This is a genomic window from Erythrobacter sp., assembly GCF_040217515.1.
Taxonomy (GTDB): domain Bacteria; phylum Pseudomonadota; class Alphaproteobacteria; order Sphingomonadales; family Sphingomonadaceae; genus Erythrobacter.
Genome location: NZ_JAVJPT010000005.1, coordinates 331460 through 388381 on the forward strand (window position 1 = coordinate 331460; position 56922 = coordinate 388381).

Sequence of the window (56922 nt, forward strand, 5' to 3'; positions counted from 1 at the left end):
GGCCAGCCGACGAGTTCTTCCTCCGCGACCAAGGCGACCGACCGCAGTTACAGGGGCAATGCGACGGCGACCGTACGATGCCGCAAGTAAACAACGGGCCGCACCGCAGTCCGGCGATGTAATGTCCTAATGTTTCATCGTTTTTTAGCGTGACACGCAGGGCTTTTGCGCATACCAGCCCGTTCGGGATCTATCATTACCGGAGTTGCCAATGACCAGATCCCTCTTCCTTCTCGCCCCCATTGCCGTTGCTGCGAGCGCGCTTGCCGCCGGTGCTTACGCGCACGAAGTCCTCCATGCCGGGCATGAGGATCACGCCCACGGCGCCGATTGCGGGCACATGGCAATCGAACACGCCGGCCACGTCGATTACCTTCACGACGGGCATCTCCATTTCGGCCATTCCGGCCATTATGACGAGCACGCGCTCGCTGTTTCCTCGACCAATCCGGCCGCCGAGGAACTGGCGAGCGTGGTGACCACCGACGATCACATGCACGGCCATGACGGCGAGGAGCACGCCATGGTCCAGCATGGCGACCACATGGATTACATCCATGATGGGCGGCTCCATTTTGTCCATGGCGATCACATGGATGATCACGGCCCCGTCGCGCTGGTCGATCCGGCGCGGCTCGCCGCACGCTAACCGCCCGAAAGCAGGCGCTTCTCCTCCTGCGCGATCCAGTCGCGGGTGAGGGGAAGCGCGTGGCGGTCGCGGACATACTGGATCTGGTAATTGCACATGCCTCCATGTTCGAACACGGTAGCCGCGCCTGCGAGATAAAAGGTCCACATGCGGAAAAAGCGCTCGTCGTGGAGCGCGACGATCGCGTCCCTGTTGGCGAGGCAATTGGCGTACCAGGCGCGGATCGTCTTTGCGTAATGGACCCGCAGTGCCTCGACATCGGCGGCGATGAGGCGGAATTTCTCCGAAGAGGCGACGGTCTCGGACAGGGCCGGGATGTAGCCGCCGGGGAAGATGTACTTGCGCGTGAAGGCATCGGTCGTGCCGGGCGATCCCATCCGCCCGATCGTGTGGATCAGCATCACGCCCATCGGATCGAGCAGCTGCGCGCAGCATTCGAAGAAGGTGTCGAACTGAGCCTGGCCGACATGCTCGAACATCCCGACCGAAACGATCCGGTCGAAGCTCTTCCCGCTCGCGGCGAAATCGCGGTAATCGACGAGCTCGATTGAAACCTGCCCGGCGACGCCCGCCTCGGCGATCCGTTTGCGCGCGAGCGAGGCCTGTTCGGATGACAGCGTGATCCCCGTCACCTCCACATCGTAATGACGCGCAAGGTAGATCGCCATGCCGCCCCAGCCGCAGCCTATATCGAGCACTTTGTGACCCGGCTGGACCCGCAGCTTGGCCGCGATATGGGCGAGCTTGGCTTCCTGCGCTTCGCCCAGCGTCATGTCGGGGCCGAAATGGTCCTCGTTCCAGTAGGCGCAGGAATATTGAAAATGTTCGGGATCGAGCATCAGCGCATAGAGCGGGTTACCGATGTCGTAGTGATGCGCGACGTTCTTCTGGGCGCGCACTGCGTCGTTGAAGCGGTCGATCGTGACCGCAGCCCGGTTCACCAGCCTTTTGGGAAGGCTCGCTCGAAGCTTGTCGTCGCCGCGTTCCCAGCGCCCGTTCATCCGCAGCAGGCTGACAAGGCCCATGACATCGCCTTCCTCGATCACGAGACGCCCGTCCATGAAGGCTTCCGCCGCGCCGAGCCTCGGATCGAGCACGATGTCGCGCGGCACGGCATCGTCCGTGAAACGCAGCACGATTTCCGGAAAGCCTTCGGCCGTGGTTCCATAGACCCGCGCCTCGCCGTCGGCGAAGACCACGCCGAGCCGCCCGCGCTCCACCGCGCCGGACAGAAAACGGTCCAAAAAGGTCTTGCTCATGCTTGCTCCCTGTTCGCAGGAAAGATCCCGTCAGCCCCGATGCGCGAACCATGCCGCTTCTTCCGGTTATGTCTACATTGCGCTATCATTGATGTCATGGTCGATGCCAAAACCCGGCCCAATTCGGGCAGTGTCGAAGCGTTCCTCGCCGCGGTCGAGCCGCCCGCGAAGCGCGAGGATGCCCGCGTGCTCGACGCGTTGTTCCGCCGCGCGACGGGGCAGGAGCCGGTGATGTGGGGCGATGCGATCGTGGGCTATGGCGAGTATGAGACGGTATATGCCAGCGGGCGAGAAGTGCGCTGGATGCGCAGCGGCTTTTCGCCGCGCAAGGCGAAGCATTCGCTCTATTTGATGGGCGGCTATTGCGACGAACTGGCCGCCGGTGAACGCGCGCGCCTGCTCGAGAAACTGGGCAAGCATTCGCAGGGCAAGAGCTGTCTTTACATCAACAAGCTGGCTGATATCGACATCGCCGTGCTGGAGGAGCTGGTGGCGGCCGACTGGTGGGCGATGCAGCGGATCTACCCGCCAGCCTGACGCGCACCGATGGCGGGCGGCCTAGATCCCGGCATACCACTGGTAATCGGCGACATCCTCCCAGAACCCGCCCTTGCCTTCGCCGACATTGTCCAGGCTCGCGACCGCCTCGATGCCCGTGAGATACTTGGCGTGCTTGTAACCCAATTGCCGTTCGATCCGCATGCGCAAAGGCGCGCCGTTCTTTTCCGGCAGGTTCTCGCCGTTGAGCTGGTGCGCGACGATGGTCTGGGGGTGATAGGCATCGATCATGTCGACGCTTTCGTAATAGCGGCGCCCATAAAGCGTGTCGGCGCAGCGAAAGACGATGAAGTTCGCCTCGGGCCGCACCAGCGCCGCATCGAGCAGGCTCGAAAGCGGCACGCCGGTCCATTCGCCGATCGCGCTCCAGCCCTCGACGCAGTCATGGCGCGTGATCTGCTTGCGCTGGGGCAGGGCGCGCAGCGCTTCGAGCGAGAGGCTGAGCGGCTTGTCGACAAGGCCGGTCACAGTCAGCCGCCAGTTCGGAAAGCCCTTTGACAGTTCTGCCCGATAGTCCGCCGTGTCGACGGTGAGCGAACCGTTGCCGCGAAATGTGAGCGAGATGTCGGAAGGTTCGAATTCGGGCGCGAGCCGTTGCCGCCCGGCGAGCGCGCGCTGGGCCTCGCGATGCCAGCTTTCGGCGCTGTCGAAAATCGAAGTGGCGCTTTCGCTTTCCCCGATCCGCGAACAGGCACCCGCGCCCAGCGCGGCGAGACCGGCGAGCAGGTGGCGGCGACCGATCTCAGCCATGGGCGTTTTCCTTGCCCGGCCGGGCGACGATCATCCCGCCGAGCGTCTTCACCGGCCCGGCGACGAAGACCATCGCGACATGAACGACGAGGAACCCGAGCAGGGCGAAGGCGAACAGGAAATGGATCGAACGCGCGCTCTGCCGCCCGCCGAAGAACTCGACCAGCCATGGCGCGGCGGGTTCGATCCCCGGGCTCATGGCAAGTCCTGTGAGGACCATTCCCGGCAGGAACACGCCGAGCACGAAGGCATAGGCGATGCGCTGGAGCGGGTTGTAATCGACCTTTTCCGTGCGCCGGTTCTCGCCTGTCAGATAACCCCTGATCGTGCCCCAGATCGCGCCCGGTGCGTAAGCGCGCGGGCCGGCGGCGACATCGCGCCGGAAATGGCCGTTCACGAGGATCACGATCCAGTAGGCGAGCAGGCCAAGGGCAAACAGCCACGCGGCCGTGTTGTGCCAGTCGCGCGCTTCGGCAAGGTCGTAGCGGAACATCGGCAGCGTCGCCCAGCCGGGAAAGCGCATGACGTGGAGCCACGCCTCTTCCGGCGAGAAGCCGGAATGACCCCAGTAAAGTCGCCGGTGCGCGTTCGAGATCGTCAGCCCCGACATGAACAGGACCACCACCGCGAGCGCGTTGATCCAGTGCCACAACCGGGTGGAAAGCGCGTGCCTCATGCCGGGCTACCCCCGGCGCGGACCTTTTCGCGGGCGAGCCAGATCACGTCGCGGTCCTGATCGAGCAGGTGCTGGCCCGAATCGACGAAAATCGTCGACCCGCTGCGCATCGCGCGGGTGGCGAGAAAGCGCGCGGCGGCAACGATTTCGTCCACGTCGGTCTTGCGCCCGAGCAGGTTGAGGCGGTGCGAGACCTCGGTCTCCTCCTCGCGCTGGTCGTGGCTTGCCAGGATCGCCCCGGGCGCAAGACCGTAGACCCGGTCCCGTGCATCGCCAGCGCCCTTCGCCAGCATGGCGATGGTGGAAGCCAGCGCGTGCTTGGACATGGTGTAGCTGAAGAAATCGGGATTGGGATTGGCGATCTTCATGTCGGTGACCTGGATCACGACGCGCCCTTCCTCGCTTGTCGCACCGGCGAGGAAGGCCTGGGCGATGCGCGCCGGGGCGAATGCGTTGACCTGCATCGCCCGGGCATAGATTTCGCCGTCGGCCTGTTCGGCCCCGTCATATTCGAACAGCGAAGCCGAATTGACGAGGCAGCGCCAGTCGGGAAGCCGCGCGGCGAGGTCCTCGACCATCGTGGTTGCCGCGCGGGTATCCGCAAGGTCGCATTGCACCGTTTCGGCCGAGGGCAGCGTGGCCGCGAGTTCGTCCGCCGGGCCTGCCGAGGAGTTGTAATGGATTACCGCATGCCAGCCGGCCTCGGCGAAACCGGTGATGATAGCCGCCCCGATCCGGGTCGCGCCGCCGGTGACGAGGACCGCGGGTCGGGTCATGCCCGGATCGCCGGAAAATGCGGATAGCGCTGCATCCCGCGAGACCTACCAGCGCCCATGCGTCGCGGCAACGCGGAAGGAGGGGGCCGCAGGGATGGGCGCGCAACCAAAAGGACCGCCGGAAGCTCCGCCCGGCGGCCCTCTTGTGAAGCCTCGACCTGCGCTCAGCGACAGCGAACGCCGCCGCGGTCGATTTCCCGGCCGAGCAGGCCGCCGACCACGCCGCCCAGCACCGTGCCGAGCGTGCGATCGCCGCGCCGGTCGATCTCGCGCCCGAGCAATGCGCCGACCCCTGCGCCGATCACGAGGCCGGTCGTCCCGTCATCGCGGCGGCAGCGAAAGCGCCCGTCGCGCCCGCGCCAGATCCGGTCGCGGCGGCCGATTCGACGGCCTTCGCGCCAGCGCTCCCGCTCGCGCCAGCGCCGCTCGTGCCAGTCGTCGTCATCGTCCCAATCGCGGTCCCAGCGCCTGTCGTCCCAGTCGCGGTCGCGGCGGCCCCAGTCTCTGGCACGGCGCGGGGGACCGCGATCATAGTCGGCCGTGTCGGGCATGTCGGCGGCAAAGCCGGCGAAGACGGTCGCGTCGGCGGTCGCGGGGAGAGCCGGATCGGCAGCGGCGGTAGGCGCGGCGAAGACGGCGAGCGATCCGGTTGCAGCGAGCATTGCGAGATTTTTCATGACCCAGTCCTTTCCTGTCCGGGGATGCGGACAGCCTCTTTTCGTTCATCCAAGGCGAACGCTGGCTGAACAAATCCAATTCCAAGCGGTGCACCCGCCCATCCGCCCGCCGGTGTCGCCGGGCCGTTGGACGCGGAACGTGAAGCGTCCTCGCGGCTTGGTTGGACGACAGGTACGAGCGAAGGAGCGCAATGCCACTCAAGCGATCAATGGGCCTTGCGAGCCTCATCCTCTACGGGACGGGGACGATCCTTGGCGCCGGCATCTTCGTCGTCATCGGCGAGGTCATGGGCGAGGCGGGCACGCTAGCCCCGCTCGCCTATGCGACGGCCGGGGTGGTCGCGGTCTTCACCGCGCTCTCCTTTGCAGAGATCGCCGCACGCGTGCCGAGCGCGGGCGGGGCAATCGACTATATCCGCAAGGGTTTCGGATCGGACAGTTTCGCGGGCGTGATCGGCTGGATGATGATCATCGCCAACATCGTCTCGGGCGCGACCATAACCACCGGTTTCGTGTCCTACCTGAACAGTTTCGTCGACCTCCCGCACTGGCTCGCCACCGGCTGGCTGGTGGTGCTGTTGGGAGCGATCTCGATCGCGGGGATGAAGCAGAGCGCCTGGTTCATGTCGGTCACCACCGCGATCGGCATTGCGACCCTGCTGGTGGTGCTCTGGCTGCTGCGCGACAGCCTGATCGGCTGGCCGGGCAAGTTCGCGCAAGGCAGCGAGATCTGGAATGCGGGCGGAGCGAGCGCGATTCTCGCGGGCGCCTTCCTCGCGATCTATTCCTTCATCGGCTTCGGCGACGTCGCCCAGACCGCCGAGGAGGTGAAGGACGTGAAGAGGACGCTGCCTCTCGCCATGTGGCTGGTTCTGGCGATCGTCTTCGTATTCTATCTCGCCATCGCGACGGCCCTTGCCGGGCGGAGCGACATCGACGCGATCGCCGGAGCCGATGCGCCGCTGGTCTATGCCGCGACTGCGGACACGGGCTTTCCGGCCCTGCCGCTTGCCATTGCCAGCCTGTTCGTGATCGTCAACGGCGCGCTGACCCAGGTGATCGCGGCCGCCCGCCTGCTGATGGACATGGGGCGCGACGACCTGCTGAATACGCCGGAGATCTTCGGGCGGGTCAACGCCACGACGCACACGCCGATCATCGCGACGCTTGCCTCGCTTGCGGTGATCCTCGTCCTCGCGCTGTTCGTGCCGCTGGGCACGCTGGCGAGCGGGACGAGCCTTGCGATCCTGATGGTCTTCACCGCGGTCAATGCGGCGCTGTGGAAGCTGAAACGCGAAAGCCAGCCCGAAGACGTGCCGAACATGTGGAAGATCGTGCCCGTTCTCGGGGTGATTACCTGCGCGCTCGCCGTTGTCGGCCAGGTCGCCTTGTGGACGATCGGGATCGGCGGCTAGTCCGATCTTGCTCTCGGCCTTTCGCTGCCGTGTCGGCCAAAGTAATGCCGTATCCCTTGGTTCGTCTGCGAAACGCGTGACAGGAATATCATTCGCCTATACTTACGGCAGAAGTATTATCGGCAAATCGCAGAGGAAAAAGGGGTGGGGATATGTTGCCGCTCAAAATCTTGGCCTGGAATATCGAGCATTTTAACGGGAGTGGAGGGAAGGATTCCAGAACCCGGCAGAAACGTCTGAACCGGCTTGACCGGGTGATCGACACCATAAGCAGCGAAAGCCCCGACATTTTCGGTATCAGCGAGGTTTCGAGCAGCTTCGTTTACCGGCGAATGGTCGAGGCGTTTCCCAACCACACCTTCAACATCACCACGGGTGCGCAGTCTCAGGAAATTCTCATCGGGGTGCGCCCCGGTCTGGGGTCGTTCTTTACCCAGAAGGATGAATTCAAGCGCAACAACATCTATCTGCGGCCGGGCGCGCTTCTCACGGTGCACGAGGGCGAGGTGCACATCCCGATCCTTTTCGTCCATCTCAAGAGCCTGCCCAGCGCCGAGGGCTTCGGGTTGCGCGATGCGATGTTCGACAGGATCTTTTCCCTCAAACGCGCGCTGGATGCTTCGGCTGCAGAGGTCGCCGGAGTGGACAAACGCGCTGCGAACTTCATCGTTCTGGGCGATTACAACACCATGGGGCTCGATTACTATCGCCGCGGCCACGACATCCCGATGGAGCGCGAAATTGCTGTCCTCACCGAACGCATGGCATTCCGCGCCATGCGAAAGCCCATCACGAGCCACCCGCACACGTTTTCCAACGGATCGAAATCGGACCTTCCGCCATCCGAACTCGATCATGTTTTCGTCGCCGACCACCTCGAGCTTGCCCGGCACCCTCACCCGCGCGTCGAAGGCGAAAGCTATGAGGTCGAGGTCGGCGGTTGGGCGCAGCTGGAGAGCGAGAGCGAACGCGATGAGTGGATCGAGAAGTTTTCGGACCACGCTCCGCTGACTTTCACGGTCACCGGCATATAATCGCCTAGGCGAACGGGGCGGCCGTCGCTTCGCTTTCGCGCGCTTCGCGGTCCCTCTGGGCGCGGCTTTTCTTTTCTGCCGCAGTGCGCAACTGGCCGCAGGCCGCATCGATATCGCGACCGCGCGGCGTGCGCACCGGGGCGCTGATGCCGCCTTCGAAGACGATGTCGGAAAACGCCTGGATGCGTTCGGGGCTCGAACATTCGTAGCCCGCACCCGGCCACGGATTGAACGGGATGAGATTCACCTTGGCGGGCAGGTCGTATTTGCGCAGCAGTCGGACAAGCTCGCGCGCGTCCTCGTCGCTGTCATTCTTGTCCCTGAGCATGACATATTCGAAGGTGATGCGCCGCGCATTGGATGCGCCGGGATAGTCTGCGCAGGCGGCAAGCAGTTCCTCGATCCCGTATTTGCGGTTGAGCGGCACGATCTCGTCGCGCACTTCCTTGCGCACGGCGTGAAGGCTCACCGCGAGATTGACGCCGATCTCTTCCCCGCAGCGTTCCATCATCGGGATGACCCCGCTGGTCGACAGGGTGATGCGGCGTTTCGACAGGCCCAGCCCGTCGCCATCCATGATCAGGTGAAGCGCATCGCGAACATGGTCGAAATTGTAGAGCGGCTCGCCCATGCCCATCAGCACGATATTGGTGAGCAGGCGGCCATCGGCGGTGTAGTGGCCGCGATCGTCCTCGACAGCGTCGAGGCCCGCCATCGTCCCGCGCGGCCATTCGCCCAGCGCATCGCGCGCGAGCATGACCTGGCCGACGATCTCTCCGGGTGTCAGATTGCGCACCAGCCGCATCGTGCCGGTGTGGCAGAAGGTGCAGTTGAGAGTGCAGCCGACCTGGCTGGAAATGCACAGCGTCCCGCGGGTTTCGTCGGGAATGAAGACCATTTCGAAATCGTGCCCGTCACCCGTGCGCAGCAGCCATTTGCGCGTGCCGTCCGAACTGTGCTGCGCCTCGACCACGTCAGGCCGCCCGATCACGAACCGTTCGGCCAGCCAAGGTCGCATCGTCTTGGCGATGTCGGTCATCGCTTCGAACTCGGTCACCCCGCGGTGATACAGCCAGTGGAACACCTGTTTCGCGCGCAGCTTGGCCTGCCTTGCATCGAGCCCCGCTTGCTCGAAAAGCTCGCGGATGCGCGGCCGGGGCAGGCCGATCAGGTCCACGCGCCCGTCCGCGCGCGGGGTGATGTCGCGCGCGACGGGAACCGGGTCGACCTGCCCGGGAATGGTCATGAGGCTCGGCTGGGACATGATCGCCCGGCATATAGGCGCAGGCGCGGCACAAATCAAAGCCCGGCCCGCGAGGACGCCGCAAAGCCCGTCAGTCCCGATTAGCGCAGGCGACCAGGGCCGCATCCATCGCTGTCGCCACCCCCGCAAGGTCATAGCGGCTGGTGAAGCGACCGCCATTCGCGGCGCGCGCCGTTACCCGCAGGGTGTCGGCCGAGCGTAGCGCCGAGAGGATCGCGGCATCCATCGCGCCGTCCTGCGCCCACGCATCGCGTCCGCTCGCGACCAGTTCGAAGCGGCGGCCCCCGACGCGCAGGACGGGCGCGCTGCCATCGGCGGCGGGGCGGGCGAGGCGGATGTGAAGCTGCCCGCGAATGCCGCGTTTCGGCCAGGTCGCAACACTGGCGAACGCGGCTCTTTCATTGCGACCGCGCGGCTTGGCGATGGCATAGCAGCGCGCGGCTCCCTCATCGCGAAAGGCGGCCCAGCCGGAATACACGCCGAGGCTTTCCCTGTTCCGGGATTGGGCCGAAGCGGGCAGGGCGACAAGCGCAAGCGCGCCGATGGTGAGGGGAAGAAGATGGAGAAGCCTAGCCATAGTCGATGCTGATCACTTCCCATTCCTTCTCCCCCGTGGGCAATCGCACCGTGCGCAGGTCGCCCACGCTCGCCCCGCGCAGCGCCCGGGCGAGGGGCGAGCTCCAGCCGATCCGGCCCGTTCCCGCATCCTGTTCGTCATCGCCGACAACGGTCACGACCTTGCGTTCATCGTCCTCGTCGGCGAGTTCGACCCGGGCGCCGAAAAAGACGCGCGAGGCATCGCGCTGCTGCGCGGGATCTACCACGCGCACCGCCTTCATCCGCCGGGCAAGATGGGCGAGTTCGCGGTCGATCTCGCGCATGCGCTTGCGTCCGTAGAGATAGTCTCCGTTTTCCGAGCGGTCGCCGTTGCCCGCCGCCCAGCTGACGATCTCGACGATTTCGGGCCGTTCCGTGCCGAGCAGGTGGTCATAGCGTGCCTTGAGCGCGGCATAGCCCGCAGGCGTGATCGGCGGCCCCTGGCGCGAGGACATGGCGGCGCGGCCCCTATGGAAGAAAGCGGTCGATGTCGCGCGGCAGCCCGGCCTTTTCCGGATACATGTGGCTGTAGCTGACCGCATTGCCGAGCACGCGCATGATGTAATAGCGAGTCTCGAAATTCGACGGGATCTTCTCGACCCATGTGACCCAGTCGATTTCGCCGGTGCGCGGATCGCCGTTCATGCGCAGCCACTGATTAACCCGGCCCGGCCCGGCATTGTAGGCCCCGATGGCGAGCGGATAGGCACCGCCGTAATAATCCATCATGCGCGCGAAGTAGGCATCGCCGAGGCGGATATTGTAGGTCGGATCGCCGATCAGGTTCGCCGACATGTAGCGCACGCCGAGCTTGCGCGATTGTTCGCGCGCTGTCCCGGGCATCAGCTGCATGACCCCGCGCGCGCCGGCATGGGACACACGGGTGCGGTCGAATTCGCTTTCCTGTCGGCTGATTGCATGGACCATGGTCCAGTCGTTCACCAGCGGCGTGTCGACCGTGGGAAAGCCGAGCCGCTCGAATCCGGACAGGCCGTGTTCGCCCGCTTTCATGCCGAGCACGACGGCCATTTCCTCGAGCCCTGTCTCGCGGGCAAGCTGGGCGGCGAGAGCCATTTCCTCCGAAGTCCCGGCGCTTTCGCCGAGAGCCTCGAAGAACCGCCGCTCGGTCCGCCAGTCGCGGCGGTTGGTCGCGATCGCGCGGATTGCGCGCACAAGCGGGCGTTCTTCGAACGCGGCGCGCGCCGCCTGATCCACCTGTGGGGCGGGAACCGGGTCGAAAGCGGGCATCTCGCGGCCCAGCGCCGAGATCGCGAGCTGGCCGTAATAATATTCGGGATGTTCCGCTGCCATTTCGAAATAGCGCGCGGCATCTTCCTCATTGCCCGCCCGGCGTGCGGCACGGCCAGCCCAATAGAAACCCTTGGTCCGGGTGAGCGGGGTGCGCGCGCCCGTGCCATAGCGGTAGAAGAGCGGCGCGGCCTGCGCCCCGTCGCCGAGATTCCACAGCGCCGACGTCCCACCGAGCCACATCAGGTCGGTGTAGCGGTCGCGCAGCCTGAAAGAGCCGGCGGAAATGTCGCGCCCTTCGGCGAAAACGTCGTCGATCCGGCTTGCGATTCGTACCGCATTGGTCGGCCCGCCCGCCTCGGCGAGGTCGAGCATCAGGCCCACCATCGCCTCGTCGTCATGGGCGGGGCGGTCGAAAGCGGGACGGCTCGCAAGCAGCTGCACCGCTTCGGGCAGGCGGCCTGAGCTGCGCAGGTGATCGGCGAGGGCATAGACATAGCCCGGATCGCTCAGCGCCCCTTCCGGCACGGCCACGCCCGCTTCTTCGGGCAGTGCGCCGCGCACGAGGGCGAGCCGCGCCATGGCCAGGTCGCGATCGGATGGCCGGATGTGCATCATCTGCCGCGCGGCCGCTTCGACATTTCCCTGCCACAGCAGAGCATCCATCCGCGCGGTATGGTCCGCAGGTGTGAAGCGGGCGTGGAACAGGCTTTGCAAGTAGAGTTCGGCCGGAGCGCTCATCGTGCCCGATCGCCACGCCTCGCGCGCCACGTCGAAGGCTTCGGGCCGCTGTGCCCCGGCGAGCGCGAGGGCGTAGCGCGCCCGGCCCGCATTGGTAAGCGGCGGGTTGCGGTCGAAATAGCGCAGCATCTGCGCCGCCGAGGGCGCCTCGCTGTCGAGCGTGTTCTCGGCGCGCACCCGCAGAGTGTCGGTAAGCGGGAATTCGGGATGGGAAAGGACGAAACCGGCATAGTCGGAAAAGCCGAAGACGCGATCCGAAAGCAGCATCTCCCAGCGTTCCAACGCCGCGCCGATCGGCGTCGGCTGGCGGGCAACCAGGCCCGCGCGCCCTTCCTGCATGTCCGCCATCTGCGCCACGGAAGGCCCGGCGATCGCCGTCGCCGCGCCTGTCGCGAGCATGCCCAGGGCCGCCCCTTTTCGCTTCATCATTCGTTTGACCATGCTGGACATTGTGCCGGTCGGCTCCTTATCAGGCCCTGAACGCGGGGGCGAAAGTGACGGGCGGGAACCCTCATGCCGCACCCCGCTTGTCTGTGCACGGGCTTTTCTTTGAGAGACAGGATTATTGCAATGTTCAGCGGCTCAATTCCCGCTCTGGCGACTCCTTTCCGCGACGGATCGTTCGACGAGGCGACCTTTCGCCGACTGGTCGACTGGCAGATCGAACAGGGCTCGAGCGCCCTCGTTCCCTGCGGCACCACGGGCGAGTCCTCGACGCTTTCCAATGCCGAGCATCACCGGGTGATCGAGGTCTGCGTCGAACAGGCGGCGGGCCGCGTGCCGGTGATCGCGGGCTGCGGGTCGAACGATACCCGCAACGCGCTGCTCCATATGAACTTCTCGAAGAAGGCAGGCGCAGCCGCCGCGCTGTGCGTCGCGCCCTATTACAACCGCCCGAGCCAGGCCGGGCTGATCGCGCATTTCAGCTTCCTCGCCGAGAACAGCGACCTTCCGATCGTCCTTTACAACGTGCCGGGCCGAACGGTGACCGATATCGAGGATGAGACCGTGATCGAACTGGTCCGCCGCCACCCCGACCGGATCGTGGCGATCAAGGACGCGAGCGGGGACCTGAGCCGTGTTGCCGATCATCGCATGGGGATCGGGCGCGATTTCTGCCAGCTTTCGGGCAATGACGAATTGTGGCTGCCGCACAGCGCCGCCGGGGGGAGCGGGGCGATCTCGGTCACGGCGAACGTCGCGCCGAAGCTGTGCGCCGAATTCCACCAGGCGATCGCCGCCAACGAACTGGCGAAGGCGCGCGAACTGAACGACCGCCTGTTCCCGCTGCATTACGCGATGTTCTCCGACGCCTCGCCCGCGCCCGTCAAATACGCGCTGTCCCGCGTGATGGAGGGCTTTACCGATGAGGTGCGCCTGCCGCTCGTCCCGGCGAGCGAAGCCTCGCGCAAGGCGGTCGACGAGGCGCTGGAGTTCGCCGGGCTGGTCTAGCCGCCCGCAAGCGGCGGGTTGTGCGTCTCGACGAAGCGGACTGCCGCTTCGAGCATCGCCTTGCGGGTCGCGGCGGTCGAAAGCCAGTGATCCTCGCCCGGCAGTTCGATCATCTCGACCGGCTTGCCCGCATCGCGCAGCGCATCGGCCATGAGCGCGCTCTGCGCAAAGGGCACGACGGTGTCGTCGCGGCCGTGGATCAGCAGGACCGGCGCGTCGGCCCTGTCGGCGAGCCTTGCAGGCGAGATCGCGTCGAGATCCGTTTCGGAGCCGAACTGCCGATCGATCGCGCGGCGGAATATGTCGCGCGCGCCGGTGCGCTCGGCGAGCGTGATCGCCTCGAGATCGCTGACACCGTTCACCGAGACCGCGCAGCGATAGATGCCCTGCTCGATCGTCACCCCGGCGAGCGCGGCATAGCCGCCGTATGACGCGCCCATGATGCAGGCGCGAGTCCGATCGACGATCCCCGCTTCGGCGAGGGCTTTCAGCCCGTCGGACTTGTCGGACTGCATCTTGCGGCCCCATTCGCCGTCGCCCGCCTCGCGAAACGCGACCCCGCGCCCGGTCGAGCCGCGGAAATTGGGCTGGAACACGACATATCCGCGCGCGGCGAAGGCCTGCGCCCACCAGTCGAAGCCGAGCCGGTCGCGCGCCGCCGGGCCGCCATGGGGCAGGATGATCGCGGGCAGGTCCACCGGCTCGCGGCCCGCGGGCAGGGTCAGGATGCCGCGGATCTCGAGCCCGTCGCTCGCCTCATAGGTGAAGCGGGACACCTTGCCGATCGCGCGGCCCTGGATCGCGGGGCGTTCGAGCCCGATGATCGAGCGCGCGCCCGTGTCGGCCTCGACCCGGTACCACGTGCCGCTGTCGTAATTGCCGCTCGTGGTCACGATCATGGTCGACAGGTCGGCATCGAAATTGTCGATCGAAAAGCTGATCCCCTTGCGCTTGGCGAACAGGTCGGTGACGGCCTCTAGCCGGGCGCGCCGGGTCTCGTCCTCGACGAGATAGTCGCGCCCCGTCGTGCGCACGCCGATCACCACGCCGGTCAGCGGATCGCGGATATAGCGGTTGATCGTTATATCGGACCACAATTCGCGCGGCTCGCCGCCTGCCAGCGGCACGGCGAAATCGGGTCGTTCGCCGCGCGCCGCTTCATAGGCGGAATAGATCACGCTCGCACGGTCGGCGCCGAGGCCTACCAGCGTCACATCGCCGCGTGGCTGGGTCCCGCTGGCGATTGTCGAGCCCGCCGGCCCCTCGATCCGCCAGTCGCCGGTGCGCCGATCGATGTCGAGCGTCGCGGCGATGTCGCCGTCCGGCCCGACCAGCCAGTCGCGGCTGACCGAGCCTTCGGCGGCATAGCCGATCCGCCGGGCCTCGCCGGTCAGCAGGTCGACCTCGAACAGCGAGCGCCCCTCGTCGAGCAGCATCTCGCGCACGCCCGAGGAGCGGCCCTTGCGCAGCCCGCCGAAATAGCCTTTCCACCGCCCGTCGACCCGGCGGATGCCGTGAAAGCCGAGAATGCCGTTTACGATGGAGCGCTGGTCGGCGAAGATCGAGATGACCGGGCGGCGGTCGTCGAGCGGAATGACATTGCCGCGCCACCATTCGACCTTTGCGTTGCTGTATTGCACGGGCAGGTTGTCCGTCTCGGTCCGAAGCAGCAGGATCGCCTCCTCGCCGACCCATTCGATTCCGCGCACCTTGGCATCGCCGACGACGAACTGCTTCACCGGCTGGCCGCCAGCGTCGATGACCGTGATGATACGCTCGCCGCGCGCGGTCATGAGCAGGGCGGTGTAGGCGCCGCTCGGTGACAGCACGGCTTCCTCGACCGCGGGCAGGTCGCCGTAATATTCGAGCGGGACGGCCTGCGGCGATTGCGCAGCAACCGGGGCGGCTGCGAAGGGCGAGGCGAGCGCGCTCGCCACGACGAAAAGGGCGAGCGCAAGGGCGGAACGGAAAAAGTACATGACGGAGTGCGACCTCAAGGACAGAATGTATACTGTTTGCGCTCCACGATGGCACGGTCGGCTGCCGATTCAAGGACTTCTTGCGGCAACCACGAAGCGCAACCAAGCAAAGGCTTTGCCTTGCCGGCCGCAGCGCCTATGTGGCGAGCGATCATGGCAAAGCCCAAACCACCCGTTTTTGACAAGCACAAGACCGTCGCGGAAAATCGCCGCGCGCGGTTCGACTATGCGATCGAGGACACATTCGAAGCCGGCCTCGCGCTGCAGGGGACCGAGGTTAAGGCGCTGCGCGCGGGCGAGGCGTCGATCGCGGAAAGCTATGCCGAGGTGAAGGACGGCGAGGTCTGGCTCGTCAATGCGAACATTCCCGAATACAGCCACGGTAATCGCCAGAACCACGAACCGCGCCGTCCGCGCAAGCTGCTGCTCCATGGGCGCGAGATCAATCGCCTGTTCGGTGCGGTGGAACGCAAGGGCATGACGCTCGTGCCGCTCTCGGTCTATTTCAATCGCACGGGCCGGGCCAAGGTCGAACTCGCGCTCGCCAAGGGCAAGCAGGCGCATGACAAGCGCCAGTCGATCAAGGAACGCGACTGGAAACGCGACAAGGCTCGCCTGCTGCGCGAACGCGGCTGAGCGGCCGATCCCAAGTTGGTGTGCGCGCTCGGCACGGCGCCATGCCTGCGCGGAACCGGATTTTTTCGATGCGCCCGGTTCACGCACTGGTCATGACGTCGGCGATACCCATATCGCCGACCATGGTGGAGCGCGGAGTCTCGAGCGCAAATCGCTTGCCTTTCCCGATTTTCGGGAGCACGGACCGCGCCGGTTCATGATCCGCGAATTCCTCTCGAAATTCCGCTCGAAAACCTGGGCTGCGGATACGATCCGCCGCTACATGCCGACGCGTGACGAGATGGCCAAAAATCGCTGGCTCGCGCCGATCGCGCATCGCTTTCTCTCGCCCGAATTGTGGCGTTTCACGCGGCGCTCGGTCCCGCGCGGGGTCGCGCTGGGTCTCTTCTCGGCTTTCATCATCCCGCTCGGGCAGATTTTTCTTGCTGCATTTCTTGCCTTGCCCGCACGGGCGAACGTGCCGCTCGCCGCGCTCGTGACTTTCATCACCAATCCGTTGACCTACGCCTTCTGGATCCTTGTCGCGAACCGGATCGGCAATTTCATGCTCCAGATCGATGCCGCAACGGCAGGCTATGCCAGCGGCCGGCTGGAGAATTCATGGTGGCAGGCCTTCGTCGATTTCTTCCAGATGGCGGGTGTCACGGTGGTCGGGTTTCTCGTCATGGCGATCGTCTCCGCAGCGCTCGGCTATGTCCTCTCGAGCGCGGTGTGGCGGGTGCTCGTCGCGCGCAGGCGCGCGAAACGGTTGCGCCTGATGGAAGCGCGTCTCGACCGCAGGCTGAAGGCCAACTAGACAAGCGAGCGACGCGGTCCGGGAATCGCGCCGCGACCGGGCATTGCATGCGGCACGCGAACGGGTGGGCAAAGGCTTGAGAGGGTTCGACATAACGGCTGATTCGCAAGGTGCGCGTGCGTCTAAGGTGGGTCTCGTCCTGCCCGCCGCTCTCATCGTGAGCGCGGCGATCCTTTACATTGCGACCTTCGATCTCACCGTCACGCTCGCCTATGCTGCCGGCCTCGCGGCGCTGCTGGCCGGGGTCTTTGCGCTCGACCGGATGCGCGGCGAGGCGGGTGGAGAAACGCAATCAGCGCCCGACTGGTCGGTCACGGCCGCCGCGATCGAGGGGCTCGGCGCGCAAACGGGCGAGGCGGTGGCGATCACCGACCGGGCGAATCGGCTGGTTTGCGCGAATAGCGGCTATATCGATGCTTTCGGAGTCGACAGCGCGCCGCCCATGCTGGAGTTCGAGCGCCCGGTGCTCGAGGCGATGACGCGGCTCGCGCGGGACGCATGGCGCGATGGCGCCGCGGGAGAAGAGGATTTCGCAGAACTGGAGCATTCCGGCGAGGTGCCGTGGCGGGTCGAGGTCACACGCGCCGGGCGCGCGCAGGACCATCTCGTGTGGCGCTTTCGCCGCAAGCAGGGGACCGGTTCTTCCGCAATCGTCGATCCCGATCTGGGTGGACCATTCGGCCGGATGCTCAGCCGCGCGGGGATAGAGGCGGCGATCGTCACCGCGGACGGCCTCGTGCGCTCCGCCAGCGCGGGCTTCGCCGAACGCGCTGCGGGCGATGAGACTGCCACGCTCGCCGGGCAGGATTTCGTCTCCTTCCTGCGCTCGGACGAACGCGAGCGCATCTATTTCGCGCGCGAGGGCAGGGGAGGCACGCCGCAGACCCTGATCGACGTGCCGCTTGTCGATGCACCGGCGGCCAAGGGTCCGGCAAGCCCGGCGCAGGTGGGCGAATCGCTCATGTTGCTGGTCGACAGCGGGGTCGGGATCGGCAACAGCTGGGACGGGGCGATGCAGGCCGGTGTGGCGCAACTCGATGCGCTGCTCTCGCAGCTCCCGCTCGGCCTTGCGATGACCGACCGCGACGGGCGCTTCCTGTTCGGCAACGAGGCCTTCCTGCGCTCGGTCGACCGCGAGGGGCGGGGCCTGCCGTCCTTCCCCACCGACCTCGTCGTGCGCGAGGACAAGGCCGCGCTATCGGACGCGGTGCGCCGGCACGGACGCGGTCCCGCGACGAGCGGGGACATGGCCGTGCGGCTTGTCTCCTCGCCCGAGGAGCCGGTCTCGATGGGGCTTGCAGGCGTACGCGGGCTGGGCGAGGCGGCGGTGCTCATCAGCTTCGCCGATTCGACCCAGGAAAACCAGCTGCGCCGCCAGGTCGCCCAGGCCACCAAGATGCAGGCGGTCGGCCAGCTGGCGGGCGGGGTGGCGCACGATTTCAACAACGTGCTGACCGCGATTATCGGGACCTGCGACCTCATGCTGCTGCGCCACACGCCCGGCGACAGCGATTACGACGACATCCAGCAGATCCGCGCCAATTCCAACCGTGCCGCCGCGCTGACCCGGCAATTGCTCGCCTTTTCGCGCCAGCAGACGTTGCGCCCGGAGATCCTCCAATTGCCCGACGTGGTGAGCGAGGTCGGCCCGCTCATCAAGCGGCTGCTGGGGGAGAAGATCACCTATTACGTCCAGCACGACCGCAATCTCGGGCCGGTGCGCGCCGACCCGCAGCAGCTTGAGCAGGTGATCATGAATCTTGCGGTGAACGCGCGCGATGCGATCCAGTCGAACGCGGCCCACTCGAGCGGGGGCGGCGCGGGCCGCATCTCCCTGCTCACGCGCAGCCTGCGGTCGACAGAAGTCATCAAGCTCGGCAGCGAGATCCTGCCTGCGGCCGATTATACCGTGCTGATCGTGCAGGACACGGGCGGGGGTATCCCAGCGCATGTCCTGCCCAAGCTGTTCGAGCCTTTCTTCACGACCAAGGAACAGGGCAAGGGAACGGGCCTCGGCCTTTCGACCGCTTACGGCATCGTCAAGCAGTCGGGCGGCTTCATCTTTGCCGACAATGTCACCGACAAACAGGGCCGGCCCACCGGTGCGCGCTTTACGATCTATTTCCCGGTTCATCGCGGCGAGGTCCCGAAGAAGCGCGAGGCGCAAGAGGCGGCGGGATCGTCAGACTGGTCGGTCGGCGGTCGCATCCTGCTGGTCGAGGACGAAGACATGGTTCGCGCGGTCGCCGAACGCGCCCTGACCCGCGCCGGATATGAGGTGACCGCCTGCCCCGGCGGCGAGGAGGGAATCGAAGCGATTGAGGGGGCGGAACCTTTCGACCTCGTCGTCAGCGATGTCGTCATGCCCGGAATGGACGGGCCCGCAATGGTCCGCGAGATCCGCGCCCGCCATCCCGAAATCCCGGTCCTTTTCATGTCCGGCTATGCCGAGGAACAGCTGCGCAAGGATATCGACATTCCGGACATGCACTTCATTCCCAAGCCCTTCAGCGTGCAGACGATTTCGGACAAGGTCGAAGCGGTTATGCGCGCCTCGCGAAAGGCAGGTGCGCAGGCATCGTGACAGGCATCGGGATAGGGCTCGCGCGGGTGGATCTTGGCGGGGCGACGGATAAAAATTCGTTCCCTACTTGTTCCGATGGAACAAATGCGATACATCCTTCGTCACGAAAGGGTTGGTCGAAAACTGCGCGGTCACCCCTAGGCAAGCGAAGGAGTGCATGCGATGGCTACCCAATTGAAGCTCGTGGAGAAGGAAAAGGACGTGGACCGCCAGAAGGCTCTCGACGCTGCGCTTGCCCAGATCGACCGGGCATTCGGCAAGGGTTCGGCGATGAAGCTGGGCCAGAAGGAAGCGATGCAGGTCGAGGCGATTTCGACCGGATCGTTGGGACTCGATATCGCGCTGGGCGTGGGAGGCCTGCCCAAGGGCCGCGTGATCGAGGTCTATGGGCCGGAAAGCTCGGGCAAGACGACGCTCGCCTTGCATGTCATTGCAGAGGCGCAGAAGGTGGGCGGTACGGCGGCTTTCGTCGATGCCGAACACGCGCTCGATCCCGTTTACGCCAGGAAGCTGGGCGTCGATATCGATGAACTGGTCGTCTCGCAGCCCGATACCGGCGAACAGGCGCTCGAAATCACCGATACGCTTGTGCGCTCCAATGCGATCGACGTGCTGGTGGTCGATTCGGTCGCCGCGCTCGTCCCCCGGGCCGAAATCGAGGGCGAGATGGGCGATTCGCATGTCGGCCTTCAGGCTCGCCTCATGAGCCAGTCCCTGCGCAAGCTGACGGGTTCGATCAACCGCTCGAAATGTATGGTCATCTTCATCAACCAGCTGCGCATGAAGATCGGCGTGATGTACGGCAATCCGGAAACGACGACGGGCGGCAATGCGCTCAAGTTCTACGCCTCGGTGCGCCTCGACATCCGCCGCACCGGCCAGATCAAGGATCGCGACGAGGTGATCGGCAATGCGACCCGCGTTAAAGTGGTCAAGAACAAGGTTGCCCCGCCTTTCAAGCAGGTCGAATTCGACATCATGTATGGCGAGGGCATTTCGAAGATCGGCGAGATTCTCGATCTCGGCGTGAAGGCGGGCATCGTCGAGAAATCGGGCAGCTGGTTCTCCTATGACAGCATCCGCATCGGCCAGGGCCGGGAGAACGCGAAGACCTATCTCAAGGAGAATCCGGAGGTTCGCGAAAAGCTCGAGGCGGCGATCCGCGGCAAGACCGACGAGGTTGCCGAGGAGATGATGACCGGGCCCGACGCCGAAGATTGATCGTGCCCCGCCCCGCGCCCTGTGCGCGGAGGGGCCTGACGAAACTGAGCCGGCGCTCCGCGATGCCCCTCACCGGCGTTGCAGGGTGCCGGTTTCTCGTTTGCGGCCCGCCCGGCGCGCCGAGAGTCACGGCGCGGCTTGCCGCCCGGCTTCGCATTGCCTAACTGCCGGTTCATGAAACCGTTCCTGTTCCTGCGAAACGACCGCCCATGACCTCGACCAACGAAATCCGTCGCTCCTTTCTCGACTATTTCGGCAAGGCCGGGCACGAGAAGGTCCATAGCGCGCCGCTCGTTCCCTATAACGACCCGACACTGATGTTCGTGAACGCGGGCATGGTCCCTTTCAAGAACGCCTTCACCGGGCTCGAGACGCCTCCGGGTCCGCGCGCGACCTCGGCGCAGAAATGCGTCCGCGCCGGGGGCAAGCACAACGACCTCGACAATGTCGGCTACACGGCGCGGCATCACACCTTCTTCGAGATGCTCGGCAATTTCTCGTTCGGCGACTATTTCAAGGCCGAGGCGATCGAGCATGCCTGGACGCTGCTGACACGCGAATGGGGCCTGCCGGCCGGAAAACTGACCGCCACGATCTATCACGACGACGATGAAGCGTTCGACCTGTGGCGCAAGATTTCGGGCCTGCCCGAAGAGCGCATCATCCGCATCGCGACGGCCGACAATTTCTGGTCGATGGGCGAGACCGGTCCATGCGGTCCATGCTCGGAGATCTTCTACGATCACGGCGAGCACATCCCCGGCGGCCCCCCGGGGTCTCCCGATGAGGACGGGGACCGCTTCGTCGAAATCTGGAATCTCGTCTTCATGCAGTTCGACCAGCAGGCCGACGGCACGCGGCGCGACCTGCCGAGTCCCTCGATCGACACCGGCATGGGCATCGAACGCATCGCCGCCGTGCTCCAGGGCGTTCACGACAATTACGACACCGACACGTTCAAGGCGCTGATCGCGGCCTCGGAGAACCTCACCGACAGGGCCGCCACCGGCGACAATGCGAGCAGCCACCGCGTTATCGCCGACCATTTGCGCTCGACCTCCTTCCTTATGGCGGACGGCGTGCTGCCTTCCAACGAGGGGCGCGGCTATGTCCTGCGCCGCATCATGCGCCGGGCAATGCGCCATGCCCATCTGCTCGGTGCGGGCGAGCCGCTGATGCATCGCCTCGTCGGTCATCTCGTCACCGAGATGGGCCAGGCCTATCCCGAGCTCGTGCGCGGGCAGGCGCTGATCGAGGAAGTGTTGCGGCGCGAGGAGACCCAGTTCCGCAAGACGCTCGAAAAAGGCCTCAGGCTCCTCGACGAGGAAACGGCGGACATGGTCGAAGGCGGCGAGCTCGACGGAGAAACCGCGTTCAAGCTCTACGACACTTACGGCTTTCCCTACGACCTCACCGAGGACGCCCTGCGAACCCGTGGTCTAGCGGTCGATCGTGCGGGTTTCGACGAGGCGATGGCGCGGCAGAAAGCCGCGGCCCGCGCAGCGTGGAAGGGCTCGGGCGAGGCGGCGTCGGGCGAGATCTGGTTCGACATCGCCGAACGCGAGGGCGCGAGCGAGTTCACCGGCTATGCCGCCACGACCGGCGAGGGCCGCGTGGTCGCGATCCTGAAGAACGGCGAGGAAGTGCCGTCCGCGAAAGCGGGCGAGGATGTCACTATCCTGACCAACCAGACTCCCTTTTACGGCGAAAGCGGCGGCCAGACCGGCGATACCGGCACGATTTCCACTCCTTCCGGCCTGCACGCCCGGGTGACCGATACGAGCAAGCCGCTCGGCCGGCTTCATGCGCATCATGCCGCCATCGAAGCGGGCGAAGTGACTCTCGGCGACAATGTCCAGCTCGATGTCGATGCCGAGCGCCGCACGAAGATCCGCGCCAACCATTCGGCGACGCATCTTGTCCATGCCGCCCTGCGCAATCGCCTGGGCGAGCACGTCACCCAGAAAGGTTCGCTGGTGGCGGAGGATCGCCTGCGGTTCGATTTCGCCCATCCCAGCGCCCTGACGGAAGAGGACATCGCCGCGATCGAAGCAGAGGTGAACGCCGAGATTCGCGCCAACGAAAGCGTCACGACCCGCCTGATGAGCCCCGATGAGGCGATTGAGGCGGGCGCACTCGCGCTGTTCGGCGAGAAATACGGCGAAGAGGTGCGCGTGCTCGCCATGGGCCGCCCGGGCGAGGGGGGACGCAACTACTCGGTCGAATTGTGCGGCGGAACGCATGTCGATGCCACCGGCGATATCGGACTGTTCCGGATCGTCTCAGAGAGCGCCGTGTCTTCCGGTGTCCGCCGGATCGAAGCGCTGACGGGCGAGGCGGCGCGCCGATGGCTCGTCGGCCGCGAAGAAACCCTGAAAGCAGCAGCGAGTGCCATCCGCGCCATGCCCGAAGAGGTGCCAGGGCGTATCTCGGCGTTGCTCGACGAGCGCAAGCGGCTCGAGAAGGAGTTGGCCGAAGCGAAGAAGGCGCTCGCGCTGGGCGGCGGGGGGTCCGATCCGGGTGCAGGCGGTTCGGTTCAGGAAGAGGTCGCGGGGGTGAGCTTTACCGGCCAGGTTCTCGAAGGGCTCAATCCCAAGGAACTGCGCCCCCTGCTCGACGAGGCGAAATCGCGGCTCGGTTCGGGCATCGCCGCGATCGTGGCGGTGAATGAAGGCAAGGCGAGCATCGCCGCTGCCGTGACCGATGACCTGACCGAACGCTTCAGCGCGGTCGACCTCGTGCGCGCAGGCGTCGAGGCGCTGGGCGGCAAGGGCGGCGGTGGTCGGCCCGACATGGCGCAGGGCGGTGGCCCTGACGGCGCGAAGGCGGGCGAAGCGATCGAGGCGGTAAAGCGTGTCCTGGCCGACTAGGCGCAGCCAGCCGCGCCCGATTGGTGTCTAGCGGCTAGGCCATTCGTCGCCGCTGGGGTGGCCGGGCTTGCCGCGACCGGGATCCGGCACCCTTTGCCTGAGCGGCCTTTTTACGTTTTGCGGCCTGCACTTCTCTTCATTCGGGATAGGCTTGGTTGGATCGACCTTCTTGCCCAAGCTCTTCTCCTTTCCCGACCAATGCGCTGGAAGGGCTAAACGCCTGACCTTATCCCCGGCTTGCGGGGAGAAGCGTCGATCAGGTGGTCGCGGCCTTGCCACCGGCGGGCGCGCCGGGCGGGCCGCTCGGCGTGGTGCGAAGGGCCGGTTTGTGCGCAAGGCCCCCCTCGCGCTCGATCCGTTCGCGATATTCGTCGCGCTTTTCGTGGATCGATGCGATCACCGGACCCATGGCGACCCCGATATCGACCAGCACCGCCTCGGACAGCTGGAGCGAGCTTTCGAGATTTTCCGGCACGGCATGGCTCGCACCGGCACGGTAGAGCGCAGCAGCATGTTCGCTGTCGCGCGCGCGGGCGACGATCAGCAGGTCGGGATATTCACCGCGCAATTTGGCGACAAGCCGCTGGGCGAGGACGGGCTCGTCCATGGTCAGTACCACGGATGGGGCGCGTTCGACTCCCAGCCGCGAAAGGGCGTCGCCGCGCCCCGCATCGCCGAACACCGCGCGATAGCCCTCGCGCCGGGCGCGCGAAATGAGATCTGGATCGGAATCGAGCATCACATAAGACTGGTCATGGCGGGTCATCATGTCGGCGATCAGCCGCCCGACGCGCCCGCCGCCGATGATGATCGTATGCGGTTCGTCCTGTGCGTCGCCTTCCAGGACTTCGGGCACGCCGTCTACCCGGCGCGCGATCACCCGGCCGAGCTTCGCCAGCAAGGGTGTCACGGTCAGGCCGATGGCGGTGACGATCTGCCAGAACTGGGCGGTTTCCGGATCGATCACCATGGCGCTGGTCGCTGCGGCCAGGACGATCAGGGTCGTCTCCGAAGGAGAGGCCATCAGCACGCCCGTTTCGGTCGCGGTGCTGCGCCGCGCGCCCATCAACCGCAGCAGGACGCTGGTAACGAGCGCCTTGAACACGAGCACGCCGACCACCGCCGCCATGATCGTGCCGAGATCGCGCCAGATCGCCATAAGGTCGATGCTCATGCCGATCGTGATCAGGAAGACGCCGAGCGCGAGGCCCTTGAACGGCTCCATGATGCTTTCGACTTCTCCGTGATACTCGGTCTCGGCGATCAGCAGACCCGCGATCAGCGAGCCGACGATGGGCGACAGGCCGACTGCGGCGGTGGCGAGGCTGGCGCCGATTACGACCAGCAGCGAGGCGGCGAGGAAAAGCTCCGGGCTCTTGGTGCGCGCGGCCTGGCCGAACAGGCGGGGCAGGGCGACGCGGCCGAGAACGAGCAGCACGGCGATTACCAGAGCGCCCTGCCACAACGTGTCGGTGATGCCGCTCCAGCCTCCCTCGGCATTGGGAGCGAGCGCGCCGAGTATGAAGATGATCGGCACGATCATGATGTCCTCGAACAAAAGCATCGAAAGCGCCGCGCGCCCGACCGGCGAACTCGTGCCCGAAATCGGCAGCACGATCGCCGTGGAGGAAAAGGCGAGCGCGAAGCCGAGCGCAAGCGCCGCGGTCGTCTCCATCCCGCTCGCATAGCCGAAGAAGATCGCCGAAATGCTGCCGATGATCAGCAGTTCGAGACTGCCGAGGCCGAAGACCAGCTTGCGCAATTGCCACAGGCGGTTGAAACTCAGCTCGAGCCCGATCGCGAACAGCAGCAGCACGATCCCGAAATCGGCGAAGGGGGCCAATCGTTCGGAATCAGATATCGTGATGTGGCGCAGCCAAGGTATGTCCTCGACCAGCATTCCGAGACCATAGGGGCCGACGAGAACGCCGATCAGGATGAAGCCGATGATCGGAGTGACCCGAAAGCGGGCGAAGACGGGGATGACGATGCCAGCCGAGCCCAGGATCACCAGGGCATCCGACATCACCGGGGAAAGGGTCAATTCGCCTGCCATGGGCGAGGCTTAGCGCGCCCCGCCCGGCAAGTCATCAGCCGCCGCCACGCGGCGGGCCGAGCGGCCGGGTGAGCGAGCTGTCGTGGTCCTCGCCGAAGGGGTCGGTGATGTTGCCCACGCGCTTGTCCCATTCGATCCGGTAAAGATCAAAACGGCGGTCGGCGAGATTCTGCACCGTGCCCTCGGCCCGCGCCCAGGACAGATCGGCGAGATTCACGTCGCTGATCGTCAGCGTCTCGACATTCTCACTGGCTTCGGCCGCGATCCCGTCACGCGCGAAGGGGAAATCGCAGGGCGTGAGAATGCAGGACTGCGCATACTGGATGTCCATGTTGGCGACATTGGGCAGGTTGCCGACATTACCGGAGAGGACGACATAGCACTGGTTTTCGATCGCGCGGGCCTGCGCGCAATAGCGCACGCGCATGTATCCCTGCCGCGAATCGGTGCAGAACGGGACGAAGATGATCCGCGCGCCCTCGTCCACCAGCCGGCGCGCCAGTTCGGGGAATTCGCTATCATAGCAGATCAGCACTCCGATCGGCCCGCAGTCGGTCGGGATCGCGTCGATGCTGTCCCCGCCCTTGATGTTCCACCAATAGGCCTCGTTCGGAGTGGGGTGGATTTTCTCCTGCGAATGGACCGATCCGTCGCGCAGGCACACGATCGCGACATTGTGGATATCGTCATCGGGCATGCGGGTCGGGTGCGAACCGCCGATGATGTTGATGTTGTAGCTCAAGGCCATTTCGGAGAGCGCGGCGCGGATCCTGGGCGTGAACTCGCTCAGGGTCTCGATCGCTTCGAGCGGGCTTTGCTCGCGGCCTTCCATTGAAAGCAGCATGAGCGTGAACATTTCGGGAAAGACGATGAAGTCGCTTTCGTAATCCGCCGCGACATCGACGAAATATTCGACCTGCCGCATGAATTCGCCGAAATCGGACACCGCGCGCGCCTGCAGCTGGCAGGTGGCGATGCGTACGCCTTCGACATTGCGCGGCATGCGATGCTTGGGCGGGGAATCGACATCGACATACGGGTTGCGCCAGATCATGCGTACCGCATAGGCGCGCGAGGCCCTGTCCTCGGGCAGGTAGTTTTCGAGGATGCCGTGCGGCTCGAACCCGTTGGCGAGCTGGAAGCGCAGGACGGGGTCGTGGATCTTGGTGTCGATGACTTTCTGGAGATAGTCCTCCGGCCCCTCGGCGCGGTTCGTCTTGCGCCGCATCGCGCGCGCCAGGCCCGGCATGCGCCCGCCAAAGACGATGCCTTTCAGGTCCAGCCGTTCGGCGAGAGAGCGGCGTTCCTCGTACAGCCTGCGTCCCAGCCGGGTGCCGCGCACCTTGGGATCGACGCACATTTCGTAGCCGTAGAGCCAGTCGCCGGTCGGGTCGTGCCGCGCGCCGAAGCCGTTTCCGGTCACCTCGTCCCAGCTGTGATCGGACAGCGCCACGTCCTCGTCCAATCGCATGGTCGCGCAATAGCCGACGATCTTGCCATCGAGCTTCGCGATGAAGCAGCCTTCGGGGTAATTGTTGATCTGCCCGCGGATCTCGCCCTGCGTGTAGGCGGGCAATTCGGCATAGGCGCGGCGCACGAGATCGCCGATCGCGCGCACGTCCTTGAGCTTTGCCTGCCGGACCTCGAGCCGCGCCTTGCTGCTGGTGGATGCCATCCTTGCCTCTCCTCACAAATCGCAAAAGGCGGCCCCGCGAGGAAGCGGGGCCGCCCTTGACCTACGCCGCGCGCTCGCGGCTGTTCCAGTCGCCGCGCGCTTGCGGCCGTTCCAGTGTCGGCGCGGCCGGATCAGGCCCAGTTCGCCATTTCCTTTTCGAGATTCTCGACGATCGCCTCGAAGAACTGCTCGGTCGTCAACCAGTTCTGGCCCGGCCCGATCAGCAACGCGAGATCCTTCGTCATCGAGCCGCTTTCGACAGTGCGGATACAGACCTTTTCGAGCATCTCGGCAAAGCGCACCACGTCGGGCGTTTCGTCGAGCTTGCCGCGATAGATCAGACCCCGGGTCCAGGCGAAGATCGAAGCGATCGGATTGGTCGAGGTCGCCTTGCCCTGCTGGTGCTGGCGATAATGGCGGGTGACGGTGCCGTGGGCCGCCTCGGCCTCGACGGTCTTGCCGTCCGGGCTCATCAGCACACTCGTCATCAGGCCGAGGCTGCCGAAGCCCTGCGCCACAGTATCGGACTGAACGTCGCCATCATAGTTCTTGCACGCCCAGACGAACTTGCCCGACCACTTGAGCGCGGAGGCGACCATGTCGTCGATCAGGCGGTGTTCGTAATGGATGCCGGCGGCTTCGAACTTGTCCTTGAACTCGCTTTCGTAAACCTCCTCGAAAAGGTCCTTGAAGCGCCCGTCATAGGCTTTCATGATTGTGTTCTTGGTCGAAAGAAAGACCGGCCACTTGCGGTCGAGGCCATAGTTCATCGAGGCGCGCGCGAAGGCACGGATCGAATCGTCGAGATTGTACATCGCCATCGCGACGCCCGAGCTTTCGAACTCGAACACGTCGAGATCGATTTTCTCCCCGTCCGCGCCCTCGAAAACGAGCCGCAGCTTGCCGGGGCCGGGGATCAGCGTGTCGGTCGCGCGGTACTGATCGCCGAAGGCATGGCGCCCGACCACGATCGGGTCGGTCCAGCCCGGAACGAGCCGCGGCACGTTGTCGATCACGATCGGTTCGCGGAAGACGACGCCGCCGAGGATGTTGCGGATCGTCCCGTTCGGCGAGCGCCACATCTTCTTGAGGCCGAATTCCTCGACGCGCGCCTCGTCCGGGGTGATCGTCGCGCATTTGACACCGACGCCGTGCTGCTTGATCGCGTTCGCCGCATCGACCGTGATCTGGTCGTCGGTCTCGTCGCGCTTCTCGATCGAGAGATCGTAATATTTCAGGTCGATATCGAGATAGGGCAGGATCAAGCGTTCGCGAATCCATTGCCAGATGATCCGCGTCATCTCGTCGCCGTCGAGTTCGACGACCGGGTTCTTGACCTGAATTTTCTGCATGAGGTGTCCCGCCTTCCTTGAGGTGTCCTTCGGCGCCGCGAAAGGGCCGCGCGCCGCTTCGATTGTCCGGTGTAATCCCTGGCGCAGCCTTTAGCAGAGCAAGACGGGCGTGCAAGCCGGGGCGGGAAGAGCTGCGCCCCGGTGTGGTTCGGAAACCGGGCAACAAAAAACCCGCCTCTCGGCGGGTTGCTGCCCAGTCCGGCCCCGGGGTGGGGCGACCGGCCGGCGATGGTGGGCGTAGGAAGAGTTGAACTTCTGCCAAGGCCAATTTTTCGTCGATATATCAGAGCTTTAAAAAGGCGTGCTATCCCGAGTGTATTACCTCGCTGTAATGTCGGCCGTCAACCCGCAGGTGCGGCAAGGTGCTCCGCAGCTTCTTAATGGCTCAGCCGCCGAGCGGTCTGGTGAGGAGGGTGCTCCGTCAGGGCCGCCATTATTGACACTCTACATAGCCCTATGTAGAGTTTCTATATGACAAAGGCACCCCGTCTAACTCCGCAAACAGTTCGCGTCCTCGCGGGCATTTTCGACAATCCCGGCTCGTCAGGGGCTGAAATCTGCAAACTGACTTCGCTTCCATCGGGTACGGTTTACCCAATTCTTGCGAGGTTAGAGGGTGCGGGCTGGCTCCGAAGCAATTGGGAAAATATTGACCCGAGCGAAGCAGGGAGGCCTCGGCGGCGTTTTTACTCGCTCACTGCAGAGGGAGCCCGCGAAGCCAAGAGCGGAGCCTCGGAGGTTGCGCGGCTTTATGCGAGCTTCGCATCATGAAGGAGATTGTCGTCGCGCTGATAGCTGCTTGGCTCGTTTTCGAGCTAAGAGCTTGGTTTCCATCCATCTTGGCGGGCGTAGTTAGAGTGGCAGTGGCAAGTCTGCCCACTCGTAGGCGGGCGCGCTACCTAGAAGAGTGGACTGCGCATCTTATGGAGACACCGGGCGCGACGGGGAAATTACTCCAAGCTCTGGGATTTATTTGGGCGTCCCGGCAGATGTTCCCGAGATGGCGTAGAGCATTAGCGCATAGGCGGTTCCTGCGTCGAAGAGACCTCGCTCAAAGGCTCACGAGCCGAGCGCTAGATTGCGTTATCGCTATTGGATTGCTCGTAGCTCTTGCGCCCCTCATGCTTACTATTGCTGCCATATTGATCCTCGACGGGCCTGTGTTCGAACATAGAGAGAGGGTTGGGCGCGCTGGGCTGGTGTATCGCGAGATGAGATTTCGCGTAACGCCTGGTCGCTTCGGCGAAACCTCGTTCTTTGGCCCATTTTACAGCTTTATGCGCCAGTCGAACGTCCACGAGCTTCCTAGATTGATGAACGTTCTTCGGGCTGACATGAGCGTTGTCGGGCCGTCGCATGGGGCTGAGCGTGCCGAGTCCATAAGGCCGGGTCTCATCCCGGATGCTGTTCTCCCGAATGTGCCTGAAAACCAACGCCCAAAGACTACTGTCGGCAGCATCTGGTTTATAGTGAGGCGATACTCCACTGCGCTCGCTGCGGTGTTCACGTACGTACCCCCGGGAGAGTAGTGCACCGGCCGGCTACTTTCCGAGCGCGCTGGCCCCTCCACGAACGGGCGGCTGCGACCTGAAATTGGCATCCCCGTGCGAGGCCACCCCTCTGACCATATATGTGCGATTTACCCCCGTGCCCCCTCCCGGCTGGGGGCACAGGAAAACGCGGGCGCATCATTTGGCGGAGCCCTGCCGCACCCGGCTCCGCCCCGCCTCAAAGCTCCAATCCCCCACCGAGAAAGACCCTTTACATTTGAGACAACGAGCGTAGTCTGTAACGTCATAGCCCACAACAGGGAGCATGACAGTGACAAAGTTCATCGCCTACATGAGAGTTTCGACCGCCAAGCAGGGACGCTCCGGCTTGGGGCTGGAGGCACAGGAGCGAGCCATTGATGCCTTCGTTCACCATCGGGGCGGGGAGCTTCTATCGCCCCCGTATATCGAGACCGAGAGCGGCAAGGATGACCAAAGGCCCGAGCTGCAAAAGGCGCTCGACCGATGCAAGCTGACTGGGGCCACACTCGTCGTCGCCAAGCTCGACCGCCTCAGCCGCTCGGTGGCTTTCCTAAGCGCGCTACAGAACAGCGGAGCCAAGTTTGTCGCGGCGGATATGCCCGAAGCGAATGACCTAACCGTGCACATCATGGCAGCCGTGGCGCAAGCCGAACGGGAAGCTATCAGCAAGCGCACGAAGGAGGCTCTGGCGTCGGCAAAGGCGAGGGGCGTCTCGCTGGGCGGCTGGAGGGAGCGCAAGGACGGAGCGCCTCGCCAGCCCGTCGATCACCGGCAAGGCACCGCAGAGCGCCAGCGCCGGGCAGCGGAGTTCAATACACGGGTATGCCGGGCCATTGCGGAGATACAGGCTGAGGGGGCCGAGAGCATGGCGGAGATAGCCCGCCGCCTGAACGAGCAAGGCATCCTCACCCGGCGGGGCGGCAAGTGGCAGGCCACACAGGTCAAACGGGTGCTGGCAGCAACTCAAGCAGCGACAGCGAGGGCGTAGGGCGCGGGCACCAGCTCACCCATCGGTAGCTCCCCGAACCCGCAACACGGATCGCACCACCAGGACGATTGCCCCTTCCCCGAGACCGGCGCTCCGGGCATCTCTCGGGCTCCACAACAGGGGGGCACACAGATGCTTGCCGATCAGGACCGCGCCTTCATCCTTGGCGGCATCGGGGACTATCTCGCGGCGACCGGCTGGAGCTCCCGCTGGCTTGGCCTCAGGGTGGCCGGAGACGCCCGTCTCGTGCCAAACCTGCGGCGGGGGCAGGAACTACCCGCCGAAGGTCATAATTGCGCTTCTAGAGCGTCTCCAGCGGCACTGGGAGGCGGAGCTTGCCGAGGTTGCCGGGGGCCGGGTTGCTGCCGTGTAAATCGAATTGATACCGCCAAGAGAGAAAGTGCTTGTCGCGCCCGCTCTCACCATCCGAACCAGCTCCAAGCCGCTGCGCGTTGTCCCGCGCGCCTCGGGGCTGATGAGCGCCCGTAAGGGTGCAATCGGCGCTCACCCCCTGTGTCATTCCGGGGGGTGGGCGTCGGTTATCCCTCGCCGCCTCTACACGCGCCGCATCTGTTTCGCCGTTGTAACTCCAATCACCAATCACAATGGAGCCCCATGGATAACCTCCCGACCGACCCCATCGAAGATCGCAAGATCATGGCCGCCATCTCAGCCCGGCTTGAGCAACCCGAGATCGAAGAGTTCTTCATCCATGGTCCTCACCGCAAGGCCGCAACCCGTGCCTTGCTTGACCTCCTCGGCGTTCCCCTGCCGCACTGGGCGCAGCGCAACATCGGGGGCCGCGCCGCTGTCACGAAGGCGGCCATGAACCGCTTCCGCGAGGACCACCCCCACGAGCGCACCCCGCGCTGAACCCAGTAACCAGCCGCTAATCCCGGCTCCACAATAGGACACCATGCAATACCAATCCCAGCCGCTCCCCAGCGGCGCCGACTTTCCCCCGGGCTTCGATAATCTGCCCCGGCAAGAGCGCTTCAAGATACACCGCCGCAACATCCAAGCGATTTTGCCAAAGCAAGGCTCCGAAGGCGTGGCGCGCTACAAGAGGCAGCATCCCGAGGCCGCAGAGGTTCGCACCCAGCCCGGCAACCCGAGGGCCTACCTTAGCAAGCCCGCAGGATACACCGACGCTATCGCTTCTATGGTTGACCTCTGGTTCAACAGCGCCGCTGCTTGCGGGGAGACCAACACCGCCGATGTAGCGCGCCTGAATGAGAAGCTCGGCAGCTCGCTCGTTCCCGCCAATCACTTCAACAGCACGCTCTCCAAGGGACGCAAGGAGCGCCTCGCCAAGGTGTTCGCAGCGCATGGGGCGCACTATGATCCAGCGCGACTGACGACGCTCTCCAAGGTGCGTGAGGCGGTGAAAGCCGCTCGCCTTGAAGCTGAGCCCGACACCACCGCTTTTGGCAGCATAGGCCGCCGCAGCGGGCACAGGCTCTTTGTTGCCGGACAGGAATACGCGATAGTCAAGCACGGCTCCCGTGAGTGCATCCGTCCTCGCATCGGCGGGAAGAAGCAGCGGGTCTATCTCGACCAGCTTCTTTGGATAGCCGACCTGCTGAAAGCAGGGGATACCCCGGGGGACCTCTCCCCTTCGTTACGTAGTAACTACGTAGAGCGGGCCCATTTGGAGGATGAGGGCGCTTCTGGCAGCTCGTCTCCTAGGAGATTGGGCCCAGAACAGGGCGAGGCTCCGGGGTCTCCGGGAGAATGGGCCCAAGATGACCATGAGCCCGAAAGCGACAAGACCGAACCGGAAGCTCCAGAAAGCATGAGCCTCTCCGACCGGATCAGGAACCTCTCCGCTGCCCGTCACCGAAACGCTGAGAGCGGCTCGGATGACGTTGACCCTCTCGAACTCAACCCGGCATCCCCCGGCACCTAACCCACAAGGACAACCAATGCTGAACTTTCCTCTCTCCCCCGGCATCGGGGGCGAGCGCCTCCGCGCATACCTCACCGCCGATCCTAACCGCCGCGCGGTCTATGACAACATCCTCGACCGCCTCACCCCGGATGGCCGCGTTGGCATCCTCACCCGCTGCTACGTCATGCGGTCCAGCTACCGCCGCATGGTGTTCCGGGGCGTCCTCGCCGCAGTCGGGCAACCGATCCCCGGCTGGGCCAAGGAGACGCCCGAGGCCGCCGCTTCCAACCGCCTCCACCTCGCCCGCTACCGGGACGCCTACAACGCTGTCCGGTTCGAGCGCCGGGCGCGCGCTGCATGACAACCGACGCGGCCCCAGCCGTCCCCGCCGTCGATGAGGCGGCCTACTCCAAGCCGCTCAGTCCCGAGTTGCGAAAACAGCTCGCCGACATGGCGGAGAAGCAGCGCGCACCCAAGAAAGCGAAGAAGAAACCAGCGAAGCGGAAACCCAAGGCGGGCAAGCGATATGACTGGGGACCGCCTCAGCACAACGCCCATGTGCTCAAGGCGAGGCCGTTCCTCATCGCCTACCGCGCCGCCCAGATGCGGGGGCACCGGGTGCCGCTCTCGTTCCACTACAGCGCGCCCGTTGGCTCGCTCATCTGGGACTACTGCGATTGCGACTACTGCCGCGACAAGCGGGCGAAGCTCTCGCACTCCACAACCTGAAACCACAATCTCGACGCGAGGCGACACCCGCCCGCGCAACCCAAGGACAAGCACCAATGAACCACGAAATCACCCGCCTCAGGGCCGAGCTGGAAGCCGCCCAGGATGACTTAGAACTTGCCGAGCGCATGAGGACAGCCAAGACCCGCTTATCGCAGCTCACGGACGCTCTGGCGGCCGCTGAGGAGGCCGAGAAGGAGGCCCAAGCCGCCGCTGCCAAAGCCGCCCGAGAGGAACGCCTCAGGGGCATCAGCAATATGCGCGTCACCGATGTGACCAGCCAAGCCAGCCAGTCGGCCCAAGGCGGTCTCCTGCACCGCGTCTGGCAGATCGACTGGGATGCGCCCAAGTGGGACCAGCGCGTGAACGCCTCGCCCATCGGGCAGCACACCATGCGCGGCTTCGGAGCCCTTCCGGGGAACGTCATGGAATACCTGCTCGATGAAGCGCCTGAGCAAATCCCCGCCAAGATCATGGCGCTCGCCCCCGGCGATCCCCGCGCCGCTATGAGCGAGTATCTCGACGCCCGGCAGCGGGGCTACACCCGGCAGCCCGCCGGAGCCGCCGCATGAGCCGCCTGAGCAAGCGCGAACGCGCCACCGCCGCCGCCGCTCTGCTGGAGCTACGCACTCACGGCATCGACCCCAGCGAGGTGACGGACACCGCTGCACAGCTCATCGGCATGGGCACCCCGGACGGGAAAGCCTACCAGCGGGCGTTCGGAAAGCTGCTGGAGGCGCGACCCTCGCTGCGCGCACCGCTCCAGCGCATCGAGACGCTGATTGAGCTGAGCGACATCCCCACCGTGGCCCGCTACAATCAGGCGCTGACGAACTACGTGGCGACGGGCGACGAAGGCCACCTCCGCAGCATCGCGGCAACCGTGGTGGCGGATATGGCCCAGCTCGCCCAGGAGACGGGGGACGCGGGCTTTGCCGAGGGGCTACCCGATGCAGCCCCGGAGCCCGAGGCCGCGCCCCCTGTGGGCGAGCCCGCCCGAGCCGGGTGGAACCCGAGGGGCTTCCGCCCCGGTGAGGCGGGAGAGGCGCAGGCCCCGGCCCAGCCGGGCGGCTAGGAGCAGGGGGCTAGGCGGAGGTGGCTGAGGTCAAGGCCGGGTTACTAGACCTTGAGAAGCGCCTCCGCCTTTTGCCGGATGCTTACAAATTCTCAGCAAGGATCGGCCCGAGCCCTCTTCTGCCAGTCTCTCTGCGCGATATTCGGCCAAGCCTGCGCTTGGAAACTCCTTAAAGCCATCAGGTCGTTGACAATTTTGGTCCCATTCTTGGCGGAGATAGGTTCCCCGCAGACCGTCCCCGGCCCTGATTCAAAATAGCCGCTAAAGCCCCGTTGGCGTCGTTGTCGAACCTTGCGAAGGCGAGGGTACCGGTGGAAGTCAGTCAGAGCCGAATTTGGCAAGAAGCTGGTCGCGAGGCTGTTTCCCTTCGACCTCCTTCTCAACCATTAGGAACAGCCCCTTGCCGTCCATAGCCTTCTCCCAGACATTACCGATAGCGACCTTCGCCTTGCTGTCGTCATTGGTCGCGTAGGGCTCGCCCTTGTATTCTATGACCGCCAGTTTCCCGTCAGCCAACTCCGCCACGAAGTCGGGATAGAACCTGCCCCCTTCGAGTGGGAGCCAGAAGGCGTCCCTGTGCTGTGACACGTTGCGGACCCAGTGCAACAGGATCGTGCTCGGCAGGCTGTCCAGCGCCCTCCCGCACTGTTCCTCATCGCCTCCCGCTCGCCCGTCGAACGCTGGTAGATGGTCACGCCCAAGGAAGTGCTTCGAGAACTCGTAGTCCCCCTCATAGGTCCTAACGCCCGCAAACATCCCCTCCTTGAACTCGAAGCCATGATCGAAGCTGATCTCCGGCTTGGCTTCTGGGGCGAATAGCGAGGATTGGTAGACCTTCGACCGCTCCTTGTTGCGGATGGTCGCGATGCGCTCCCGCAGCTTGCGGGCGAGGATGTATTTGGACTGCATCAGCCCCGCAAGCGGCAGGCCCCGAGCAGCCGTGAGGTGCGAGACAGCCTTCGCCAGCCATTCGATGAGTTGGGTCGGACTTAGGTCCGCCTCGCGCACCTGCTTTGCGAGGAACAGAACAAGTCCCTGCTCGCTCCACCCCTCGACCTCCACGTCGAAGGATAGCTGGGTCGAAGGGTCCCGCGTCCTGATGGTCAGCGAACGTCCATCGAGGTCGATCTCGAAGGCATCAGCGGTTTGGGTCAGGTCGAACTCGCCCGACCCTAGCTGATGGGAATGGTCGAGCAGAGACCAGTCGCTGTGCTCCATCAACAGGTCCGTCTCCGCCAGCTCAAGCTCGCCTTGCACGTTCGCCATGAGGGCAGGGATCACGAAGCTCTCCCCCCTCTCTGCCGGGGAGATACGGGTCGCGTGTTCGGTCTCGAACTGGTCGACCGCCTCACGAACCTGCTTCACTCCCGCTTGCGTGAGCCGTTCGGCCAGCCGCTCGCGTTCCTCGGGTGTCAGGGTCCGCGTAACCCTGATTGATCGACCTTCTTCCGTGTTGACGATTTCCAGCTTGTCGCCAGCGACCTCGCGCAGCTTCTCGGCGTCCTCGTCCTGCAAGTCCACAGGGACGGTCACGGATGCTCTCGGTCGCGCCTTGCGACCGAACAGTCCGTCATCGAGACCGGGCTGCTGCGACTGGATATTCTTCTCGGCTTCGACCTCGCTGAAGCCCATCGCCACCAGCTTGTCCTTGAGAGCCTCCGCCGCTGCCGAGAAGGTCTTGGACGCAAGGTGGGCGTAGGCCCTGTTCAGGCGCTTGTCCTTCCGCTCCTTAGCGTAGGGCATCCGCAGGACCCGCCCCAGAAGCTGTTCTGCATCCGTCGAGCTGGCGATGTTGGCGAGCGAGCAGAAGACGTAGGCGAAGGAGCAGTCCCAGCCCTCCTTCAGAGCCTCGACCGTGAGGACGAAGTCGATCTCGCATTGTGGGTCGAACAGGTCCTTGTCGTCCAGCTCACGCTGGTCCCCCGTCGCAATGGCGATGCGGCTGGGGTCGATGCCGCTCTCCACGAGATGGTCCTTCAGGACCTCGACATTCGCTTCCTGATTGCGGTCCTGCGCCTGAAACAGGACGATGGGCCGGATGTAGTCGGCATCCGTAGCCGCGATGTCCTCAAGCTCCTTGCGCTTCGCCACAGCTCCGTCGACCGCCTGCTGCCAAGTCGGGTGCTCGGCCAGCATGACAGGGAGCTTGATCATTTCCTCGTCCTTCAGCTCCTGCGCGGAAACCGAATGGAGCAGGTTCGATTCCGGCTGGGGCGTTGCCGTGAACTCGATGATCGCACTGGGGTTCACCCGGCGCTGCATTTCCTGTGACAGGCCCGTCACGGCTTTGTGCGCCTCGTCCACGATCATCAGGGGCCGGTGGAGGTGCATCAGGTTGGCGAAGGAGAACTTGACCGTCCCGTCTCCGCGCCCGCCCTCGATTGTCTCCAAGCCCGCGATCTTCCGGGGCAGGGCGCTGAAGTGCGGCTCCAGGTCCTCGCTGTGTGCATAGACCTTGCGCCCATCAGTGCTCGTCGTCCGCAGCGTCTGGATCGTGCCGACAATCACGCAGCAGTTGGCCTTGATGTCGTGAGGCGTGAGCTGGCCGAAGTCCGCGATGTCGAGGACACGGACTCGCCCCTCGAAAGCCTCGTCGAGGACGGTCCTGTAGGGGTGCTTCGGGTTCTTGAGAGCCTCGACGGTCTGCTTGCGGATGGTGGTGGTGGGGACAAGCCACAGGACGAGCGGGTAGTCCTTCTCCATCCAGCTCTCGGCGGCGACCGCAACGCTATAGGCCGCGAGGATCGTCTTGCCGCCCCCGGTTGGAAGGCGCAGGCAGACATAGGGCGTGTCTGCAAGCCCGTTGAGCGGCCTGTAGGGCGAGAGAAGGCCCTCCATGCGCTCCGCCTGCTCCGGGTCGCTCGTGACCGTCCTGAAGGCTTCTATCGGGCCTTCGACCCGAGACTCGGTCAGGAACTTGCGGAGAGTGGCAAGGGTCCCTTTCTGGTAGCGTTTGAGTTCCATCACGCGCGGGCCTTCACGTCATAGGGGGTCTGCTTGAAGACGATCTTCTCGCGCTCCAGCGTCGTCTCGGAGAGGATGCACCGTTCGCCATAGACTAGCAGATTCCCGTCGAAACCTTCCGGCAGGTCCTCGCGGATGACACGGAGCGTGGCGCGGGTGAGGACATTGCCGCCATTGACCGAACGATCCCGCAGGACCCCGTTGTAGAGCATGGCGAGGGCGGTCTCGTCCTTTACGCCAAGCACCGTGCCATTGTGTCCCTCGCGGTCCCAAGGAGCCTCAAGCTCCGAAAACCAGATGTGCGCGGCGAGCGTGTCGAACTCGATGTCGTCGCGGATTTGGCCTTGCTCGTCGAAGACGCTGGTGCCGAGCCTGAAGAAGCGGAAGCCGCCGCCGCCCTTCCAGCCTACCGCTTCCGAGATGCCGCCCTGTTCGCCTTCGATGACCTGCTTGAGGCGTGGCTGACAGTGGGTCGCAGCATGGTCCCCCATCTCGATGCCGATGTAGCGGCGGCCCATCTTGTGCGCGACCGCCGCAGTCGTCCCCGAGCCGAGGAAACTGTCGAGAACTAGATCGCCGGGGGCCGAACCAGCTTCAAGGATTAGCTCCAAGAGACCTTCCGGCTTCGGGAATTGAAACTTGGCTTCTTGTCCGAAAAGCGCAACGCTCTCGGCAGTCCCGCGTTGCGTGTATGGTCCGTCAAGAATGGTCACAGGCTTGCGTTTGCGGACTTCTCCATCGGTAGATTTCAGATACTGCTTGTATGATACCGTGGTCTTCCCGCGAGATTTCTTGAAGACCAATTCTCCCGCTTCGAGCGCGTTCAAAGCCCTTTCCTTCGACCATTGCCACTGCTTCTCGGGCCAGACCTCCTCTCCGGCTGGTCCGGGTAGAGCATAACGAAGGTTCGCCCGCTCATCATTCGATGTGGTGGCAAGCGGCTGAAGCCTATAAGGACCGCGCTCCTCCAACTTATCGTCGGTGTATTTGTAGTATTTTTTCACAGCCTCGGGGTCTGGGGGCCAGTGCATATCGGGGAAACGGCCAAGCTCCTTCCCGTATGCCAAGACGAACTCGTGCAGGCCATTGAACCACTTTGCTTTCGCGCCACCGCCGTAGCTTTTCTTCCAGATAAAGGTGGTCAAGAAGTTCCTGCGCCCGAACACCTCGTCCATCAGCACCTTCAGGTAGTGCCCCTCGTTATCGTCAACCGAAACCCAGATGCATCCGTCCTCTGCCAATAGCTCGCGAAGCAGGACCAGCCGGGGGTAGATCATCGCCAGCCACCGGGCGTGCTCAAGGTTGTCGTCGTAGTGCTCAAAGGCCGACTTCGTGTTGTAGGGCGGGTCAATGTAGATGCACTTCACCTGCCCCGCATAGAAGGGCAGCAGTGCCTTGAGCGCGTCGAGGTTGTCGCCCTGAATGAGCATATTGCCCGCATCAGGATCGCCCGCCCCCAGCTCCGGCACTTCTTCGAGCAGCCGATAAGGAACGGCATCCGCAGCCGTCACGTCTTCGTCGCGGGTAAGCCATTGGAGGGTGGGCATTAGGCGGGACTGTCTTCTTGAGGGGTAGGCGCGGACACGAGCGTATGCTCGTCAGAGAAGGGAGGCAGGTCGACCTCGTCACCGGGAAGACCTTCCCAGCGTTTGAGCGCGAGGCGCGAAAGGTGCTCGCCCCGCTCCACGATTTCCGCTTCGTCCCACTTCTCCCGCTTGGAGAACCACTTGTTCATGAACAGGGTGGTGTGCTCGTCATACTTCTCGCGCTTGTCCGCGAAGCTGGCATTGCCCGACGATATGTTGAGGGCGTCCGTCATCAATGTGAGGTTGCCGAGGGCGTGAAGAAGCGTGTTGCGCTGCTCCACTCTCGGGTCGCCCGAATGTCGGTCAGCGTAGGGACCATTCGGGAAAGGCCAAGCCTCGTTCCATGACTGTGGTAGAACGTGCTCGGTCCACAGGCGATTGGGCCGCTGCGTGTCCTCGCTGAACTTCGAGCGGCTGGCGAGTTCCAGCTCCCAGAGAATGTCCTTCGTTCGTTCGCCGGGGGCGAGGTGATAGGTCGGCTTGAGAATGACCGCCCGCCTGAACTCCTTGTTCGACGGGAAGCGCGAACTCTCACCCGAACGAGTGCGGAAGAAGGCGACGAGGTTGTCGTAGGACGCGCCCTGTTCGTGGAAATGCTGGGCAATCGCGTTGAACAGCTTGTTCAGGTTCTTGCCCGTCAGGCCGCTGACCGCTCGCCGCACGAGGTAGGAGTAGAGAAGGTTGGCGACCCTGTCCTGTTCCTCCTGCGGAAGGCCGGAAGCGGCGATTTGAAACGCGATGGGGTAGATTGTCGTGACCTGCCATGCTGCCAGCTTTCGCCCGAACCACGCCATCGTGGGGTTGTCATTCGCCTTGGCTTCGAGCGTCCTGTATGTCGGTGCATGAAGCTGAAGCAGGTTCAGTTCGTCTTCGACATTGGGAAACCTCGTCTTGCCTTTCGGGACTGCGAAGGCCCGGTATTCGGCATACAGCTCTCTCATGGCGATGCTCTCGCCCGTCTCGGCAGCAAGGACGTGGGCAAGGAAATGGTCGATGCGAGGGCGCTTGGGCCGGGCGAAGGGAGCGTTTTCCTTCCACCAAGGCGCGTCGAATGGTCCCCACAGCTTCTCGTAGAGCGCCTCGGTTTCGAGGGACTGCTTCTCGGCCCTCTGGAAGATGTTGTTGCGGACAAGGTCCATCGCCAAGAGCGGCTCGCCTTGGGAGTTCAGCGTCTCGAAGATGACTTGGGCGTCATCGCCTTCGCCCAGCGTGATTACGACAAGCTTCATCTGCTCCAGAATTGCGCGGAGCAGGGCTTCCAGTCGTTGCTCAGCCAAGCCTAAGATCGCCTCCTCGCTCGCATCGTCAGCATCCGGCTCATCCTCGGTTTCTGGTTCCCAATCGCTGGGGCCATTGGCGACGAACTCGGTTATCCACTTGTAGAACAGGTCATAGGCACGGAGCGCCGGATAGCTGGTGTTCTTTGGAACCCCGCTGCCCCAATAGTATCGCCCCAGAGAGCGCCTCACCTCGGGATACTCGTCCTCCATGAGCTGCACGAAAATGTCCCGGTCAGAGGGCGTTGGGGTGAGCTTGAAGCGGGTGAGGGGGTCCGTGTCCTTGGCCTTGGGCTGATTGAACAGATAGCCTTCCACCTGCTCGATGAGATAGTCGACCGAATGAACCCGGGCTACTTCGCGCAATGCGGCAAGGAATAGCTGGAAGGTGGTCAGGCGCTGCTGCCCGTCGACCACCTGCACCCGAGGGGTGACCGCAATCTGTGTCCCCTCGGTAAGCGGGGCGAGGATCAATGCGCCCATGTAATGCTGAAACTTGTTGTTGCCTTCGAGGACCTCGGCGGCTTTCGCTTCGACATCCTCCCAGAAAGGGAGGAGGCGAGCGTCGCCCCACTGGTATTTCCGCTGATACAGCGGGACCATGAACCTGCGGGCTTCTGCCAACACAGTTTCGACCAGCAGATCATCCGCTTGCATAGGTTCCCTCCCTGTCCTTCCTCGCAGCGTTCGCGCAAGGACAGCGGGAGGTCAAGGTGGGAGAAAGCGCTGGCAGCCAAAGGCTTTTCGGTCCGCACCCTCTCTCCGCGGAGCCATCAAACTGTTGCTAGCGAGAAGAAGCGAACGGGCCGCCCCGGCTAAGTCCCCTTAACCTCGTATCGGGGGAGCTTGCAGACTGCATCCCGCAGGACCCCCAAGGGGGTTTCGCCGTAGCGACCGCCCTCATTGCTCGGGGCATGGCCTTGCAGCACGTCGGCGATGTAGCTTTCGATCCCCGCGCCACGCGCCACCGTCTTGAACCTGTGCCGCCAGCAATGATTCGGCTGGGGCACCGTCACCCCGAGCGACCGGACCCATTCGCCAAGCCGCGCTGCCCTCAGCCTAGGCGCGGTGTTCACCTCGCTGCCGGAGCCCGCCTCGTAGAAAAGCGGGGTCGCATCGCCGGGCTTGGCGAGCTGCATCAATCCTTGCTCAAGAAGGTGGGGGTGGATCGGCACCGTTCGGGCTTCGTGAGTTTTCACCGACCCTGCATCGGGGGTTATGACGATTACAGGCACCCCGTTTTCCTCCCTCAAGTCCATTCGGCGAAGCTGGCAAACCTCCCCGACCCGCGCTCCCGTATAGGCCATGATCCATGGCACCCATCGGCGGGCGAGGGCATGGCTAGAAGCAAGGTCTTTCGGCTGGGGCTGGAGCGCGGCTTCCAGAATAGTCCGGGCTTCATCGTCCGACAGGTCGCGGCTGCGTAGCTTGGTGGGCTTCGGGGCGCGCACCGTGAGCCCCTTCGCCGGGTTATCCGGGAGGAGCCCATCATCGTGAGCGATGGAGAGCGCCAGCCGCACCGCCGCAAGGTGCTGTCCCGTGATGGTCTTTTTCGTGAGCCCTCCAGCGACCAGCGAAGCAACCCAAGAGTTCAGGTCCGCGCGCGTGATTCGGGCCGCGTCATCGTGCCCAAGATGCTCGATCAGGCTTGCCACCCGGGGCCGCCATTTCTTGATCGTGACAGCACTAGCCGAGCCGGTCGCCGCATATCGCTCGAAAAGGGGCATCAGGGGGATGCTGCCCGCCGTCCGCTGATTCTCTGCCGCGAGACGATCATTGAAGGCGCGTTGCCCCTCTACAGCCTCCCGCAGCGCGTCAAGCTCCTGCTCCCGTTCTCTCACGAGGTCTCTCCACGAGGCTTCCTCGTCCGTGAGTTCGACGGTGCTTAGGAGCATCCGCTCCCGCGCCAGCCTCCGATATTCGCTACGGGCCTCATAGCGGGCCTGTGAGCGTTTCTGCACGGCTTCGGCTGCTTGTGCCTCCTCGGCCTCCCTTTTGCTCTCAGCGGGCTTCTGAGGCGGCTCTGTGGGGTGTTCTGGCACGGAGGCTGCAACCCGGGCGCGAGCCTCGTCAATCAGCCTGTCCGTGTCGGCGGCATGGGGACGAAGCAGCCGCTTGGCTTCCTCCCGGTCATTCGTGCCGAGAGTGTAGCGCCACTCCGTCCGGGGCTTGCCGGTCGCGGTTCGGAAGTGGCCCACTAGGTCCTTCGGCACTTGCCGCCGGAAATAGTATTTCGGGCCGATCCTGAGAAGGTAGGTGCACATCGCTTTTCCCCGTCGAGCTGTTACGTCGCTGTAATAGCCAGCCGTCAAAAAGCGCTGTTTTCTCAAGTTTTCCCCCGTTTCCCGGGGCGGCGATGGTGGGCGTAGGAAGAGTTGAACTTCCGACCCCTGCGATGTCAACACAGTGCTCTACCACTGAGCTATACGCCCGAACCCATCTGCCGGAGCCGCCTTTGTACCGATGCGGTACCAAGGCGGAGCGGCCCATTAGCGCGGGCAGCGCCGCCATGCAAGCGATTCGAAATACCTAGAAGCTCGCTTCGGCTTGTTCCTCGAATACCCGTTCCACTTCCAGCACGAGGTCGCGCAGGTGGAACGGCTTGGACAGGACCTTGGCATCGGGCTGTTCGCGGCTGGCGCGCAGGCTAACCGCGGCGAAGCCGGTGATGAACATGACCCGCGTGCGCGGCGAAATTTCGGCGCAGCGCTGGGCGAGTTCGATCCCGTCCATTTCCGGCATGACGATATCGGACAAAAGCAGGTCGAAACGCTCGCTCTCGAGCAGCGGGACCGCCGCGGTGCCGCGGTCGACCGCGCGCACCTCGTAACCGGCATTGGTCAGCGCGCGGGCGAGATAGGTGCGCATCGCCTCTTCGTCCTCGGCAAGCAGGATGCGCGGGGTTTCGCTGCTGGGAAAGTGATTGACTGTCATGGTTTCACGCATAGCACGGGGCACTTAAGAAATCCTGTCCCGTAGTGCCCCTGACCCGCTGTGAAACGCCTGTAGCGTCATCGCCGACCGAATAGGGGATGCGCAAAGCAACGCTTTGACAGACGAGCACAATGCGTTCAGCAAGGCATTGCCGATGACCATGCGCAGGATATCCGAAAACATGACCGCGCCGGCGGGCCGCGCCGAGGGCTCGGGCCCGCATGCGGAGCGCAGGGTGCAGGGCGGGGCGGTCGGCGATCCGGCCTGCGGACCGGCTTTCAGCTTTCATGCGCCGCACGCTATGCCGCTTCCCGTCGTGATCGGAGTGCCGCATGCCGGCCGGGTCTATCCCGGCGAGACGCTGGCGGCGATGCGCGATGTGCGGCTGTCGCAATTGCGGCTCGAGGATCGACTGGTCGACCTGGTTGCGGAGGAAGTCGCGCGCCTTACCGGGGCTGCGCTGCTCGTCGCCCATGCGCCGCGCGCGCTGCTCGATCTCAACCGGGCTGAGGACGATGTCGACTGGGGCATGGTCGAAGGCGGCGCCAAGGCCAGGCGGGGCGAGAACACCGAGGGGCGGGGCCGTTCGAATCGCCGCGCGCGCAGCGGGCTCGGCCTCGTGCCGCGACGCCTGCCGGGCTTCGGCGAAATCTGGAACCGCCCCATTCAGCAGGGCGAGGTCGAGGGCCGGATCGAGCGTATTCACCGGCCCTATCATGCCCTGCTCGAGCGCGAGCTGCGCCTCCTGCGGGAACAATGGGGTGCGGCGCTGCTGGTCGACCTTCATTCTATGCCGCCCCTGCGCCTGCAGGCGGGCGAGAGTCGCGCGCCGCATTATGTCCTCGGTGACCGCTTCGGGGCGTCATGCGATGCGCGGCTCGTCGGGCGGGCCTTCCGTTATCTCGATGCCGAGGGCTGCGCCAGCGCGCACAACCGGCCCTATGCCGGGGGCTATGTGCTCGATCGCCATGCCGCTCCTGCGCGCGGGCTGCACGCCATCCAGGTCGAGATCTGCCGCTCCGCCTATCTCGATGTCGACCTTGCGGAGCCGTCGCCCGGACTGCTGCCAGTCGCGCGGATGATTGCCGGGCTGGTGCGCGAACTGGGGGCGGAGACGGCAAGACTGGCTCCAGGCGGCGATCTGGCCCAGGCCGCGGAATGAACGGCCGTAAGGCTTGGCCTGGATCGTAAAGGGAAAAAGCACCACCCCGTGCAAGAGGGGGGGATGCACGAGGTGGGCCAGGTTCAGGGGGGAGCGCGCTCTGGGGCGCGGCTCCAGGCGGTCGATGAGGGGGGAACACCGCCTGCCTGTAAACATGGTAAAAGACGGGCGGGACTTCAAGCCCCGCCCGCCCCGAAATGGGTCCGGATCGGCGGTACGCCGCCCTTCGCGGATCGGCCTCTATGCCGTCAGCCCGCGGCGGCCGCCTGCGCCCGCGGCACCTTGCCCTGCGCCATCTGGCGCTCGAAGATCGAGCGCATCAGGTTCATCGAGAACAGGTGTGCGTGGATCAGCATCAGCAGGCCGTTCTTGTTCAGCGCCTCGAGCGTTTCGGCCGACAGTTCGCGCAGCTTCTTCTCGTCCACCATGCGAAAGCCGCGATAGACGAACGGCTTGTCCGGATTGTCGCCGCGGGTGATCGCGACTTCGCCGTCCATGAGGATGTCGAGCTTCTTGAGTTCCTCGAGGAAGGCCCGCGTGCGCTGGCCCGATTCCTCGAACTTGGAGCAGAAATCGAGCACCTGGTTGGTGTATTCGGTCGGCTTGCCTTCGCCGTCGAACAGGGCCTGGCCCTCTTCCTGCTTGGCGATTACGCCCGCGCTTGGATCGAAGCACAGCGACATCTCGTCGCTGTCGGGCTTCATCTTGGCGAGGATGAAGGGATAGCGGCGGATATAGGCCGGGACATAGACGCCCGCGATGATCTTCTCGTCCTCGCCGACAAAGGTGTTGACCCCTTCATTGAGGCCCATCAGCGCGATCGGCAGCGGGTTGTCGCCCGCGCTGAAGACGATGGGGTAATTGCGCTGCGCATCGACGAATTCGTCGACGGTGAGCGGGATCGCATGGGTCTGCGCGACATGGGCGGCGGTGCCGAACTGGCTCACCTTCCAGTCGCCGTGGTCCCGGCTGTTGAGCGGCAGGAGGTCTTTATAGAACAGCGGAAGTTGCGGCTGCTGCGGCGCGCTGGCCATGAGTGTGTCTCCGAAGACTGGTTTCTCGATTATCCGGTCGCAGCGAATGACGGCGCGGCTCCGCGGCCGCGCCCCTCCGCCGGTCGCGGCGCGCTTTAGGCGCTTGTGTCGGTAGGCGCAAGTCGCCTGCCGCAGCCCGTTCAGGCGGCGGGAACGAGCTTTCCGGGATTGAGCAGGCTGTGCGGATCGAGCGCCTGTTTCACCGCGCGCATCATCGCCAGCGCCACCGGATCGCCGAGCCGGGCGAGCTCGCCGACCTTGACCTGGCCGATGCCGTGTTCGGCGCTGATCGATCCGCCCCATTCGGTGACGAGGTCGTAGACCCGCGCGCTCGCCCGCTTGCCGTCGCTTTCTTCCCATTCGCCCGGAACGGCGCCGTCCGGGGCAAGGACGTGGAAATGCACGTTGCCATCGCCGAGATGGCCGAAAGCGACGCCCCGTGTGCCGGGAAACTCGCTTTCGATGGCGGGGATTGCGGCGAGGATGAATTCGGGCATCTTGCGCACGGGCACGGAAATGTCGTGCTGCATCGCCGGGCCGAGCGCGCGTTCGGCAGCCGAGATCGAATCGCGCAAGGTCCAGAAGCTTTCCGCCTGCGTTTCGTTCGCGGCGATCGCGGCATCGTCGAACAGCCCGTCCTCCATCGCCTTGGCAAGCGCGGCCTCGGCCTTTTCGCGCAATCTTTCTTCGTCCGTGCCCGTCGCGACGAATTCGATCAGCGCGTTCCATGCATGGCGTTCGGCCAGCGGAGCGCGCGCATCGGGCAGGTGGGCGAGCACGCTTGCGAGACAATGGTCGGGCACGACCTCGAAACCTTCGAGCGCGTCCCCCATCGCCCGCTCCATCGCGCGCAGCAAGGCGCGCGCCTCGACGATGCCCGCCAGGCCCGCCCAGACCGTCACCCGCGCCGTTGGGGCGGGCAGCAGGCGCAAGGTGGCGGCTGTGACGATGCCGAGCGTGCCTTCGGAACCGATCAGCAATTGCTTGAGGTCGAAGCCGCGATTGTCCTTCTTGAGCGCGGCGAGGCCGTCATAGACCGATCCGTCGGCAAGCACCGCCTCGATCCCCAGCACCTGGGCGCGCATCGTGCCGTGGCGCAGGACCTGCGTGCCGCCGGCATTGGTCGCAATCAGCCCGCCCACCGTCGCCGATCCCTTGCCGCCCAGAGTGAGGGGGAAACGCAGGCTTTTCTCCGCAGCAATATCGTGGAGCGATTGCAGGATCATCCCCGCCTCGCATACGACCTGACCCGCGCCCGCATCGAGCTCGCGTACACGGTCCATCCGGCGCAGCGAGAGAAGCACGCCCGTTCCCGTATCATCGGGGGTCGCCCCGCCGACCATCCCGCTGTTCCCGCCCTGCGGCACGATCGGGACACCATGGCGCGCGCACAGCCCGACAAGGGCCGCGACTTCTCGCGTGCAAGCCGGCGCAGCGAGCGCCAGCGCGCGGCCGGTATAGCGTCCCCGCCAGTCGGTCAGCCACGGCTCCATCAGGTCGGGGTCGTTGGTCAGGCCCCTCGGCCCGAGCAGCTCGGCAGCCTCGTCCAGAAAGGTCTTCGCGGCGGTTCTTTCTGCGGTCGGCGTCATTGTTGCTGTCATGCCACAGGCAAGGGCCGGATGACCAGCGCTTTTGCCGCACCCGCGAGAAGGTTAAGCCGCTGTTCAATCGCGCGGCCTAGTGGTCAAAAGTCGTCCGCGTGCCGTGGAGCATGCGGCCCTGCAATGGAGGAAACCCCGCTCGTGCCGAGCCTGTTGGCCTATGCCGCGCCGCTTGCCCTGTTTGTCCCGATCCTCGGGCAGGGGCTGGACGCGCCGCTCGCGCTGCCGGGTGAAGCCGACGGGCAGGGGCCTGTCTTCGCCGCAGGGCAGGGTCCGGACCGCGAGGAACCCGAACACGCTTCGCCCCGCGCGATTCCTCCCGAACCGCTACCCGACGCCGCGCCGCTATCGGCCTTTCGCGAACGCCAGGTCGCCCGCCAGGTCCGGATCGAACAGCGTGTCGTCATCCGCATCTCGCCCCAGCGCGGGGCTGCCCGCCAGCAATTGCTCGCCACCTTGCCGCGCAAGGAACTCGAAACCCGCTATGAAGAGCGCAAGATGGGCGAATGCCTCCCGATCGAGCGGATTGCGGGTGTCCAGACGGGGTCGGGCAATCGCCTTCTCCTGTTCCTCAAGGACAAGCGCATCGTCACGGTCAATCTCGAGAAGACCTGCCATGCGCGCGATTTCTATTCCGGCTTCTATGTCGAAAAGAACGAGGACGGAAAGCTGTGCGTGGATCGCGACCGCATCAAGAGCCGAACCGGGGTGAAGTGCGAGGTCGAACGCATGCGCCGGCTTGTCGCGGTGAAGGAGGAATAGCCGCGAAGTGCCCGCGCGCCTGCCGGGTTTCCTTGACTTTGGCGCGCGTTTCGGCGAAGGCGCGCGCGATCGGCAAGCGCTCTGTGCCTGCCGGGTGAAACAACCGGCGGGACACATGGCCGCCGTTATCCGGACATTACGACACGCATGACTTTCGCCGATCTCGGCCTTTCCCCCGAATTGCTCAAGGCCGTCGAGGACGCCGGCTATTCCGAGCCGACCCCGATCCAGGCCCAGGCCATCCCCGCCGTGCTGATGATGCGCGACCTGATCGGCATCGCCCAGACCGGCACCGGCAAGACCGCGAGCTTCGTGCTCCCCATGATCGATGTCATGGCGTCCGGGCGGCGGCGCGCGTTGATGCCGCGCTCGCTCATCCTCGAGCCGACTCGCGAACTGGCCGCGCAGGTGGCGGAGAATTTCGAGAAATACGGGGCGAACCACGATCTAAAGATGGCGCTGCTGATCGGCGGCGTGCAGATGGGCGACCAGCTCAAGACGCTTGACGAAGGCGTCGACGTGCTGATCGCCACCCCGGGCCGACTGATGGACCTGTTCGAGCGCGGCAAGATCCTCCTCAATGGCTGCGAGCTGCTGGTCATCGACGAGGCCGACCGGATGCTCGATATGGGCTTCATTCCCGACATCGAGTTCATCTGTTCCAAGCTTCCCGAAACGCGCCAGACGATGCTGTTTTCGGCGACCATGCCTCCGCCGATCGAGAAACTGGCGGCGAAGTTCCTCAGCAATCCCAAACGGATCGAGGTCAGCCGGGCGGCTTCCACCAATGAGGACATCACCGCCTTCAAGATCCCGGTGAAGTCCCGGCAGAAGCGCGACACGCTCGAATGGCTGCTGGCGAACGACCAGGTCGAAACCGCGATCATCTTCTCGAACCGCAAGACGACCGTGCGCGAGCTCAACAAGCATCTCCAGCGGCGCGGCTTTGCGAGCAGCGAGATTCACGGCGACATGGACCAGTCCAGCCGGCTCAAGGAACTCGACCGGTTCAAGGCGGGCGAGGTCAACATCCTCGTCGCCTCCGACGTCGCCGCGCGCGGGCTCGACATCAAGGGCGTCTCCCACGTCTTCAATTTCGACACGCCCTGGCACCCGGACGATTACGTCCACCGCGTCGGTCGCACGGGCCGTGCCGGGGCGAAGGGGCGCGCTTTCACCTTCGTCTCGGAAGACGACGCCGAAGCGATCCAGAACGTCGAAAAGCTTACCGGCAGCGCGATCAAGGTCTTCGGCAAGGAAGACGTGCGCGTGCCGTTGGTCGACCCGGCCGAGGACAAGGGTAAGGACGGCGGCAAGGCCGACCAGGACAGCGGCGATGCCGAGGCGGACACTGGCGGCGACGAAAAGCCCCGGCGCAAGAGCCGCCGTGCAAGCGGCGAGGGCGAGGCCCCGGCAAAGCCGAAGCGCGAGCGCAAGCCGCGCAAGGAACGCTCCGAGGACAAGTCCGAGCGCAAATCCCGTTCGCGCCGCCGCGACGAGGATGACGAGCCGGTGCCGCCGGGCGAATGGAACGGGCCGCGTCCGAGCTTTCTGGACGTCGGCGTGGGCTGAGCGGCCGCTTTTTCCAACCTCGCCTTTCGTTCATTTCGTGCAATCGGGGGTGCTTGGCGAATTGCCTCGCATTGGCGTGATGCGCAATTTAATTCCGGCCTAAGGTCTTTAAGAAAGGCTCTCGGCAATGATTCTTGCTGCCGGAGCCCGAAAGTCCAACTCCTGCGCCTCCTGCGGGGCGCTGCCAGCGCCCGAGCGCCGCGGCACTCCTGCTTTTCCGGTCGCCCGGGCGAGCAGTTCCGCGCCTGTCGCGCGTCACCCCGCTGCGCATCATCCCGACCCGCGATTGACCCGGCCCGCCGAATCATGGACACTGCGGTCAGGGAGAACGTAATGGCGATGACATTCGATGCAGCGTCCGGCAATTCCGGGTCCGACGATGCGGGCGAGATGATCGGCTGCCTGACCTATGAAAGCCGGGCGACGAGCACGCCGAACGAAGAGGAACTCAACGCCCTTGTCGAAGCCGCGCGGGCGCGCAATCACGCCCTCGGCGTGACGGGGCTGCTCCTCTACGATCGTGGCCGCTTCCTGCAGACCATCGAAGGCCCGGTCGACAGCCTGGAGCGGATCTGGACTTCGATCCAGCACGATGGCCGCCATGCAGGGATAGAGGTGCTGACCCAGCATCTCGTCGGGTCGCGACTGTTTTCGCAATGGGACCTGCTGCATTACCGTAGGACCGAGGCGGTCCCCGAGACCCTGCGCGAGCGGCTGACGGGGCGGCATCCGCTGTCGCACCATGTGCCGCAGGCGGTCGCCCTCGCGCTCGATGCGGACGAGGCGGGGCTGAACCGGTTGATCGCCGATCTCGTCGCGAAGGATTGTTCGCCCGCCGAAATCGCGCGCGACCTGATCGAGCCCGCCGCGCGCGGCCTGGGCGATGCCTGGCTGGCGGACGAGGCGAGCGAATTCGACGTGACGCTGGCGATGGGGCTGCTGCAGCTCGCCAGCCACGCGGCCCATGCCTCGACCTGCCCCGATACGTTGCGCTCGAGCCGATATTCCATCCTCTTGGCGAGCGCGCCGGGCGAACCGCATGCGCTGGGTCCGACCCTTCTCGCCGACCAGTTCGTCGATACCGGCTGGGGTGTGGACTTCGCATCGCCGCAGACCGATCTCGAACTCGCGCGCGCTTTGCGCGAGCAGCAGCCCGATGCGATCGATATCGCGCTGTCCGATGCGATGATGCGGCCCGGCGGCCTTGCGCGGCTGCGCCAGACGGTCGACCGGATGCGCGCCGCCGTGCCGCACAAGCCGCTGGTGGTCTCGGTCGGAGGGCGGCTCTTCGCCGAAGCCACGGCGACGGCCGAGCATGTCAGCGCCGATCACGCCCGGCGTTCGAGCGCTGGGACCGAACTCGCCTTGTCCGAACTCGTGCGCCACCGCCGCGAAGTCGCCTCCAAGAGCTGAGCCGAAGCGGGGCGGGCGTCCCCTCGGGGCTTTGCCGCTGCCAAAAGGGGGGCATGAGGCGCTGCGTCAGCCCACCACGGTCACGAAACTGTCGATCACGCGCTTTTCGCCCGCGTTTTCGAAATTGATCGTCAGCTTGTTGCCTTCCTGGTCGATCACGCAGCCTGTGCCGAACTTTGCGTGGTGGACCATCGCGCCGATGGCAATGTCGCTGCGACCCTCGCCGGCAAAGCTTGCCGCCGAACGCCCGGTTTCCCGGATACGCTGCTGTTTCGTCTCATAGCCGGAGGCGATCGCGCGCTGCCAGCCGGGGCCGCGGGCCTGGGCGCGATCGGGCCGGTCGCGGGCAACGTGGGCGAAGGGGTCTTCGTTCTCGCTCCAGTTCGCGCGCCACAGGCTCGCCCCGCCGGTGAGGGTGGTCTCCTGCTCGATATGATCTTCGGGCAATTCCTCGATGAAGCGTGAGGGGATGGAGCTTGTCCACTGGCCGTAAATGCGCCGATTGGCGGCGTGGAGGATCATCGCCTGCCGCCGCGCGCGGGTGATCGCGACATAGGCGAGGCGGCGCTCCTCCTCCAGTGAGGCGAGCCCGCCCTCGTCGAGCGCGCGCTGCGAGGGGAACACGCCTTCCTCCCAGCCGACGCAGAAGACATGGTCGAATTCGAGCCCCTTGGCGGCGTGGATCGTCATGATCGTCACCGTTTCCTCGGCATCGCCCTTGTCATTGTCCATGACGAGGGAGACGTGTTCGAGGAAATCGCCGAGCGTCTCGTATTCCTCCATCGCGCGGGCGAGTTCGGTGAGGTTTTCCGCACGTCCGGCGCTTTCGGCCGAGCGATCGGCGGAAAGCATCGCGTTGTAACCCGATTCTTCCAGCACCATGCGCAGGAGGTCCGCCGGGGTCATCTGCTCCGCCGCTTCGCGCCAGCTGAGGAAGGAGCGCATCAGCGAGCCTATGGTGTTCGCCGCGCGCTTGGGCAATTCGTCGCTGTCGGCCAGTTGCAGCGAGGCGGCGGCCAGCGGCAGGCCGACGCGCCGCGCATGTTGGTGCATCTTTTCCAGCGTCTTTGCACCAAGCCCGCGCTTGGGCTGGTTGTAGATGCGTTCGAAGGCGAGATCGTCCTGCGGCTGCGCGATGACGCGCAAATAGGCGAGAGCATCGCGGATTTCGGCGCGCTCGTAAAAGCGGAAGCCGCCGATGATCCGGTAATTGACCCCGATCTGGATGAAGCGGTCCTCGAATTCGCGGGTCTGGTACTGCGCGCGCACGAGGATCGCGACCCGGTCCAATGGCGCGCCTTCGCCTTCGAGCCGTTCGATCTCCTCGCCCACGCGCCGCGCTTCCTCGGGCGCGTCCCACACGCCGATCACGCGGACCTTGTCGCCGCCATTGGCTTCGGTCCACAGCGTCTTGTCGTGGCGTTCGCTGTTGGCGCGGATCAGCCCCGATGCCGCGCCGAGGATATGCGGGGTCGAACGGTAATTCTGTTCCAGCTTGACCACGTGCGCGCCGGGAAAATCCTTTTCAAACCGAAGGATATTGGCGACCTCGGCCCCGCGCCAGGAATAGATCGACTGGTCATCGTCGCCCACCACGCAGATATTCTTGTGGCTTTGCGCGAGCAGCCGCAGCCAGAGATACTGGACCGCATTGGTGTCCTGGTATTCGTCGACGAGGATATAGCGGAAGCGCTGCTGGTATTCGGCAAGCACGTCATGGTGGGCGCGAAAGATGTTGAGGACGTGCAGCATCAAATCGCCGAAATCGCAGGCATTCAATGCTTTCAGCCGTTCCTGATAGGCGCGGTAGAGCACCTGTCCGCGCCCGTTGGCATAGGCCTCGCTCTCCGCCGCATCGAGATCGTCGGGGTTCAGCCCGCGGTTCTTCCAGCGGTCGATCAGGCCCGCCAGCTGGCGGGCGGGCCAGCGTTTTTCATCGAGGTCGTTGTCGGCGATCAGCTGTTTGAGCAGGCGGATCTGGTCGTCGGTGTCGATGATCGTGTAATTCGATTCCAGCCCGACCAGCTCGGCATGGCGGCGCAGCATCTTTGCGCAGATCGAATGGAACGTGCCGAGCCACGGCATGCCTTCCGCCCCCTGTCCCAGCAATTCGCCGACGCGTTCCCTCATCTCCCGGGCCGCCTTGTTGGTGAAGGTGACGCACAGGATCTGCGACGGGTAGGCGCGGCGCGTGGCGACGAGATGGGCGAGCCGGGCGGTGAGCGCGGCGGTCTTGCCCGTGCCCGCGCCGGCCAGCATCAGCACCGGCCCTTCGGTGGTCAGCACCGCTTCGCGTTGGGGCGGGTTCAGCCGCGCGGCATAGGGCGGCACGGCGCCGTTCGGATCGGCGGGAAGGGGGCTGGTGTCGGTCATGGTGTCCCTTGCGAACAGGTAGGGAACGAGCGCGCGGGCCGCAACCCGGTGCGCAGGGTTTTCGACGGTTCCCCGGGTATCCGGGGCGGGCGGTGGAACCGTGCCAATTCGGAACCGCACCCCCGGGGTCTCCATTGATTCGGTGTAAAGCAAAGCAATGGAGGACCTGAAACATCATGAGGAATATTCTCACCATCACCGCCGCAGCGACCCTGTCGCTCGGACTTGCCGCGCCCGCCATGGCCGACGATCACATGACCGATCGCGCCGACTGGAAGGCGCAGACTCCCGAAATCGTCGAGCGCAATGATCGCGGCAAGGTGACCCATGTCCGCGTCGAGGGCGAAATCTACGACGTGTGCATGCGCGAATCGCAGGACGGCTGCATCCAGCCGCGCGCTGCCGGCCTCAACTGGGGCGATTATCCCGCGATGGACTTTCCCGAGAATCGCCGCAGCTAAGACGCAGCGACATCATCACCGAAACGGGCGGCCTCCAAGCGCCGCCCTTTTTCATGCGCTGCCCTTTTTCATGCTGGAATCATCAGCGTGAGCTTGCCCTTGCCCTTGCCGATCCGGCGCTCGGTCTCGACCGCGAGGCCCTTCACGCCCACATCCTCCGCCTTGCCCGTCTCGAGCGCGACCCACGTTCCCGCTCCGATCCAGCCCAGCCGCAGCATCCGGTCAAGCGCGACCACGCCCGCGCCCGTGCCATAGGGCGGATCGAGCAGGATCAGGTCGGGCGCCTCGCGCGCCGCGCGCAGGCCCATGACCGATCCCGCCTCGACGCTCGCCCGCGCACCCGCATCGAGGCTCGCGATATTGGCGCGCAGCGTATCGAGTGCGCCGCGGTCCTGTTCGACGAACAGGCAATGCGCCGCGCCGCGGGACAAGGCCTCCAGCCCCAGCGCGCCGGAACCTGCGAACAGGTCGGCCACGCGCAGCCCATCGAACGTGCCGAGCCGGCTGGTGAGCATGTTGAACAAGGTCTCGCGCGTGCGGTCGGCGGTGGGACGAGTCGCCTCGCCCCGGGGTGCGTCGATCCGCCGCCCGCGCCATTCGCCCGCGATGATCCTCACTTGCGCGCGCCTTTCTTCAGCGTGCTCATGAACCGGCCGAGATCCTGCTTGCGGATGCGAGCGGCGGCCCCGCGCGGCAGATCGCCCAGTTCGAAGGGGCCATAGGCGGTGCGGATCAGGCGATTGACCTTGAGTCCCAGCCATTCGAGCACCCGGCGCACTTCGCGGTTCTTGCCTTCGGTGATGGTCATCTCGACCCAGATGTTCCGACCCGAACCGCGTTCCAGATTGGCATCGATCGACCCGTACTGCATCCCGTCGATTTCGACCCCTTCGATCAGGTCGTCGAGCTGGGCCTGCGTCACGTCCCCGAAAGCGCGCGCACGGTAGGTGCGCGGGATGGCAGAAGAGGGCAGTTCCATCTGCCGTTTGAGCTCGCCGTCATTGGTTAGCAGCAGCAGGCCTTCGGTGTTGATGTCGAGCCGGCCCACCGGCATCACCCGCGGCGCATCCCTGGGCAGCGCATTGACCAGCGCATCGTAGATCGTCGAGCGGCCGCCCGGATCGCGTTCGGCGGTGATGAGGCCGGTCGGCTTGTGAAAGGCGAAAAGCTGGGCGGGTTCGGGGGCGGCGACGGGCCTGCCATCGACGGCGACGCCCTTGAGACTGGTCAGGAAGGTCGCGGGGCTTTCCACCGGCTTGCCGTCTATCGTCACGCGGCCGTCGGCGATCATCCGTTCGACCTCGCGGCGGCTGGCAATCCCTGCGCGGGCGAGCGCCTTGGCGATACGGTCGCCTTCGGGGCGGTCGTCCTTGCGGGGTGGCTTGGTCGGCATGGCGGGGCGCTAGGCGCTCAGTTCGCGGCGCGCAACGCTTCGCTCACCAATTCGTCGAAACGCACGATCCCGCCTTCGAGCGTGCCGAGAGTGAGTTCGGGCACTGCGCCCGTCTCCAGCCCTTGCTGGCCGAGCTCGGCGGCGCGGAAATCTTCCGCGGCGAACACGCCCCCGTCGAGCAGCGCCCAGCTGCGTTCCCAGTGATCGCGCGCCTTGTCCGTCGCCGGAGGCTCGGGAATCAGCATGAAATCCTCGACCAAGGTCAAGTCATGCGCCTGCGGCATGAGGACCATGACGTTCACGTAATCGGGGCTCGGCACGATGATAGTCGCAGGCATGAGCTGATAGGCAAACGTCACCACGCGGCGAAGCTCGGCCATGTCGGTGAGGTCGAGTCCTTCCATCTCCTCCAGCCGCCCGACGGCCGATCGCTGGTGCGGCCCGACGCAGTCGCCGCTGGTGATCCCGTCCTTGAAGAACGGCCCGATCGTATTCGCGTGCAGGCGGGTGACATGGTAGCTTTCGAGAAAGGCATCCATGATGAGCTTCCAGTTGCCTTTCACCTCATGCGTCCTGCGCCGGAAAAGGTGGCTTTCCGGCATGCCCAGCGCGGCGAAATCCTCGCCCAGTTCCTGCGCATGGGAAAAGTCCGCGCCTTCCTGCGGCGCGAACCAGATGAGGCCGCCCGCTTCCACGCTCGGCACTTCGACGAGGCCGTATTCGCCCTTGTCGAGGCCGGGAAAGGTCTCGGGGCGGGGCAGGGCGAGCAGCTTGCCATCGAGGCGGTAGGTCCAGGCGTGATAGGGGCATACGAGACGCTTGGCGCAGACCGCTTCCTCACCCTCGACCAGCCGCGTGCCGCGGTGGCGGCAGACATTGAGAAAGACATGCGCCGCGCCGTCCGCATCGCGCGTGATCAGCAGCGGGCGCCCGGTCGGATCGTGGGGCACGGCCATGCCCGGATCGGGCAGCAGCGCCGAAGGGCACAGGACCTGCGGCATCCGGTCGAACAGCGCCGCCTTTTCGCGGGCGAAGTGATCGGGCGAGGTGTATTTGCTCGCCGGCACGCGCCCGATAGCTGCGGCCGTGCGCCCCTTGCCACCACGGATCGCCTCGGCGAGCGCAAGCTGGCCTTCGGTGGGACGTTTTGCGGGAGCCGCATCGCTCGACATGGTTGTGCGCGTGTTCATGACGGTGTTCCTATCCCTCGGCGCCTGTTTTCTCTATGCCCTCTCCATGGTGCAGGAGAATGACCGGCACGACAAGCACGGCGACACGCGAGATGAGAGCAAATGGCTGAAGCGAAAGGCGAAAAACCGGGCTGGGGCGAGGTCCTGCGATCGATGGGGCAGCGCAAGACCGGCTATATGGCGCTGTTCGGCTTTGCCAGCGGCCTGCCTTTCGCGCTGTTCCTGGGCACGCTTTACGCCTGGCTTTCCGAGGTCGAGGTCGATCTTGAGACGATGGGCGTGTTTTCGCTCATTGGGCTGGCCTATGCCTTCCAGTTCCTGTGGTCGCCCCTGATCGACAAGGTCAATATCGCAGGGCTCCACCGCCTCGGGCGGCGCAAGCAGTGGATGGTCCCGGCGCAGATCCTGCTCGGTGCGATCCTCGTGACCCTGTCGCTGCTCGAGCCCAAGACGCAGCTCGGCTGGTTCTCGCTGCTTGCCGGGATCGGCGCCTTCGCCAGCGCGACGCAGGACATCGCGATCAATGCCTGGCGCATCGACGTGGCGGACGAAAAGGCGACGCTCGACATCCTGTCGACCGTTTACCAGATGGGCTATCGTCTCGCCGCGCTGGTCGGCGGGGCGTTCGGCCTGATCATCGCGGCGCGGATCGGCTGGCCGGAAACCTATGCCCTGATGGGGGCGATCCTGCTCGGCATCGGCACGCTCGGCCTGTTCGCG

50 protein-coding genes and 1 tRNA gene (2 of these 51 only partly in view) are annotated in these 56922 nt (G+C 64.9%); 26 read left to right on the plus strand and 25 right to left on the minus strand.

Annotated features, from left to right (window positions below):
* Both RIB52_RS07600 and RIB52_RS07605 read left to right on the plus strand, forming a co-directional pair.
* On the plus strand, positions 1-90 hold the end of the coding sequence (locus RIB52_RS07600; protein ID WP_350174552.1) for a hypothetical protein. The gene continues 126 nt to the left of window position 1, outside the view; the window shows 90 of its 216 coding nt (coding positions 127-216); its start codon lies beyond the left edge, outside the window; it ends in the stop codon at positions 88-90.
* A gap of 121 nt (positions 91-211) precedes the next feature.
* Positions 212-649 carry a hypothetical protein gene (locus RIB52_RS07605; protein ID WP_350174554.1) on the plus strand — a complete coding sequence of 146 codons (438 nt, stop codon included), beginning with the start codon at positions 212-214 and terminating at the stop codon, positions 647-649.
* On the opposite strand, the gene RIB52_RS07610 is transcribed toward RIB52_RS07605, so the two are convergent.
* The gene (locus tag RIB52_RS07610; RefSeq protein ID WP_350174556.1) at positions 646-1908 is read right to left on the minus strand and encodes a class I SAM-dependent methyltransferase; all 1263 of its coding nucleotides are present in this window, start codon (positions 1906-1908) and stop codon (positions 646-648) included. The two genes, RIB52_RS07605 and RIB52_RS07610, sit on opposite strands and share 4 nt — an antisense overlap.
* A gap of 96 nt (positions 1909-2004) precedes the next feature.
* Here RIB52_RS07610 and RIB52_RS07615 point away from each other — a divergent pair, with 96 nt between their 5' ends.
* Positions 2005-2445 (plus strand): DUF1801 domain-containing protein, encoded by a 441-nt coding sequence (locus RIB52_RS07615; protein ID WP_350174558.1) that lies wholly within the window; start codon positions 2005-2007, stop codon positions 2443-2445.
* 21 nt (positions 2446-2466) lie between these two features.
* Here the strand turns inward: RIB52_RS07615 and RIB52_RS07620 are convergent, their stop codons facing one another.
* The 4 genes from RIB52_RS07620 to RIB52_RS07635 all read right to left on the minus strand — a co-directional run bounded on the left by RIB52_RS07620 (position 2467) and on the right by RIB52_RS07635 (position 5345).
* A complete protein-coding gene (locus tag RIB52_RS07620) occupies positions 2467-3216 on the minus strand; it encodes a molybdopterin-dependent oxidoreductase (protein WP_350174560.1) in 750 nt (249 codons plus the stop codon).
* Entirely contained in the window at positions 3209-3892 is a 684-nt protein-coding gene (locus RIB52_RS07625; protein WP_350174562.1) for a cytochrome b/b6 domain-containing protein, read from the minus strand. The genes RIB52_RS07620 and RIB52_RS07625 overlap by 8 nt, the downstream gene beginning before the upstream one ends.
* On the minus strand, positions 3889-4668 hold the full coding sequence (locus tag RIB52_RS07630) for an SDR family oxidoreductase (RefSeq protein ID WP_350174563.1): 780 nt from the start codon (positions 4666-4668) through the stop codon (positions 3889-3891). Before RIB52_RS07630 ends, RIB52_RS07625 begins: the two co-directional genes overlap by 4 nt.
* Positions 4669-4832: 164 nt before the next feature.
* Complete coding sequence (locus tag RIB52_RS07635) at positions 4833-5345, minus strand: glycine zipper 2TM domain-containing protein (protein ID WP_350174565.1); 513 nt, start codon at positions 5343-5345, stop codon at positions 4833-4835.
* Between the two features lie 191 nt (positions 5346-5536).
* On the opposite strand from RIB52_RS07635, the gene RIB52_RS07640 reads away from it, so the two are divergent.
* Positions 5537-6760, plus strand: a complete 1224-nt coding sequence (locus tag RIB52_RS07640) for an APC family permease (RefSeq protein ID WP_350174567.1) — start codon at positions 5537-5539, stop codon at positions 6758-6760.
* Between the two features lie 152 nt (positions 6761-6912).
* Positions 6913-7794 carry an endonuclease/exonuclease/phosphatase family protein gene (locus RIB52_RS07645; RefSeq protein ID WP_350174569.1) on the plus strand — a complete coding sequence of 294 codons (882 nt, stop codon included), beginning with the start codon at positions 6913-6915 and terminating at the stop codon, positions 7792-7794.
* A gap of 4 nt (positions 7795-7798) precedes the next feature.
* On the opposite strand, the gene rlmN is transcribed toward RIB52_RS07645, so the two are convergent.
* From rlmN to RIB52_RS07665, 4 genes are all read right to left on the minus strand, one after another.
* The gene (gene rlmN / locus RIB52_RS07650) at positions 7799-9058 is read right to left on the minus strand and encodes a dual-specificity RNA methyltransferase RlmN (RefSeq protein ID WP_350174571.1); all 1260 of its coding nucleotides are present in this window, start codon (positions 9056-9058) and stop codon (positions 7799-7801) included.
* Positions 9059-9128: 70 nt separating this feature from the next.
* A complete protein-coding gene (locus RIB52_RS07655) occupies positions 9129-9635 on the minus strand; it encodes an invasion associated locus B family protein (RefSeq protein WP_350174573.1) in 507 nt (168 codons plus the stop codon).
* On the minus strand, positions 9628-10110 hold the full coding sequence (gene greB / locus RIB52_RS07660; protein ID WP_350174575.1) for a transcription elongation factor GreB: 483 nt from the start codon (positions 10108-10110) through the stop codon (positions 9628-9630). Before greB ends, RIB52_RS07655 begins: the two co-directional genes overlap by 8 nt.
* Before the next feature lie 13 nt (positions 10111-10123).
* Complete coding sequence (locus tag RIB52_RS07665) at positions 10124-12043, minus strand: lytic transglycosylase domain-containing protein (protein WP_350174577.1); 1920 nt, start codon at positions 12041-12043, stop codon at positions 10124-10126.
* 171 nt (positions 12044-12214) lie between these two features.
* Between RIB52_RS07665 and dapA the strand changes: the two genes are divergently transcribed.
* Positions 12215-13096 carry a 4-hydroxy-tetrahydrodipicolinate synthase gene (gene dapA, locus RIB52_RS07670; protein WP_350174579.1) on the plus strand — a complete coding sequence of 294 codons (882 nt, stop codon included), beginning with the start codon at positions 12215-12217 and terminating at the stop codon, positions 13094-13096.
* Here dapA and RIB52_RS07675 read toward each other — a convergent pair.
* Positions 13093-15075: an alpha/beta hydrolase family protein gene (locus tag RIB52_RS07675; protein WP_350174581.1), complete on the minus strand. Its 1983-nt coding sequence runs from the start codon at positions 15073-15075 to the stop codon at positions 13093-13095. The two genes, dapA and RIB52_RS07675, sit on opposite strands and share 4 nt — an antisense overlap.
* A gap of 153 nt (positions 15076-15228) precedes the next feature.
* Here RIB52_RS07675 and smpB point away from each other — a divergent pair, with 153 nt between their 5' ends.
* From smpB to alaS, 5 genes are all read left to right on the plus strand, one after another.
* A complete protein-coding gene (smpB, locus tag RIB52_RS07680; RefSeq protein WP_350174583.1) occupies positions 15229-15711 on the plus strand; it encodes an SsrA-binding protein SmpB in 483 nt (160 codons plus the stop codon).
* Positions 15712-15907: 196 nt separating this feature from the next.
* Positions 15908-16507 carry a DUF2062 domain-containing protein gene (locus RIB52_RS07685; RefSeq protein WP_350174585.1) on the plus strand — a complete coding sequence of 200 codons (600 nt, stop codon included), beginning with the start codon at positions 15908-15910 and terminating at the stop codon, positions 16505-16507.
* 127 nt (positions 16508-16634) lie between these two features.
* Complete coding sequence (locus RIB52_RS07690) at positions 16635-19091, plus strand: response regulator (protein WP_350174587.1); 2457 nt, start codon at positions 16635-16637, stop codon at positions 19089-19091.
* 162 nt (positions 19092-19253) lie between these two features.
* The gene (recA, locus tag RIB52_RS07695; protein ID WP_350174589.1) at positions 19254-20312 is read left to right on the plus strand and encodes a recombinase RecA; all 1059 of its coding nucleotides are present in this window, start codon (positions 19254-19256) and stop codon (positions 20310-20312) included.
* Positions 20313-20521: 209 nt separating this feature from the next.
* Positions 20522-23182, plus strand: a complete 2661-nt coding sequence (alaS, locus tag RIB52_RS07700; RefSeq protein ID WP_350174591.1) for an alanine--tRNA ligase — start codon at positions 20522-20524, stop codon at positions 23180-23182.
* A gap of 256 nt (positions 23183-23438) precedes the next feature.
* Here the strand turns inward: alaS and RIB52_RS07705 are convergent, their stop codons facing one another.
* The 3 genes from RIB52_RS07705 to RIB52_RS07715 form a co-directional block, all read right to left on the minus strand.
* Positions 23439-25238: a cation:proton antiporter domain-containing protein gene (locus RIB52_RS07705; RefSeq protein ID WP_350174593.1), complete on the minus strand. Its 1800-nt coding sequence runs from the start codon at positions 25236-25238 to the stop codon at positions 23439-23441.
* 34 nt (positions 25239-25272) lie between these two features.
* Positions 25273-26913, minus strand: coding sequence for a GNAT family N-acetyltransferase (locus RIB52_RS07710; protein WP_350174595.1), 1641 nt, complete (start codon positions 26911-26913; stop codon positions 25273-25275).
* Between the two features lie 131 nt (positions 26914-27044).
* The gene (locus RIB52_RS07715; protein WP_350174597.1) at positions 27045-28265 is read right to left on the minus strand and encodes an NADP-dependent isocitrate dehydrogenase; all 1221 of its coding nucleotides are present in this window, start codon (positions 28263-28265) and stop codon (positions 27045-27047) included.
* 471 nt (positions 28266-28736) lie between these two features.
* Between RIB52_RS07715 and RIB52_RS07720 the strand changes: the two genes are divergently transcribed.
* From RIB52_RS07720 to RIB52_RS07760, 9 genes are all read left to right on the plus strand, one after another.
* A complete protein-coding gene (locus RIB52_RS07720) occupies positions 28737-29036 on the plus strand; it encodes a PadR family transcriptional regulator (RefSeq protein WP_350174599.1) in 300 nt (99 codons plus the stop codon).
* A gap of 218 nt (positions 29037-29254) precedes the next feature.
* Complete coding sequence (locus RIB52_RS07725; protein ID WP_350174781.1) at positions 29255-29794, plus strand: sugar transferase; 540 nt, start codon at positions 29255-29257, stop codon at positions 29792-29794.
* A 286-nt stretch (positions 29795-30080) separates the two neighbouring features.
* Positions 30081-30785, plus strand: a complete 705-nt coding sequence (locus RIB52_RS07730) for a recombinase family protein (protein WP_350174601.1) — start codon at positions 30081-30083, stop codon at positions 30783-30785.
* A 615-nt stretch (positions 30786-31400) separates the two neighbouring features.
* On the plus strand, positions 31401-31658 hold the full coding sequence (locus RIB52_RS07735) for a hypothetical protein (RefSeq protein WP_350174603.1): 258 nt from the start codon (positions 31401-31403) through the stop codon (positions 31656-31658).
* 43 nt (positions 31659-31701) lie between these two features.
* Positions 31702-32694: a hypothetical protein gene (locus RIB52_RS07740; protein ID WP_350174605.1), complete on the plus strand. Its 993-nt coding sequence runs from the start codon at positions 31702-31704 to the stop codon at positions 32692-32694.
* Between the two features lie 16 nt (positions 32695-32710).
* On the plus strand, positions 32711-33037 hold the full coding sequence (locus tag RIB52_RS07745) for a hypothetical protein (protein WP_350174607.1): 327 nt from the start codon (positions 32711-32713) through the stop codon (positions 33035-33037).
* On the plus strand, positions 33034-33405 hold the full coding sequence (locus RIB52_RS07750) for a hypothetical protein (RefSeq protein ID WP_350174609.1): 372 nt from the start codon (positions 33034-33036) through the stop codon (positions 33403-33405). The genes RIB52_RS07745 and RIB52_RS07750 overlap by 4 nt, the downstream gene beginning before the upstream one ends.
* Before the next feature lie 56 nt (positions 33406-33461).
* On the plus strand, positions 33462-33977 hold the full coding sequence (locus RIB52_RS07755) for a hypothetical protein (RefSeq protein WP_350174611.1): 516 nt from the start codon (positions 33462-33464) through the stop codon (positions 33975-33977).
* Entirely contained in the window at positions 33974-34480 is a 507-nt protein-coding gene (locus tag RIB52_RS07760) for a hypothetical protein (RefSeq protein ID WP_350174613.1), read from the plus strand. Before RIB52_RS07755 ends, RIB52_RS07760 begins: the two co-directional genes overlap by 4 nt.
* A gap of 318 nt (positions 34481-34798) precedes the next feature.
* Here the strand turns inward: RIB52_RS07760 and RIB52_RS07765 are convergent, their stop codons facing one another.
* The 6 genes from RIB52_RS07765 to cpdR form a co-directional block, all read right to left on the minus strand.
* Entirely contained in the window at positions 34799-37444 is a 2646-nt protein-coding gene (locus RIB52_RS07765; protein ID WP_350174783.1) for a DEAD/DEAH box helicase, read from the minus strand.
* Positions 37444-38991 carry a site-specific DNA-methyltransferase gene (locus RIB52_RS07770; RefSeq protein ID WP_350174615.1) on the minus strand — a complete coding sequence of 516 codons (1548 nt, stop codon included), beginning with the start codon at positions 38989-38991 and terminating at the stop codon, positions 37444-37446. Before RIB52_RS07770 ends, RIB52_RS07765 begins: the two co-directional genes overlap by 1 nt.
* Positions 38991-40964: a DUF262 domain-containing protein gene (locus RIB52_RS07775; RefSeq protein WP_350174617.1), complete on the minus strand. Its 1974-nt coding sequence runs from the start codon at positions 40962-40964 to the stop codon at positions 38991-38993. Before RIB52_RS07775 ends, RIB52_RS07770 begins: the two co-directional genes overlap by 1 nt.
* A 158-nt stretch (positions 40965-41122) precedes the next feature.
* A complete protein-coding gene (locus RIB52_RS07780; protein WP_350174619.1) occupies positions 41123-42637 on the minus strand; it encodes a DUF6538 domain-containing protein in 1515 nt (504 codons plus the stop codon).
* 27 nt (positions 42638-42664) lie between these two features.
* Positions 42665-42739 (minus strand) — tRNA-Val (locus tag RIB52_RS07785).
* A gap of 97 nt (positions 42740-42836) precedes the next feature.
* Positions 42837-43241, minus strand: a complete 405-nt coding sequence (gene cpdR / locus RIB52_RS07790) for a cell cycle two-component system response regulator CpdR (protein ID WP_350174621.1) — start codon at positions 43239-43241, stop codon at positions 42837-42839.
* A 154-nt stretch (positions 43242-43395) separates the two neighbouring features.
* Here cpdR and RIB52_RS07795 point away from each other — a divergent pair, with 154 nt between their 5' ends.
* Positions 43396-44403 (plus strand): N-formylglutamate amidohydrolase, encoded by a 1008-nt coding sequence (locus RIB52_RS07795; RefSeq protein ID WP_350174623.1) that lies wholly within the window; start codon positions 43396-43398, stop codon positions 44401-44403.
* Between the two features lie 248 nt (positions 44404-44651).
* Here the strand turns inward: RIB52_RS07795 and RIB52_RS07800 are convergent, their stop codons facing one another.
* Both RIB52_RS07800 and RIB52_RS07805 read right to left on the minus strand, forming a co-directional pair.
* Positions 44652-45437, minus strand: a complete 786-nt coding sequence (locus RIB52_RS07800) for a SapC family protein (protein WP_350174625.1) — start codon at positions 45435-45437, stop codon at positions 44652-44654.
* Positions 45438-45577: 140 nt separating this feature from the next.
* Positions 45578-47026, minus strand: a complete 1449-nt coding sequence (locus RIB52_RS07805) for an FAD-binding oxidoreductase (protein ID WP_350174627.1) — start codon at positions 47024-47026, stop codon at positions 45578-45580.
* Positions 47027-47161: 135 nt separating this feature from the next.
* Between RIB52_RS07805 and RIB52_RS07810 the strand changes: the two genes are divergently transcribed.
* The 3 genes from RIB52_RS07810 to RIB52_RS07820 all read left to right on the plus strand — a co-directional run bounded on the left by RIB52_RS07810 (position 47162) and on the right by RIB52_RS07820 (position 50785).
* Positions 47162-47800, plus strand: coding sequence for a hypothetical protein (locus RIB52_RS07810; RefSeq protein WP_350174629.1), 639 nt, complete (start codon positions 47162-47164; stop codon positions 47798-47800).
* A gap of 147 nt (positions 47801-47947) precedes the next feature.
* Positions 47948-49372, plus strand: a complete 1425-nt coding sequence (locus tag RIB52_RS07815; RefSeq protein ID WP_350174631.1) for a DEAD/DEAH box helicase — start codon at positions 47948-47950, stop codon at positions 49370-49372.
* Positions 49373-49678: 306 nt separating this feature from the next.
* Positions 49679-50785: a BLUF domain-containing protein gene (locus RIB52_RS07820; RefSeq protein ID WP_350174633.1), complete on the plus strand. Its 1107-nt coding sequence runs from the start codon at positions 49679-49681 to the stop codon at positions 50783-50785.
* 66 nt (positions 50786-50851) lie between these two features.
* Here RIB52_RS07820 and RIB52_RS07825 read toward each other — a convergent pair whose 3' ends face one another.
* On the minus strand, positions 50852-53158 hold the full coding sequence (locus tag RIB52_RS07825) for a UvrD-helicase domain-containing protein (protein WP_350174635.1): 2307 nt from the start codon (positions 53156-53158) through the stop codon (positions 50852-50854).
* A 176-nt stretch (positions 53159-53334) separates the two neighbouring features.
* On the opposite strand from RIB52_RS07825, the gene RIB52_RS07830 reads away from it, so the two are divergent.
* Positions 53335-53619: a hypothetical protein gene (locus tag RIB52_RS07830; RefSeq protein WP_350174637.1), complete on the plus strand. Its 285-nt coding sequence runs from the start codon at positions 53335-53337 to the stop codon at positions 53617-53619.
* Positions 53620-53687: 68 nt separating this feature from the next.
* Here the strand turns inward: RIB52_RS07830 and rsmD are convergent, their stop codons facing one another.
* Genes rsmD through RIB52_RS07845 form a run of 3 tightly spaced genes read right to left on the minus strand, consistent with a single transcriptional unit; the run spans position 53688 to position 56202 of the window.
* Positions 53688-54236 (minus strand): 16S rRNA (guanine(966)-N(2))-methyltransferase RsmD, encoded by a 549-nt coding sequence (gene rsmD / locus RIB52_RS07835; protein WP_350174639.1) that lies wholly within the window; start codon positions 54234-54236, stop codon positions 53688-53690.
* The gene (locus tag RIB52_RS07840) at positions 54233-55012 is read right to left on the minus strand and encodes a pseudouridine synthase (RefSeq protein ID WP_350174641.1); all 780 of its coding nucleotides are present in this window, start codon (positions 55010-55012) and stop codon (positions 54233-54235) included. The genes rsmD and RIB52_RS07840 overlap by 4 nt, the downstream gene beginning before the upstream one ends.
* A 17-nt stretch (positions 55013-55029) precedes the next feature.
* The gene (locus tag RIB52_RS07845) at positions 55030-56202 is read right to left on the minus strand and encodes an aromatic ring-hydroxylating oxygenase subunit alpha (RefSeq protein ID WP_350174643.1); all 1173 of its coding nucleotides are present in this window, start codon (positions 56200-56202) and stop codon (positions 55030-55032) included.
* A gap of 102 nt (positions 56203-56304) precedes the next feature.
* Between RIB52_RS07845 and RIB52_RS07850 the strand changes: the two genes are divergently transcribed.
* Positions 56305-56922 carry the start of an AmpG family muropeptide MFS transporter gene (locus RIB52_RS07850; RefSeq protein WP_350174645.1) on the plus strand. 1098 nt of this gene lie beyond the right edge of the window, so the window shows 618 of its 1716 coding nt (coding positions 1-618); it begins with the start codon at positions 56305-56307; the stop codon falls past the right edge of the window.

Bases quoted from the DNA above. Each gene is read 5' to 3' on its own strand.
- RIB52_RS07605 (WP_350174554.1), top strand. From the start codon at position 212: ATGACCAGATCCCTCTTCCTTCTCGCCCCCATTGCCGTTGCTGCGAGC.
- RIB52_RS07610 (WP_350174556.1), bottom strand. From the start codon at position 1,908: ATGAGCAAGACCTTTTTGGACCGTTTTCTGTCCGGCGCGGTGGAGCGC.
- RIB52_RS07615 (WP_350174558.1), top strand. From the start codon at position 2,005: ATGGTCGATGCCAAAACCCGGCCCAATTCGGGCAGTGTCGAAGCGTTC.
- RIB52_RS07620 (WP_350174560.1), bottom strand. From the start codon at position 3,216: ATGGCTGAGATCGGTCGCCGCCACCTGCTCGCCGGTCTCGCCGCGCTG.
- RIB52_RS07625 (WP_350174562.1), bottom strand. From the start codon at position 3,892: ATGAGGCACGCGCTTTCCACCCGGTTGTGGCACTGGATCAACGCGCTC.
- RIB52_RS07630 (WP_350174563.1), bottom strand. From the start codon at position 4,668: ATGACCCGACCCGCGGTCCTCGTCACCGGCGGCGCGACCCGGATCGGG.
- RIB52_RS07635 (WP_350174565.1), bottom strand. From the start codon at position 5,345: ATGAAAAATCTCGCAATGCTCGCTGCAACCGGATCGCTCGCCGTCTTC.
- RIB52_RS07640 (WP_350174567.1), top strand. From the start codon at position 5,537: ATGCCACTCAAGCGATCAATGGGCCTTGCGAGCCTCATCCTCTACGGG.
- RIB52_RS07645 (WP_350174569.1), top strand. From the start codon at position 6,913: ATGTTGCCGCTCAAAATCTTGGCCTGGAATATCGAGCATTTTAACGGG.
- rlmN (WP_350174571.1), bottom strand. From the start codon at position 9,058: ATGTCCCAGCCGAGCCTCATGACCATTCCCGGGCAGGTCGACCCGGTT.
- RIB52_RS07655 (WP_350174573.1), bottom strand. From the start codon at position 9,635: ATGGCTAGGCTTCTCCATCTTCTTCCCCTCACCATCGGCGCGCTTGCG.
- greB (WP_350174575.1), bottom strand. From the start codon at position 10,110: ATGTCCTCGCGCCAGGGGCCGCCGATCACGCCTGCGGGCTATGCCGCG.
- RIB52_RS07665 (WP_350174577.1), bottom strand. From the start codon at position 12,043: ATGCTCGCGACAGGCGCGGCGACGGCGATCGCCGGGCCTTCCGTGGCG.
- dapA (WP_350174579.1), top strand. From the start codon at position 12,215: ATGTTCAGCGGCTCAATTCCCGCTCTGGCGACTCCTTTCCGCGACGGA.
- RIB52_RS07675 (WP_350174581.1), bottom strand. From the start codon at position 15,075: ATGTACTTTTTCCGTTCCGCCCTTGCGCTCGCCCTTTTCGTCGTGGCG.
- smpB (WP_350174583.1), top strand. From the start codon at position 15,229: ATGGCAAAGCCCAAACCACCCGTTTTTGACAAGCACAAGACCGTCGCG.
- RIB52_RS07685 (WP_350174585.1), top strand. From the start codon at position 15,908: ATGATCCGCGAATTCCTCTCGAAATTCCGCTCGAAAACCTGGGCTGCG.
- recA (WP_350174589.1), top strand. From the start codon at position 19,254: ATGGCTACCCAATTGAAGCTCGTGGAGAAGGAAAAGGACGTGGACCGC.
- alaS (WP_350174591.1), top strand. From the start codon at position 20,522: ATGACCTCGACCAACGAAATCCGTCGCTCCTTTCTCGACTATTTCGGC.
- RIB52_RS07705 (WP_350174593.1), bottom strand. From the start codon at position 25,238: ATGGCAGGCGAATTGACCCTTTCCCCGGTGATGTCGGATGCCCTGGTG.
- RIB52_RS07710 (WP_350174595.1), bottom strand. From the start codon at position 26,913: ATGGCATCCACCAGCAGCAAGGCGCGGCTCGAGGTCCGGCAGGCAAAG.
- RIB52_RS07715 (WP_350174597.1), bottom strand. From the start codon at position 28,265: ATGCAGAAAATTCAGGTCAAGAACCCGGTCGTCGAACTCGACGGCGAC.
- RIB52_RS07720 (WP_350174599.1), top strand. From the start codon at position 28,737: ATGACAAAGGCACCCCGTCTAACTCCGCAAACAGTTCGCGTCCTCGCG.
- RIB52_RS07725 (WP_350174781.1), top strand. From the start codon at position 29,255: ATGTTCCCGAGATGGCGTAGAGCATTAGCGCATAGGCGGTTCCTGCGT.
- RIB52_RS07730 (WP_350174601.1), top strand. From the start codon at position 30,081: ATGACAGTGACAAAGTTCATCGCCTACATGAGAGTTTCGACCGCCAAG.
- RIB52_RS07735 (WP_350174603.1), top strand. From the start codon at position 31,401: ATGGATAACCTCCCGACCGACCCCATCGAAGATCGCAAGATCATGGCC.
- RIB52_RS07740 (WP_350174605.1), top strand. From the start codon at position 31,702: ATGCAATACCAATCCCAGCCGCTCCCCAGCGGCGCCGACTTTCCCCCG.
- RIB52_RS07745 (WP_350174607.1), top strand. From the start codon at position 32,711: ATGCTGAACTTTCCTCTCTCCCCCGGCATCGGGGGCGAGCGCCTCCGC.
- RIB52_RS07750 (WP_350174609.1), top strand. From the start codon at position 33,034: ATGACAACCGACGCGGCCCCAGCCGTCCCCGCCGTCGATGAGGCGGCC.
- RIB52_RS07755 (WP_350174611.1), top strand. From the start codon at position 33,462: ATGAACCACGAAATCACCCGCCTCAGGGCCGAGCTGGAAGCCGCCCAG.
- RIB52_RS07760 (WP_350174613.1), top strand. From the start codon at position 33,974: ATGAGCCGCCTGAGCAAGCGCGAACGCGCCACCGCCGCCGCCGCTCTG.
- RIB52_RS07765 (WP_350174783.1), bottom strand. From the start codon at position 37,444: ATGGAACTCAAACGCTACCAGAAAGGGACCCTTGCCACTCTCCGCAAG.
- RIB52_RS07770 (WP_350174615.1), bottom strand. From the start codon at position 38,991: ATGCCCACCCTCCAATGGCTTACCCGCGACGAAGACGTGACGGCTGCG.
- RIB52_RS07775 (WP_350174617.1), bottom strand. From the start codon at position 40,964: ATGCAAGCGGATGATCTGCTGGTCGAAACTGTGTTGGCAGAAGCCCGC.
- cpdR (WP_350174621.1), bottom strand. From the start codon at position 43,241: ATGACAGTCAATCACTTTCCCAGCAGCGAAACCCCGCGCATCCTGCTT.
- RIB52_RS07795 (WP_350174623.1), top strand. From the start codon at position 43,396: ATGACCATGCGCAGGATATCCGAAAACATGACCGCGCCGGCGGGCCGC.
- RIB52_RS07800 (WP_350174625.1), bottom strand. From the start codon at position 45,437: ATGGCCAGCGCGCCGCAGCAGCCGCAACTTCCGCTGTTCTATAAAGAC.
- RIB52_RS07805 (WP_350174627.1), bottom strand. From the start codon at position 47,026: ATGACGCCGACCGCAGAAAGAACCGCCGCGAAGACCTTTCTGGACGAG.
- RIB52_RS07810 (WP_350174629.1), top strand. From the start codon at position 47,162: ATGGAGGAAACCCCGCTCGTGCCGAGCCTGTTGGCCTATGCCGCGCCG.
- RIB52_RS07815 (WP_350174631.1), top strand. From the start codon at position 47,948: ATGACTTTCGCCGATCTCGGCCTTTCCCCCGAATTGCTCAAGGCCGTC.
- RIB52_RS07820 (WP_350174633.1), top strand. From the start codon at position 49,679: ATGGACACTGCGGTCAGGGAGAACGTAATGGCGATGACATTCGATGCA.
- RIB52_RS07825 (WP_350174635.1), bottom strand. From the start codon at position 53,158: ATGACCGACACCAGCCCCCTTCCCGCCGATCCGAACGGCGCCGTGCCG.
- RIB52_RS07830 (WP_350174637.1), top strand. From the start codon at position 53,335: ATGAGGAATATTCTCACCATCACCGCCGCAGCGACCCTGTCGCTCGGA.
- RIB52_RS07840 (WP_350174641.1), bottom strand. From the start codon at position 55,012: ATGCCGACCAAGCCACCCCGCAAGGACGACCGCCCCGAAGGCGACCGT.
- RIB52_RS07845 (WP_350174643.1), bottom strand. From the start codon at position 56,202: ATGAACACGCGCACAACCATGTCGAGCGATGCGGCTCCCGCAAAACGT.